43 protein-coding genes are annotated in these 52,731 nt (G+C 71.7%); 31 read left to right on the top strand and 12 right to left on the bottom strand.

The window, feature by feature from the left end:
* Positions 1–203: 203 nt before the first annotated feature.
* Complete coding sequence (locus ABT001_RS30685) at positions 204–1,163, bottom strand: DUF4349 domain-containing protein (protein WP_351284276.1); 960 nt, start codon at positions 1,161–1,163, stop codon at positions 204–206.
* 127 nt (positions 1,164–1,290) lie between these two features.
* Here ABT001_RS30685 and hemG point away from each other — a divergent pair, with 127 nt between their 5' ends.
* Positions 1,291–2,778, top strand: coding sequence for a protoporphyrinogen oxidase (hemG, locus tag ABT001_RS30690; protein WP_351284278.1), 1,488 nt, complete (start codon positions 1,291–1,293; stop codon positions 2,776–2,778).
* A 4-nt stretch (positions 2,779–2,782) separates the two neighbouring features.
* On the top strand, positions 2,783–3,496 hold the full coding sequence (hemQ, locus tag ABT001_RS30695) for a hydrogen peroxide-dependent heme synthase (protein ID WP_351284280.1): 714 nt from the start codon (positions 2,783–2,785) through the stop codon (positions 3,494–3,496).
* A gap of 286 nt (positions 3,497–3,782) precedes the next feature.
* Here the strand turns inward: hemQ and ABT001_RS30700 are convergent, their stop codons facing one another.
* The 3 genes from ABT001_RS30700 to ABT001_RS30710 form a co-directional block, all read right to left on the bottom strand.
* Positions 3,783–4,559 carry a TIGR04222 domain-containing membrane protein gene (locus tag ABT001_RS30700; protein ID WP_351284283.1) on the bottom strand — a complete coding sequence of 259 codons (777 nt, stop codon included), beginning with the start codon at positions 4,557–4,559 and terminating at the stop codon, positions 3,783–3,785.
* Between the two features lie 116 nt (positions 4,560–4,675).
* The gene (locus ABT001_RS30705; RefSeq protein ID WP_351284286.1) at positions 4,676–5,686 is read right to left on the bottom strand and encodes a TIGR04222 domain-containing membrane protein; all 1,011 of its coding nucleotides are present in this window, start codon (positions 5,684–5,686) and stop codon (positions 4,676–4,678) included.
* 4 nt (positions 5,687–5,690) lie between these two features.
* Positions 5,691–6,986 carry an MbnB/TglH/ChrH family RiPP precursor modification enzyme gene (locus ABT001_RS30710; RefSeq protein WP_351284288.1) on the bottom strand — a complete coding sequence of 432 codons (1,296 nt, stop codon included), beginning with the start codon at positions 6,984–6,986 and terminating at the stop codon, positions 5,691–5,693.
* Between the two features lie 204 nt (positions 6,987–7,190).
* Here ABT001_RS30710 and ABT001_RS30715 point away from each other — a divergent pair, with 204 nt between their 5' ends.
* Both ABT001_RS30715 and ABT001_RS30720 read left to right on the top strand, forming a co-directional pair.
* Positions 7,191–7,805 carry a putative immunity protein gene (locus tag ABT001_RS30715; protein WP_351284291.1) on the top strand — a complete coding sequence of 205 codons (615 nt, stop codon included), beginning with the start codon at positions 7,191–7,193 and terminating at the stop codon, positions 7,803–7,805.
* The gene (locus ABT001_RS30720) at positions 7,802–8,317 is read left to right on the top strand and encodes a putative immunity protein (RefSeq protein ID WP_351284294.1); all 516 of its coding nucleotides are present in this window, start codon (positions 7,802–7,804) and stop codon (positions 8,315–8,317) included. Before ABT001_RS30715 ends, ABT001_RS30720 begins: the two co-directional genes overlap by 4 nt.
* Before the next feature lie 20 nt (positions 8,318–8,337).
* Here ABT001_RS30720 and ABT001_RS30725 read toward each other — a convergent pair whose 3' ends face one another.
* The gene (locus ABT001_RS30725; protein WP_351284297.1) at positions 8,338–9,102 is read right to left on the bottom strand and encodes a peptidyl-tRNA hydrolase; all 765 of its coding nucleotides are present in this window, start codon (positions 9,100–9,102) and stop codon (positions 8,338–8,340) included.
* 73 nt (positions 9,103–9,175) lie between these two features.
* Here ABT001_RS30725 and ABT001_RS30730 point away from each other — a divergent pair, with 73 nt between their 5' ends.
* Genes ABT001_RS30730 through ABT001_RS30740 form a run of 3 tightly spaced genes read left to right on the top strand, consistent with a single transcriptional unit; the run spans position 9,176 to position 11,624 of the window.
* Positions 9,176–9,853 carry an AIM24 family protein gene (locus tag ABT001_RS30730; protein WP_351284300.1) on the top strand — a complete coding sequence of 226 codons (678 nt, stop codon included), beginning with the start codon at positions 9,176–9,178 and terminating at the stop codon, positions 9,851–9,853.
* Positions 9,854–9,864: 11 nt separating this feature from the next.
* Complete coding sequence (locus ABT001_RS30735; RefSeq protein ID WP_351284303.1) at positions 9,865–11,430, top strand: ATP-binding cassette domain-containing protein; 1,566 nt, start codon at positions 9,865–9,867, stop codon at positions 11,428–11,430.
* A 14-nt stretch (positions 11,431–11,444) separates the two neighbouring features.
* Positions 11,445–11,624 carry a hypothetical protein gene (locus tag ABT001_RS30740; protein WP_351284306.1) on the top strand — a complete coding sequence of 60 codons (180 nt, stop codon included), beginning with the start codon at positions 11,445–11,447 and terminating at the stop codon, positions 11,622–11,624.
* A gap of 12 nt (positions 11,625–11,636) precedes the next feature.
* Here ABT001_RS30740 and ABT001_RS30745 read toward each other — a convergent pair whose 3' ends face one another.
* From ABT001_RS30745 to zapE, 4 genes are all read right to left on the bottom strand, one after another.
* Positions 11,637–12,539, bottom strand: coding sequence for a polysaccharide deacetylase family protein (locus tag ABT001_RS30745; RefSeq protein WP_351284309.1), 903 nt, complete (start codon positions 12,537–12,539; stop codon positions 11,637–11,639).
* Between the two features lie 94 nt (positions 12,540–12,633).
* The gene (locus ABT001_RS30750) at positions 12,634–14,010 is read right to left on the bottom strand and encodes an alkaline phosphatase PhoX (RefSeq protein ID WP_351284311.1); all 1,377 of its coding nucleotides are present in this window, start codon (positions 14,008–14,010) and stop codon (positions 12,634–12,636) included.
* A 133-nt stretch (positions 14,011–14,143) separates the two neighbouring features.
* Positions 14,144–14,569: an OsmC family protein gene (locus ABT001_RS30755; RefSeq protein ID WP_351284314.1), complete on the bottom strand. Its 426-nt coding sequence runs from the start codon at positions 14,567–14,569 to the stop codon at positions 14,144–14,146.
* Positions 14,570–14,653: 84 nt separating this feature from the next.
* Entirely contained in the window at positions 14,654–15,748 is a 1,095-nt protein-coding gene (gene zapE, locus ABT001_RS30760) for a cell division protein ZapE (protein ID WP_351284317.1), read from the bottom strand.
* A 37-nt stretch (positions 15,749–15,785) separates the two neighbouring features.
* On the opposite strand from zapE, the gene ABT001_RS30765 reads away from it, so the two are divergent.
* The 4 genes from ABT001_RS30765 (at position 15,786) to msrB (ending at position 19,038) form a co-directional block, all read left to right on the top strand.
* Positions 15,786–16,565 carry a pyrimidine reductase family protein gene (locus tag ABT001_RS30765; RefSeq protein WP_351284320.1) on the top strand — a complete coding sequence of 260 codons (780 nt, stop codon included), beginning with the start codon at positions 15,786–15,788 and terminating at the stop codon, positions 16,563–16,565.
* A gap of 158 nt (positions 16,566–16,723) precedes the next feature.
* Entirely contained in the window at positions 16,724–17,176 is a 453-nt protein-coding gene (locus tag ABT001_RS30770) for an indole-3-glycerol phosphate synthase (RefSeq protein WP_351284323.1), read from the top strand.
* Between the two features lie 50 nt (positions 17,177–17,226).
* Positions 17,227–18,621 carry a UDP-N-acetylmuramate--L-alanine ligase gene (gene murC, locus ABT001_RS30775; protein ID WP_351284325.1) on the top strand — a complete coding sequence of 465 codons (1,395 nt, stop codon included), beginning with the start codon at positions 17,227–17,229 and terminating at the stop codon, positions 18,619–18,621.
* 9 nt (positions 18,622–18,630) lie between these two features.
* Positions 18,631–19,038, top strand: coding sequence for a peptide-methionine (R)-S-oxide reductase MsrB (msrB, locus tag ABT001_RS30780; protein ID WP_351284328.1), 408 nt, complete (start codon positions 18,631–18,633; stop codon positions 19,036–19,038).
* A gap of 105 nt (positions 19,039–19,143) precedes the next feature.
* On the opposite strand, the gene ABT001_RS30785 is transcribed toward msrB, so the two are convergent.
* From ABT001_RS30785 to ABT001_RS30795, 3 genes are all read right to left on the bottom strand, one after another.
* Positions 19,144–21,306 (bottom strand): MMPL family transporter, encoded by a 2,163-nt coding sequence (locus ABT001_RS30785; protein ID WP_351284331.1) that lies wholly within the window; start codon positions 21,304–21,306, stop codon positions 19,144–19,146.
* 39 nt (positions 21,307–21,345) lie between these two features.
* Positions 21,346–21,894, bottom strand: coding sequence for a TetR/AcrR family transcriptional regulator (locus ABT001_RS30790; protein WP_351284334.1), 549 nt, complete (start codon positions 21,892–21,894; stop codon positions 21,346–21,348).
* 467 nt (positions 21,895–22,361) lie between these two features.
* Positions 22,362–22,835, bottom strand: coding sequence for a hypothetical protein (locus tag ABT001_RS30795; protein WP_351284337.1), 474 nt, complete (start codon positions 22,833–22,835; stop codon positions 22,362–22,364).
* Between the two features lie 507 nt (positions 22,836–23,342).
* On the opposite strand from ABT001_RS30795, the gene ABT001_RS30800 reads away from it, so the two are divergent.
* From ABT001_RS30800 to ABT001_RS30895, 20 genes are all read left to right on the top strand, one after another.
* Positions 23,343–25,193: a phage tail sheath C-terminal domain-containing protein gene (locus tag ABT001_RS30800; RefSeq protein ID WP_351284340.1), complete on the top strand. Its 1,851-nt coding sequence runs from the start codon at positions 23,343–23,345 to the stop codon at positions 25,191–25,193.
* Positions 25,194–25,235: 42 nt separating this feature from the next.
* The gene (locus ABT001_RS30805) at positions 25,236–25,760 is read left to right on the top strand and encodes a phage tail protein (protein ID WP_033300128.1); all 525 of its coding nucleotides are present in this window, start codon (positions 25,236–25,238) and stop codon (positions 25,758–25,760) included.
* Between the two features lie 8 nt (positions 25,761–25,768).
* Positions 25,769–26,527 carry a T4 family baseplate hub assembly chaperone gene (locus ABT001_RS30810; protein ID WP_351284344.1) on the top strand — a complete coding sequence of 253 codons (759 nt, stop codon included), beginning with the start codon at positions 25,769–25,771 and terminating at the stop codon, positions 26,525–26,527.
* On the top strand, positions 26,520–27,254 hold the full coding sequence (locus ABT001_RS30815) for a hypothetical protein (protein WP_351284346.1): 735 nt from the start codon (positions 26,520–26,522) through the stop codon (positions 27,252–27,254). The genes ABT001_RS30810 and ABT001_RS30815 overlap by 8 nt, the downstream gene beginning before the upstream one ends.
* Positions 27,255–27,258: 4 nt before the next feature.
* Positions 27,259–28,044 (top strand): Pvc16 family protein, encoded by a 786-nt coding sequence (locus tag ABT001_RS30820; protein ID WP_351284348.1) that lies wholly within the window; start codon positions 27,259–27,261, stop codon positions 28,042–28,044.
* A gap of 30 nt (positions 28,045–28,074) precedes the next feature.
* Positions 28,075–30,066 (top strand): ATP-binding protein, encoded by a 1,992-nt coding sequence (locus ABT001_RS30825; RefSeq protein WP_351284350.1) that lies wholly within the window; start codon positions 28,075–28,077, stop codon positions 30,064–30,066.
* Positions 30,057–30,344, top strand: coding sequence for a hypothetical protein (locus ABT001_RS30830; protein ID WP_351284352.1), 288 nt, complete (start codon positions 30,057–30,059; stop codon positions 30,342–30,344). The genes ABT001_RS30825 and ABT001_RS30830 overlap by 10 nt, the downstream gene beginning before the upstream one ends.
* Positions 30,341–36,838, top strand: coding sequence for an eCIS core domain-containing protein (locus tag ABT001_RS30835; protein WP_351284355.1), 6,498 nt, complete (start codon positions 30,341–30,343; stop codon positions 36,836–36,838). The genes ABT001_RS30830 and ABT001_RS30835 overlap by 4 nt, the downstream gene beginning before the upstream one ends.
* 52 nt (positions 36,839–36,890) lie before the next feature.
* Positions 36,891–37,499, top strand: a complete 609-nt coding sequence (locus ABT001_RS30840) for a hypothetical protein (RefSeq protein ID WP_351284358.1) — start codon at positions 36,891–36,893, stop codon at positions 37,497–37,499.
* The gene (locus ABT001_RS30845) at positions 37,499–38,188 is read left to right on the top strand and encodes a hypothetical protein (RefSeq protein WP_351284361.1); all 690 of its coding nucleotides are present in this window, start codon (positions 37,499–37,501) and stop codon (positions 38,186–38,188) included. The genes ABT001_RS30840 and ABT001_RS30845 overlap by 1 nt, the downstream gene beginning before the upstream one ends.
* A 5-nt stretch (positions 38,189–38,193) precedes the next feature.
* The gene (locus ABT001_RS30850) at positions 38,194–38,562 is read left to right on the top strand and encodes a LysM peptidoglycan-binding domain-containing protein (RefSeq protein ID WP_351284364.1); all 369 of its coding nucleotides are present in this window, start codon (positions 38,194–38,196) and stop codon (positions 38,560–38,562) included.
* Positions 38,555–39,694 (top strand): hypothetical protein, encoded by a 1,140-nt coding sequence (locus ABT001_RS30855; RefSeq protein WP_351284367.1) that lies wholly within the window; start codon positions 38,555–38,557, stop codon positions 39,692–39,694. Before ABT001_RS30850 ends, ABT001_RS30855 begins: the two co-directional genes overlap by 8 nt.
* Before the next feature lie 61 nt (positions 39,695–39,755).
* The gene (locus ABT001_RS30860) at positions 39,756–40,286 is read left to right on the top strand and encodes a phage baseplate assembly protein V (RefSeq protein WP_351284370.1); all 531 of its coding nucleotides are present in this window, start codon (positions 39,756–39,758) and stop codon (positions 40,284–40,286) included.
* A gap of 29 nt (positions 40,287–40,315) precedes the next feature.
* On the top strand, positions 40,316–40,660 hold the full coding sequence (locus ABT001_RS30865) for a hypothetical protein (protein WP_351284373.1): 345 nt from the start codon (positions 40,316–40,318) through the stop codon (positions 40,658–40,660).
* Complete coding sequence (locus tag ABT001_RS30870; protein WP_351284376.1) at positions 40,657–41,034, top strand: GPW/gp25 family protein; 378 nt, start codon at positions 40,657–40,659, stop codon at positions 41,032–41,034. The genes ABT001_RS30865 and ABT001_RS30870 overlap by 4 nt, the downstream gene beginning before the upstream one ends.
* The gene (locus ABT001_RS30875; RefSeq protein ID WP_351284379.1) at positions 41,031–44,198 is read left to right on the top strand and encodes a putative baseplate assembly protein; all 3,168 of its coding nucleotides are present in this window, start codon (positions 41,031–41,033) and stop codon (positions 44,196–44,198) included. Before ABT001_RS30870 ends, ABT001_RS30875 begins: the two co-directional genes overlap by 4 nt.
* A complete protein-coding gene (locus ABT001_RS30880; RefSeq protein WP_351284382.1) occupies positions 44,195–47,944 on the top strand; it encodes a putative baseplate assembly protein in 3,750 nt (1,249 codons plus the stop codon). Before ABT001_RS30875 ends, ABT001_RS30880 begins: the two co-directional genes overlap by 4 nt.
* Before the next feature lie 22 nt (positions 47,945–47,966).
* Positions 47,967–50,138, top strand: coding sequence for a hypothetical protein (locus tag ABT001_RS30885; RefSeq protein ID WP_351284385.1), 2,172 nt, complete (start codon positions 47,967–47,969; stop codon positions 50,136–50,138).
* 91 nt (positions 50,139–50,229) lie between these two features.
* Positions 50,230–51,753 (top strand): DUF6519 domain-containing protein, encoded by a 1,524-nt coding sequence (locus ABT001_RS30890; RefSeq protein ID WP_351284388.1) that lies wholly within the window; start codon positions 50,230–50,232, stop codon positions 51,751–51,753.
* Positions 51,754–51,781: 28 nt separating this feature from the next.
* Entirely contained in the window at positions 51,782–52,666 is an 885-nt protein-coding gene (locus ABT001_RS30895; protein ID WP_351284391.1) for a peptidoglycan-binding protein, read from the top strand.
* The last annotated feature ends 65 nt before the right edge of the window (positions 52,667–52,731 follow it).

The raw sequence follows: 52,731 nt of genomic DNA on the forward strand, positions 1-52,731 counted from the left end.
TTACCCCCCCCGCCCCTCTCCCTTTTTGTGTTGCCGCCGCGTTCTCGGGCTCCTTTCCTCTGCGCGCGGGGCTCCTTGTGCTGGGGGGCACGCACAGTCCCGCACATGCCCGCCGCGTCGCCCCCGACGATCACCAGTCGTTCCGTCGCCATGGCCGAGGTCCCTTCGCCGCGCTGTGCAGGTCCGGGCCCACGCTACGGGGCCTACGGGGCCGGAGGGGCCTCCGAGGTCTCCGTGGCCTGCCGGTGCGCCGTACGGCGCCGCAGCGGACGGCCGCGCAGCAGCCGCCACCCGAGCGCCAGGACGGCCGCGGCGGCCAGGAACGGTGCCGAGGCGCCGATCGCCACCGCGATCCACCGCAGCACGGTCACGAACGCGTCCCAGCCGCCGCCGAGCGCGTCCAGGAAGCCGGTGTCCTCCTCCCCGGGGTCCTCGCCCTCCTCGTACGGTTCGCTGAGCTCCAGGGTGATCGTCGCCAGCGAGGTGCGGTCCTTCAGCGACGCCTGCTGGGCGAGCAGGGACTCCAGGTCGGCCTGACGGCTGCTCAACTCGCCTTCCAGCGTGACCACATCGGTGAGCTTCTCGGCCTCGTCCATCAGTTCACGGATCCGTGCGACGCTCGCCCGCTGCGTGGCGATCCGGCTCTCGACATCGACGACCTCCCGGGTGACGTCCTTCGCGTCGGAGGTGCGGGAGAGCAGCTTCCCGGACCCGGCGAGGTCGCGCAGCACCTCGTCGTACCGGGCCTGCGGCACCCGCAGGACCAGTTCCGACACGTCGTGGGTGGCGTCGAGCCGTTCGGTGCGCTCGTCCGCGACGATCCCCCCGGCGCTCTCCGCGGCGGTCCGCGCGTGGACGACCGCCTTCAGCACGCTCTTCACCTCGATGCCGAGCGTGGCCGTGCGGATGACGTGGACCGCCACGGTGGATTTCGGTTCCGATGCCGAGGACGCTCCGTCGGCGGCCTTCGCGCCGGCGCCCGCGGCGGGCGCCGCCTTGCTGTCGCCCGCGGACCGCAGGCCCTGCCCACCGCTGTCGTCGGAGGCGGCGCACGCCCCGGTGGCCAGGAGTGCCACGAGCAGTGCGGCGGTCGCCGAGGCGCGGTGGCGGCGCCGGCCGGGCCGGGTCGGTGGATGACTGTCCGTGTGGCGTCCGTACGGCATGACGTGTCCCCCCAGGGCTGTTGTAGATGGTGCCGGTTCGACGTGGGGGCCCCGTGTGCGGGTTGCCTGTCAGCGGTTTCGAAGTGGTCACGTTCGGGACTCGGACCGGGTTTGAGAGAGTGGACCCATGCAGCGTCCTCTTCAGCGCGACACCTCACGTACGGGCCACGCCGTCGTCATCGGCGGTGGCATCGCCGGACTCGCCGCCGCCCACCGGCTGTTGGCCTCCGGGCTCCGGGTCACCGTCCTGGAGGCGACCGCCCGGCTCGGCGGCAAGCTGATGACGGGCGAGATCGCGGGCACCCGGGTCGACCTCGGAGCCGAGTCCATGCTCGCGCGGCGCCCCGAAGCGGTCGCGCTGGCAACGGCGGTGGGGCTCGGCGACCGGCTCCAGCCCCCCGCCACGGCCACCGCCTCGGTGTGGACCCGCGACGCCCTTCGCCCGATGCCCAAGGGGCACGTGATGGGCGTACCGGGCGATCCGGCGGCGCTCGACGGCGTGCTCTCGCCCGAGGGACTGGCGAGGATCGCCGAGGAACGTGATCTCACCCCGACCGCCGTCGGCGACGACGTCGCGGTCGGCGCGTACGTCGCGGACCGGCTCGGCCGGGAGGTCGTCGACCGGCTCGTGGAGCCGCTGCTCGGCGGGGTCTACGCGGGCGACGCCTACCGGATCTCGATGCGGGCCGCCGTGCCCCAGCTCTTCGAGGCCGTGAAGGAGGGCGGCCCGCTCCTCGACGGCGTACTCCGCATCCAGGCGAGGGCCGCCGCCCGGCAGCGGACCGGACCGGTGTTCCAGGGCATCGAGGGGGGCATCGGCACCCTGCCGGGGGCCGTGGCGGACGCCGTACGGTCAGGGGGCGCCGAGATCCTCACCGAGACCCCGGTGCTCGGCCTGACCCGCGGTGTCGAGGGCTGGGACGTGCGCACCGACCGCCGGGTGATCGCCGCCGACGCCGTCGTCCTGGCCACCCCCGCCTGGTCCGCCTCCACCCTGCTCGCCGCCGGGTGTCCGGCCGCCTCGGTCGAGCTCGCGGCCGTCGAGTACGCCTCGATGGCACTGGTCACCATGGCGTTCCGGCGTTCCGACATCCAGGGGACCGACGCGTTCCGGGGGCGGTCCGGCTTTCTCGTACCGCCCGTCGACGGGCGCACGATCAAGGCCGCCACCTTCTCCAGCAACAAGTGGCAGTGGGTCGCGGACGCGGCCCCGGACCTCTTCGTGCTGCGCACCTCCGTCGGACGCTACGGCGAGGAGGAGCACCTCCACCGTGAGGACTCCGAGCTCGTCGCCGCGTCCCTGGGGGATCTCGCCACCGCGACCGGGCTGGCGGCCCGGCCCGTGGACACCGAGGTCACCCGGTGGATCGGCGGTCTGCCCCAGTACCCGGTGGGCCATCTCGGCCGGGTCGCCCGGATCCGTGACGCGGTCGCCGAACTGCCCGGTCTGAGGGTGTGCGGAGCGGTGTACGACGGCGTCGGGATCCCGGCCTGTGTCGCGAGCGCGCACCGCGCCGCCGACGAGATCGTCCAGGACCTCACGGGGACGGCCGCGGGAGAGATCGACAACACGCCGACCCGGGTTCGGGGCATCGGGAGCGAGGCGGGACAATAGCGGTATGAGTGCGCCAGAGAAGCTCCCGAACGCAGGCAAGAAGGCCAAGGACCTCAACGAGGTCATCCGCTACACCCTGTGGTCCGTCTTCAAGCTGAAGGACGTCCTTCCCGACGACCGCGCCGGTTACGCCGACGAGGTCCAGGAGCTGTTCGACCAGCTCGCGGCCAAGGACGTCATCGTCCGCGGCACCTATGACGTGTCCGGTCTGCGGGCCGACGCCGATCTGATGATCTGGTGGCACGCAGAGACCTCCGACGCTCTTCAGGAGGCGTACAACCTCTTCCGGCGCACCCGGCTGGGCCGTGCCCTGGAGCCGGTCTGGTCGAACATGGCGCTGCACCGCCCCGCCGAGTTCAACAAGTCGCACATCCCGGCCTTCCTGGCCGACGAGACGCCGCGCGACTACGTCAGCGTGTACCCCTTCGTGCGCAGCTACGACTGGTACCTGCTGCCGGACGAGGACCGTCGCCGCATGCTCGCGGACCACGGCAAGATGGCCCGGGGCTTCCCGGACGTCCGCGCCAACACCGTCCCGGCGTTCTCGCTCGGCGACTACGAGTGGATGCTGGCGTTCGAGGCCGACGAGCTGTACCGCATCGTCGACCTCATGCGTCATCTGCGGGCCTCCGAGGCGCGGATGCACGTCCGCGAGGAGGTGCCGTTCTACACGGGGCGCAGGAAGTCCCTCGCAGACTTGGTGTCCGGTCTCGCATAGCCAGCGTTTCCGGTCATCCCGACCCGGAAGATCAGTTGGCGGGCAACGGCGTGTGTGACGCCGCCCGTCGTTCCAGCGACACCGGGTCCTGGCGCCGGGTGCACATCGGCCGGCCGTCGGCGAACTGCCGCGGACCGCGGGGGAGTCAGCCATTCCTCCCCGCGGACCGCCGTCCTCGCCGCGTCCGGCCGATGTGTCCCGGGCCGTACAACGGAATATGACGTCACCAGGGCCGCTCCCGGCAACGGGGCGGCCCTGGTGGTGCGTGGGGCCCCGGACCGGCGGGTCAGTCCGTGGTCCGCGCGCCGTTCAGCAGGGCCGCCCGCAGGCCCGGGTCCTCCAGGGCGCCCACGCCCCGTACGGCCACGGCCGCCAGCACATCGCGGTCCGGGCCGTGCACCGGGGCGGGCAGTGAGTCCAGCCAGCGCTGTCCGGACGGGGAGGCCCACGGGCTGTAGGGGTGGTTCTCCGCCCGTGCGATGGCCAGACAGCCCAGGGTCAGGACGAGCGGCAGCCCGAACCAGGCGGCCACCGGACCTGCGGAGCCGTCCCCCTGACCGGGCATCAGCATCGCGATGACGGCCAGGGCCACCACCAGCACGGCCGCACCCCGCACGCCGCGTACCGCCGACTCCAGGCCCGTGCGGGTCCCGTGCGGTACGGCGAGCCCCGCCGTGACGAGATGGTCGGCGAGGGAGCGTACTGCCTCGGTGGCCGCCGCGGCGGCCCGTACCGGTGCTATCCGGGACTGCCCGTCCGGGCCGATCGCGCGGATCACCGTGCGCTCGACCTCGTCCCGCCCCTCCGGATCGACGACCGTCGCCCAGCCCGTGTGGGCCAGCAGCAGCCGACGCCGCAGATGCATGGAGACCAGGGCGAGGTCGGCCACCCGCTGAGGGCCGCCGGCCAGGAACGCCGTCTCGTACAGGTTGAGTTCAGGGGAGACGGCCGCACGCCCGGCGACCGGCGGCCGCTGGGCCGCACCTGCGGTGAGGAGGCACAGCCGGATGCAGGAGACGGCGGCCGCGCCCCACGCGACCAGAAGAAGCATGACCCAGAGCATGACCGAGTTCTATGCGAAATCGGCAAGGGGGCGCCATAACCTGTTCACGATATGGACCAATCTCGGTCACGAATGGTCATCGGTGGCTGAATTCGTACGCTGCGGGTTCGCGCTTCTCAGGAGCTGCTGCCGCAACTGGACCCGCCCCCGCAACTGGACCCGCCGCTGCTCGACCCGCCTCCGCAGCTCGACCCGCCGCTGCTGCCACAGCTGGACCCGCTGCCGCCGCCGCAGCCGGACCCCGAGCCCGAGTCGCCGCCTCCCCCGCTGGAACTGCCGCAGCTCCCCCCACCGGGACTCGCCGCGGCGCACCACACGACCGGGACGAGCGCGGCGCTCGCGGAGGTCGAGGAGTCCGGTGAGGTGCGCAGGAGGGTGTGTTGCCTGGCCGCCGCCACCAACTGCCCCCGGAGCGCGGGATCGGGGAGCGCGCGCAGTCCCTGGGTGGCCACCTGGTGGGCGGGATCCCCCACCAGGGCGTGCGCGGCGCGGAACGCGTCGAGGGCGCGCCGCCCCGCCCGGGTGATCCGCCGCTTGGCCGAGGACGCGGTGGCGAAACCGATGACGATGCCGGCCACGAGCGCGGGAAGAACCTTGACGACGAACGGGAACGGTACGTCCGCGTAGTCGTCGTAGGCGACCGACTGCAGGACGGTGACGGCCAGGGCCAGGGGCAACGCCACGACGCAGAGCACTCCCTGGGTCGTCGCCCAACGGCGTCGGCTCCGGTTCCCTTCGGGTGCCACCAGCAGCCCGCGGGCCGCGAGCCCGTCGCCGATCTCCTGCACCGCCTGGTGCCGCATGAGTGTCCCGCGCAGTGTGTGAAGGGCCCCGCTCGGGGCGGCGGCCAGCTCCTGGAAGACGGCACGCTCCACCGGGTCACGGGCTTCTTCCCGGTGGACCGCGACGATCCCCGGTCCGCCGACGGCCAGCCGGCCGTCCAGGTGCAGGGCGGTGAGCGTGGTGTCGACGACCCTGGCGGGGCCGCCGGAGAGGAAGGCGGCCTCGGCGCGGTCGTGCACCCGGTCACCGGGCCCGGGGCTCCGGCCGGACCTGCGGGCGGCGATGATCAGGAGCGTCGAGGAGACCGCCACGGCGAGGGTCAGAAGGACGGCAAGGGCGTTCACGGGGTCACCTTCCCAGAAGGGCGGTACGGGCGGCGTGGATCAGGCGGGCGGCCCCGCGGCGGGGTGGGCGCGGTGCGGCCCGGTCCTGCCACCAGCGGGTCAGCCGTCGTCGCGCCGCCTCGTCGGCGGGGTGGCCGGCGATGAGCAGGTGCTCGGCGAAGTCGAGGGCGTCACGGCGGTATCCGGCGGACATCGGCCGGTTCCTGGCATACGCGAGGAACGCGCCGCGGTAGCCGTCGCCGAGGATGCCGGGCAGATCGGGCGCGACCTTGGCGACGACATCGGCACGCTTCGCGGCCAGGGCGCGGCTCTGCACCGCGAGGCGCCGGTGGTCGAAGCCGTCCGGCGCGGGCGCACCGGCCACGAGCGAGGAGAGCAGGGCGGTCTGGGCCGCGGTGGTCCGGTCGCGGGCGCCGGAGGCGCGGGTGACGGGTTCCGCGGGGCCGGCCGGCCGCGGGGCGGGGGCCCGTGGAGCGGTGGCCGCCGCGGCCAGCGTGCCGCGGATCGCGGTCAGTTCACCGGCCAGCTCCTCGGCCGGCGGGAAGTCGTCGTCGCGCTCCAGCAGGACCCCGGGCGGATCCACCCGGGAGCGGAGCTCGCTCAGCACGTCCAGGACGGGGCGTGTCACGGGGTGGGCGTGCGTGTCGTGCCAGACGCCGTCCTTCTCGACGCCGCCCGCCACGTGGACGTACGCGATGGCCTCCACCGGGAGTTCGTCGAGGGCGGTCGCGGGGTCCTCGCCGCGGTTGACGTGGTTGGTGTGCAGATTGGCGACATCGATCAGCAGCCGTACGCCCGTGCGCTCGACCAGCTCCGCGAGGAACTGCCCCTCGGTCAGCTCCTCGTCGGGCCAGGAGATCAGCGCGGCGATGTTCTCCAGGGCCAGCGGGACGGGCAGCGAGTCCTGGGCGATCCGCACGTTCTCGCACAGCACGTCCAGTGCGTCCCAGGTACGGGGCACCGGCAGCAGATGGCCCGCTTCCAGCACCGGCGAGGCGGCGGGCCGGCCTCCGGCGCGTACGAACGCGATGTGCTCCGTGACCAGAGGCGTGCCCAGCAGCTCGGCCCGCGCGGCCAGGCCGGCGAGACGGTCGGGATCCGGGCGGTCGGCCCCGCCCAGACCGAGCGACACCCCGTGCGGGACGACCGTGACGCCGCGCTCGCGGAGACGCACGAGGGACTCGGGGAGATGGTCCGCACAGAGGTTCTCCGCGACGGCCTCGACCCACTCGATCCCCGGCAGTGCCTCGATGGCTTCAGCGATCTCCGGCCGCCATCCGATGCCGATCCCCAGCTTCATGGTGTCCCCTCCCCGTTCCGTGCAGGGGTCATGGCCCCGCCGGGCCCCGGTGAACCCGGAAGTGGGGACGTTCAGAGCCCGATTTGAGGTTCCCCGGCGCGTGCGGGACCTTCTGTGATCTGACCGTGATGTCTCCCCGCCGCACACCCGGGCTCCCTCATCCTCCGGGTCCCCGCCGCACGTTCAGGGATACGATTCGCGAACATGGCAAAGAGCACGCACACCGTGTCCGGAGACTTCGATCTGACCATGGACGAGCTGCGCGTCGTGGCGCTTTACGTGGTGCGGCACGCGGAGGACGTCCTGTCTGTTTTTGAGCAGGCTGTCCCCGATGATCCACGTCCCCGGGCGGCGATCGACGCGGCCTGGGAGTTCGTCAACGGCGCCGCCAGGACGAGGCTGCAGCGCGTCACCTCCCTCGACGCCCACCGGGCTGCCCGGTCCGCGCCCTCCGAAGCCGCGCGGCTGGCCGCGCGCTCCGCCGGTGACGCCGCGTCGGCCGCCTATCTGCATCCCCTCGCCCAGGCCGGCCAGGTCGGTCACATCCTGCGCGCCTCCGCGAGCGCCGCACACATCGGAGAGCTGACGGCGGGCGGCGACCCCGCGAGGGCGGATGCCCTGCTGGAACGGTCACGGCAGCGCGCGACAGCGGTACTCGTCGACGTGCTCTGCCGCTACCCGCTCCCGCCGAGCGGCAGCAGTCGTGTCGCCCGGTTGATGAGCACTCTGGACCATGCCCTGCGTCAGACGGCCGAGCGGCCGCCGGGGCACAGCGCGGATGGCGCCGCCCATGAGCGCGGAAAGGAACGCACGTCGTGATCCTCCCGAAGGTCCGAGACCCACGCTTCGTGACGATCCGCCGGGGCGGGACGCTCACCGACGCGGACCACCGTCTCCTCGCCCTGTGGGCCGCCGCCTGCGCGGAGCACGTCCTCCCTCTCTTCGAGTCGGCCCGGCCCGAGGACCCGCGACCGCGTCAGGCGATCGAGCACGCCCGTGCCTGGGAGCGTGGCGAGGTCGGAATGATGCAGGCCCGCGCGGCCGGTGGCCACGCGATGGGAGCGGCCAGGGACCTGCGTGGGGCGGCACGGCACGCCGCGTACGCCGCAGGACAGGCCGGAGCCGTCGCCCACGTCGCCGCGCACGAGCTCGGCGCGGCCGCCTACGCGATCAAGGCCGCACGTGCGGCGGCGCCGGAAGGCGACAGCGAGGCGGCGGGACGACTGGAGTGCCAGTGGCAGCGCGATCAGCTCCCGGCGGCCGTCCGGGAGCTCGTCCTCGACGACCAGCGGCTGCGCAACGACATCTGCTGGTCGGTGTTCGACTGCTGAAGCCGAACGCGCACGGCCCCTCAGCGGCGCAGCGCCGGATGGTCGGCGACGACCGTGCAGGACCCCGGGGCGACCTCGGTGAATCCGGCGTCCCGCACCACCGGCAGCCCGCTCACGGTGAGTTCGCGCCAGCGGGCGGCGTCCGGGGTGGCGACGGAGAGCGGGAAGCCGGCCTCGCGCCACGCCTTGCGCTCGGTGTCCGACAGCTCCCACCAGGCGAGCTGTGCGCCGTGCCCGGCCTGCGCCATCGCCTTGCCCGCCGACATGCCGACGTCCGGATTCATCCACAGGACCGGGCCGGCCGGATCGGGCGCGGGAGGGGCCTCGGGGTCGTCCAACTCGGTGCCCGACACCTGGAGCTTGGCCAGCTCCTTGGGCCAGCCGTCCAGGGGAACCGGCGGGAACACCCGGACCTCGGCGTGCTCGCCGGTGACGGTGATCCCGGGCAGCGTGCACGCCTTGCGCCACTCCGCGCCGCGCGCCCGCCGCACCACCTTGCGGATCCGGGCGTCCTGCCAGTCGTGCATGGCCCGCGCCCACTCGCCCTCGGCCCCGCCCTCGTCCTCGCCCAGCGAGCGGGGATCCGAGAGGATCGTGAGCACCGCGCGGGCGGCGGTCACCAGGGCGTCGTTGCGCGCCGGAGGATCGGTCTTCTCCAGGTGCACCACCAGCGGCAGAACGAACTGGGGTGCTTCGTCGCGGGCCGTCGGCTCGGAACGGAACGGGCTGTCGGCGGGGGCCTCCGGCGCTGCGGGAAGGGGCTCAGGAATGCTGTCGCTGCTCACCCGTCCAGTCTGCCAGGCCCCTGTGACAACGAATCCTTGGCGGAACTGACCGCTCCGGGTGAGGATGCACCGCATGAAGAGCGACCTCTTTTCCAGTGAGCACATGGCGCAGCCGGCCACCGCCCCCGGCATGACGCTGCAGAACGCCAAATCCATCAAGTACGCCGTCAACGGTGAGATGCACGCGCGTCAGGGATCGATGATCGCCTTCCGCGGCAATCTCCAGTTCGAACGCAAGGGCCAGGGCATCGGCGGCATGCTCAAGCGCGCCGTGACAGGCGAGGGGCTCGCCCTGATGGCGGTCACCGGCCAGGGCGAGGCGTGGTTCGCCCACGAAGCGGCCAACTGCTTCATCGTGGAGATGGAGCAGGGCGACGTCCTGACCATCAACGGCCGCAACGTCCTCTGTTTCGACGCCAGCCTGTCCTACGAGATCAAGACCGTGAAGGGCGCCGGGATGACCGGCGGCGGCCTCTTCAACAGCGTCTTCAGCGGTTACGGCAAACTCGGCCTGATCTGCGAGGGACAGCCCATCGTGATCCCCGTCACCGGGCAGCAGCCGGTGTACGTCGACACGGACGCCGTCGTCGGCTGGAGCGCCCAGCTGACCACCACGCTGCACCGCTCGCAGAGCTTCGGCTCGATGGTGCGCGGCGGATCCGGCGAGGCCGTCCAGCTGATGCTCCAGGGCGAGGGCTTCGTGCTCGTACGGCCCTCCGAACTCAAGCCGGAGAAGTCGTCGTCCAGTTGATCCTGCGAGGAGTGGGCCGCCGGTACGGCCTGCGCGGCCCCTGGGTGCTGCGCGGGCTCGACCTGGACCTGCCCACGCACACCCTGATCCGGATCGAGGGCGCCAACGGCGCGGGCAAGTCGACCCTGCTGAGACTGCTCGCCGGTCTCGACGCGCCGACCGAGGGCCGCGTCACGGGCCGGCCGCGCACGGCGTACGTCCCCGAACGCTTCCCCGCGGCGCTGCCGTTCACCGCTGCCGGCTACCTCGGACACTTGGGCCGCGTCCACGGGCTCCCTACCGCCGTGGCCGCCGCACGGGCCGAGGAGTGGCTGGAGCGCTTCGGGGCCGCGGATTACGCCCGCACTCCGCTCGCGGAACTCTCCAAGGGCACCAGCCAGAAGATCGCCGTCGCCCAGGCGCTCCTCGCCGAGCCGGACCTCCTCGTCCTGGACGAGGCCTGGACCGGCCTGGACACCGCGGCCCGCGACGTACTGGACCGGGCCGTCGCCGAGCGGGTGGCAGGCGGTGCCACGGTGGTGTTCGTCGACCATGACCCGAGGCGGCTCGAGGGACGGGCCGACGCCGGCTACCGGCTGGAAGGGCGAACACTCACCGCGGTGGCCGTCACACCCGGCGATCCCGGCCCGGCCGTCCGGATCGAAGCGACGGGTCCCGCCTCCGCCGAACTCCCGCAGGGGCTCCCGGGCGCCCCGGTGGTGGAGCGGGACACCGGGGAACCTGCCGCGATCCGGCTCACGACCACCGCGGCGCACTCGGATTCCCTGTTGCGCGCCCTGATCACGGCCCACCCGCCGTGGCACATCACCGGACTCGCCCAGGTCCGGGAGCCCGCCCACGTGCCCACCGCCCCCGCACCGGACAGGGCGGCCCGACCCGCCCGCCCGGCCCGCGTGCCGGTACGCGGCACGATCGCCCTGACGCGCTATCAGGGCGCGCTGCTGGCACGCTCACAGAGCTGGCTCGCGCCCGTGCTCCTGTACGCGGCCGTCCTCGCCGTCGGCGTAGGGGCGGGGCAGCCCCTGCTGGACGCGCTCGGGTACACCGCCGCGACACTACTTCCCGTGGCGGCCTGGCTCGTGCGGCTCTGCGTCACCCAGGAGCCGCCCGCAGCCAGGGCCGTTCTCGCCGCCGCCGTCGGACCGTCGAGAGCCCACCGCGCGGCGTTGCTCGCCGGCCTGGGGAGCGCGCTCGCCCTGGGCGGGACGGCGGTGGGCACCGTGCTGCTGATCAGCGAACCGGCCGACGCCGGCCACACCGTCGCCGTGCCGCTCCCGGCCGCCTCACTCGCCGGGCTGCTCGGGGCCTCGTGCTGCGCCCTGCTGGGGGCGGCGGTCGGGGCACTCTGCGCCCGGCCGGTCCTGCACCGCCGCGGCTGGTCGCTCGTCGCGACCGTGCTCGGGGCGCTGCTCGTACTCGTGACCGACGGCTCACCGGCGAAGGCCGCGGTGACGGGCCTGGTCACCGGTTCGCTGACCGGCGAGGTGCGGGTGCCGGTCGTGCCACTGGCGGGGGCGGTCGTGGTTGCCGTCGCGGTGGCCGCTCTCACCTCCCGGCTCGCCGCTCTGCGGGAGTGAGTACGCTCGTACGTATGGACGACGCGTACTGCGAGACGCCCGCGCCGGCCCCGGCACCCGTGGACGCGGGGCCGCCGTACGCCGAGTGCGTGCTGTGCCGGAAGCCGACCGAATATCCGGAGTCGGCGAAGGGTGCCACGCTCTGCCCGGTCTGTGCCTGGCAGGAGGCCGGCCGTACCGCCTGCTCCGGTTGACGCGGGGTGGGCTCAGCCGCGCATCAGTTCCGAGACCTTGACGAAGCGGTAGCCGCGCTCGCGCAGCTCCGGGACGATCCGGCTGACCGCTTCGTCGGTGACGGGCGCCGCGCTGCGGGTGCAGTGCATGACCACCAGCGAGCCGGGCTTCACGCCCGCCAGCACCTGCTCGGCCACCGCGTCCGCGTCCGTGGCGAAGGCGTCACCGCTGACCACGTCCCACTGGACCGCGGTCACCCCGGTCGGGGCCAGGGCCTTCAGCGACGTGTCGTCGTAGCAGCCGCCGGGGAAGCGGAAGTAGGGCACGACGTTGCGTGCACCCGTCCGCCGGATCGCGCCGAAGGCCCGTTCCACGTCACGCCGCATGTCCTTCGCCCCGACGGTCGGCAGCCCGTAACAGGGGGAGGAGAAGGCGTAGTGGCTGAACGAGTGGTTGGCGATCTCGAACAGGGGGTCGGTGCCGATCGAGCGGGCCTGGGCCGGATACTCCTGTGCCCATCTGCCGGTCATGAAGACCGTCGAAGGGACCTTCAGCCGGCGTAGTGACGCGATCAGCCCGGGGTTGTCGAAGCGTTCGCCGGCGGCGGCGCGCGGTCCCTGATCCGCCGTCATGTCGGCGTCAAAGGTGAGCGCCACGACCTTGTCAGGCCCGCCCGCCGCGTTCCGGGGAGCGCTGCCCGGGCCTTCCGCGCGTCGTTCGAAGACCGGAGTGAGGCCGCCGGGGCCTGGGGCCAGGACGGGCGGATCGCTCTCCGGGACTCCCTGGGGAGTCCGCGACGGGGATGGTGTCGCGGACTCCGGAGAGGCCGTCGGAAGTGCCGCGGTCCTCGCGTGGGTGGCCCCGGAGCTTCCGCAACCGGCGAGCACCCCGCTCACCAAAGCCAGCACGATCGTCGTACGAGCAGATTTGATCACTGAGGGACATTAGCTGACGTTTTGTCAGATTATGCTCGCGGCGCTCCGGTCGTCCGGCCCCCGGACCACCGGAACACCCGCATGCTCGCCTCGGTCAGCGCCAGGGGCCCGTCACCGCGAACGTCGTCCCCGGGGTGTAGCAGTTGACGAACATCGTCCCTCCGTCCGGCGAGAACGTGACACCGGCGAACTCACCCCACTCCGGTTCCCCGGCCGTCCCGATGTTCTGCCGTCCCCGCGCCATCGCGTAGACCTCGCCGCGCCGCGTCACCCCGAGCACGTGCTGAGCGCCGCCCCCGTCCTCGCAGACCATCAGCCCCCCTCCGGAGGCGAGGCAGATGTTGTCCGGTGATTCGCCCGGCAGCCGGATGTCGGAGTCCGGGCCGAAGACGACCACCAGGGTGAGCCGGCGCCGCTCCGGTTCGTAACGCCACACCTGGCCGTAGTGGTCGGCGGCGGACCCTTCCGCGCTGTGCGCGAAGCTGGAGACGAAGTACACCGACGAGCCGCCCCAGTAGCAGCCCTCCAGCTTCTGAGCGTGTGTGATGCCCTTGGGTCCGAAGTCCTGCAGCCGGATCGGCGTCTCCGCCGCCAGTGGGTCCGGGACGGGGACCCACTCGATCCGGTCGAAGCTCGCACCCGTCTCCTGGATCACCGAGAGGTCGGGTACGCCGGGTACCCGCATGGCCTCGAGCGCGCCACCGGCCCGTAGGGAGCCCGTGCCGCCGAGCGGTTTCTCCGGGAGGAAGCGGTAGAAGAGACCGAACGGCTTGTCGAACGCGTCCTCGGTCTCGTACACGATGCCGTTCCGGGGGTCGACCGCGACGGCCTCGTGCTGGAAGCGGCCCATCGCGGTCAGCGGCACGGCCCCGGTGCGGCGCGGATCGGCGCCGTCCACCTCGAAGATGAAGCCGTGGTCCTTCGTGTAGCCGTTGGTGCCGGCCTTGTCCTCGGTCTCCTCGCAGGTCAGCCAGGTGTTCCAAGGGGTGGGCCCACCCGCGCAGTTGACGGCCGTACCGGCGACGGCGACGCGCTCACCGATGACCTCGCCCCGGCTGTCGAGCTCCAGGACCGTACAACCGCCCTTGCCCATGGGGTCGTACGTGAGGCCCTCGACCGTCGGGACGCCGATTTTGCCCGTGACCCGGTTCTCGTGGTTGCGCACCAGGTGGACCCGGCCGCGGCGGCCGGCGAAGGCGGCCATGCCGTCGTGGTTGCTGGGGACCCGGCCCTCGCCGGAGCGCAGCGGGTCACCCTCCCGGGAGAGCACCCGGTAGCGGAAACCCTTCGGCAGATCGAGCAGGCCGTCCGGATCCGGTACGAGGGGACCGTAGCCGCTGTGGCCCCGGGCCTCGGCGGTGCCGGAGAAGAGTTCCGTGAAGGCACCGGCGAAGGTGACCGACGCGGCCGTGGCGGCGCTGCCGGTCAGGATCCGTCGTCGTGTCGTGAGGTGTCGAGATGTGGATGACATGGGGCAACTCCCTGTTGGCGGACAGGTGAAGTGACCCGCATGTGTGTACCACGCGTCGCGACGCGCGGGAACCGTGCGGGCCACGGTGCCCCGTGTGTCCCCGGGGCGGACGAGGCCCCGGGGACGGCTGGGATCAGGCCAGCGACGCGGTGAGCGTGATGGTGGTGCCGGTGAGCGCCTGGCTGACCGGGCAGTTCGCCTTGGCGTCCTCGGCGGCCTTCACGAAGCCCGCCTCGTCCAGGCCGGGGACCACGCCCTGCACGGTGATGTGGATGCCGGTGATGCCGGTGCCGGGCTGGAGCGTGACGTCGGCCTGGGTGGTCAGCTGGGTGGGCGGGGTGCCCGCCGTGGCCAGGCCGTTGGAGAGAGCCATCGAGAAGCAGCTCGAGTGCGCGGCCGCGATGAGCTCCTCCGGGCTGGTCTTGCCGTTCGCCTTCTCCGCGCGGGACGGCCAGGAGACCGGGAACTCCCCGATCCCGGAGGAGTCGAAGGTGACGACACCCTTGCCCTCGAGCAGGTTGCCTTCCCAGACCGTGTGCGCCTGACGCGTGGTAGCCATGGTGGATCCCTTCAAACGATGTGCGCGGTCAGCGGACGTACGTGGCACCCGGAGGCGCACCCGTGCGTCCTTCAGCTCCCGAACCTACTGCGCCACCAGTCCCTTCGCGTCACGCGCCAGTGCAGTCAGCCGCGAGATGGCCCGGAAATACTTCTTCCGGTACCCGCCGTTCAGCATCTCGTCACTGAACAGCCGGTCGAAGGGGAGACCGGAGGCGAGCACCGGGATCTCGCGGTCGTACAGCCGGTCCGCGAGCACCACCAGGCGCAGCGCCGTCGACTGGTCGGGCACCGGCTGGACATCGGTGAGGCACACCGCGGCGATCCCCTCCGTCAGCGCGCCGTAACGGCTCGGGTGCACCCGGGCGAGGTGGTCGAGCAGGGCCGGGAAGTCGTCGAGGGAGGCACCCGCGGTCGCGTACGCGGCCCGGGTGACCTGGTCCTCGGAGTACGGCGGCGGCGCCTCGGGCAGGCCCCGGTGGCGGTAGTCCTCACCGTCGATCCGCAGCGGGCGGAAGTGGGAGGACAGCCCCTGGATCTCCCGGAGGAAGTCGGCTGCCGCGAAGCGGCCCTCACCGAGCTTGCCGGGCAGTGTGTTCGAGGTCGCGGCCAGCGCGACTCCGGCTTCGACCAGCCTGCTGAGCAGGGACGACACCAGGACGGTGTCACCCGGGTCGTCCAATTCGAATTCGTCGATACAGAGCAGCCGGTGTCCGCTCAGCGTCTGCACGGTCTGCTGGAAGCCGAGCGCGCCGACCAGGTTCGTCAGCTCGACGAAGGTGCCGAAGGCCTTCAGGGAAGGCGCGGCCGGCGTGGCGTGCCAGAGCGAGGCCAGCAGATGCGTCTTGCCCACGCCGTACCCGCCGTCGAGATAGACGCCGCGCGGCCCGGTGGGCGTCGCCGCCTGTTTCCTCCCGAACCACTTGCGCTTCCCCGAGCCCGTGGCATGCGCCCCGCCGAGCCCGGCGGCGAACGAGCCGAGGACCTCGACCGCCTCGGTCTGGCTCGGCTGGTTCGGGTCGGGAACGTACGTATCGAAGCGCACCGAGTCGAAGCGCGGCGGCGGCACCATCTCCGCGACCAGTCGGTCGGCGGGGACGCGTGGCTCGAGGGCGCACAGGGACTGCGGGGCCGCTTCTGCTATGGGGCTCTGCCCCTGCACGGCTGTGGAGGACGACACAACTCTCCACCTTAAGGGCCGTGCCAGACTGCTGGGCATGCGACGCCTGCTCCCTGTGACGGACCTGACAACCTCGGCCCACGCCGCTGCCGCCGCCGATCGCGAGTGGACGCTCGACGAGCTGGCCGACGCCTACGCCTATCCCGGGGGCGGGCGCCCCTGGCTCCGCGCCAACATGGTCTCCACCCTGGACGGCGCCGCCCAGCACGACGGCCGTTCCCAGGGCATCTCGTCCCCCGCCGACATGCGGATCTTCGGCACCCAGCGGGGCCTGGCCGACGCGATCGTCGTCGGCGCCGAGACGGTACGCCTGGAGGGTTACCGGCCCGCGCGTGCCCGCGACGCCTTCGCCGCCCGGCGTGAGGCGGCCGGGCAGGGGCCCGCCCCGGCCATCGCGGTCGTCAGCGCCGGTCTGGACCTGGACTTCTCCCTCCCGCTCTTCGCCTCACCCCTGGTCCCGACCCTCGTGGTCACCGGAACGGCCGCGCCCTCGGACCGGGTCCACGCGGCCCGGGAGGCGGGGGCCGAGGTGCTGTTCGCGGGGGACGGCGCCACCGTCGACCCGGCCCGCGCGGTGGCGGAACTGGCAGCCCGGGGGCTCACCCGGCTCCTCACCGAGGGCGGGCCGCGGCTGCTCGGCCAGTTCGTGGCGGCCGGGGTGCTGGACGAGCTCTGTCTGACGCTGTCCCCGCTGCTCGTTGCGGGAGACGCCCAGCGCATCGCGGGCGGCCCCGTCCTCCCTGTGCCGGAACGTTTCTCCCTCGTCTCGCTCCTGGAGGAGGGGGGATTCCTCTTCACTCGGTACGGGAAGATCTGACATATAGCGGAATTACCCGTTCCGGTTGGCTCCGGGTGTGCACACTTGGTCCTGCAACCCCGTGCAGTTGCGGGGAAGGATGGTTTCAGCAACAGCGGTCGTCCCTGCGGCCGACGAGATGAAGCGGAAGGGCGCCTGTCGTGTTCACAAGCGTTTTGATGATCGAGAAGCCCCTCACTCCCGAGGACGTGGAATTCGTCACGACCCTCCACGGCGAGGAGCGGATCTCGTTCGTCGTACTGATGCAGCCCCGTGGTGACCAGGCCGATGTGCTGCTGCGCGCGATCGACGACGTGGCGATCGGCGAGCTCCGTGACGCCGTCCGCGAGGGGGACCAGCCGGAGGGCAGGGAAGCCAGGGAGCCCGCCGAGATGGCGCTGGAGTACTCCCTCCGGGAGCTGCGGGAGGCGGGCTCGGAGGCTGTCGGACAGGTGGTCGAGGACCATCCCCTGGACCGGCTGAAGACCGTGGTCGACGAGTCCGGGGCCGACGAGGTCATCGTGCTGACGGCGCCGCACTACGTCGAGGAGTTCTTCCACCGTGACTGGGCGTCCCGGGCCCGTCACAAGGTCGGCGTCCCGGTGCTCAAGCTCTTCGCGCACAGCGAATAGGCTGGGGGCCGCACCACCCAGACACACGTCGCACCTCGGGAGAGACACGTATGGCACCCGGTATTCCTGCCGCCCTGGAACGGCCGCACTTCATCGGCATCGGCGGCGCCGGAATGTCGGGCATCGCGAAGATCCTCGCCCAGCGCGGCGCGAAGGTGGCGGGCAGCGACGCCCGGGAGTCCGCCACCGCCGACGCCCTGCGCGCCCTGGGAGCGACGGTCCACATCGGGCACGCCGCGGAGCACCTGGCCGACGACGCGACCTCGGTGGTCGTCTCCAGCGCCATCCGCGCCGACAACCCCGAGCTGGTCCGCGCCGCCGAGCTGGACATCCCCGTCGTCCACCGGTCCGACGCGCTCGCCTCCCTGATGGAGGGCCTGCGGGCCATCGCGGTCGCCGGGACCCACGGCAAGACGACCACCACGTCGATGCTCGCCGTCGCCCTGTCCGAGCTTGCCCTCGACCCCTCGTACGCCATCGGCGGCGACCTCGAGGGCCCGGGCACCAACGCCACGCACGGCCAGGGCGACATCTTCGTCGCCGAGGCGGACGAGAGCGACCGGAGCTTCCAGAAGTACGCCCCCGAGGTCGCGATCGTCCTCAACGTAGAGCTGGACCACCACGCGAACTACGCCTCGATGGACGAGATCTACGAGTCCTTCGAGACCTTCGTCGGCAAGGTCGTCCCCGGCGGCACCCTGGTCATCGCCGCCGACCAGCCCGGCGCCGTCGAGCTCACCCGGAGGGTGCGCGAGCTCTCCTCCCTCACCGTCGTCACCTACGGCGAGTCCGAGGGCGCCGACGTACGCGTGCACAAGGTCACCCCGCGGGGTCTGACCAGCGAGGTCACGGTCGTCCTCAACGGCAAGTACCTCACCTTCACGGTCTCCGTGCCCGGCCGCCACTACGCGCACAACGCGGTGGCCGCGCTGGCCGCCGGTGTCGCCCTCGGCCTCCCCGCGCACAATCTGGCCTCCGCCATCGGCTCGTACACCGGGGTCAAGCGCCGCCTCCAGCTCAAGGGCGAGGCGGCCGGCGTCCAGGTCATCGACTCGTACGCGCACCACCCCACCGAGATGACCGCCGACCTGGAGGCCATGCGCGGGGCGGCGACCGACGCCCGCCTCCTGGTGGTCTTCCAGCCCCATCTCTTCTCCCGCACCCAGGAACTCGGCACGGAGATGGGCCAGGCACTCGCCCTCGCCGACGCCTCGCTGGTCCTGGACATCTACCCGGCCCGGGAGGACCCGGTCCCGGGCGTCACGAGCGCACTGATCATCGACGCGGCGAGGGCCGCGGGCGCCGATGTGACGGCCGTCCCGGACAAGGCGGCGGTTCCCGCAGCCGTCGCGGGAATGGCGAAGCCCGGCGATCTGGTTCTCACCATGGGAGCGGGCGATGTCACCGACCTCGGCCCGCAGATCCTGGACCACCTGTCGAGCTGAGGAGCCACCGTGTCGTACGACGTCGAGAAGCCGGACGAGCAATGGCGGGCGGAGCTGTCGCCCGCCGAGTACGCGGTGCTGCGCAAGGCCGGCACCGAGCCCGCATTCGTGGGTGAGTACACCGACACCAAGACGGCGGGCGTCTACTCCTGCCGTGCCTGCGGTGCGGAGTTGTTCCGCTCCGACACCAAATTCGAGTCGCACTGCGGCTGGCCGTCCTTCTACGACCCGAAGGACACCGACGCGGTCGAACTGCTCCAGGACAACACCCTGGGCATGACCCGCACCGAGGTGCGCTGCGCACGCTGCGGTTCGCACCTGGGGCACGTCTTCGAGGGCGAGGGCTACCAGACGCCCACGGACCAGCGGTACTGCATCAACTCCATCTCGCTGACGCTGTCGCCCGACGAGAGCTGACCGCTGGGGGACCGGCGTGCACCGGTGCCGGAGCGCACGGAACGACGGAACGGCCCGCCAGGAGCACATGCCTCCTGGCGGGCCGTTCCGTCTTCCGGGGCGTGATCAGGTCTTCACGAGCTCGGCGTCCGGCTGCGGCACCGGGATGTGGCTGTTCAGCCGCTCGCCCTCGATGTCGAGGTCGGGCAGCGCCCGGTCGATCGGGCGCGGCAGGTACCAGGCCGCGCGTCCCAGCAGGTGCATGACCGCCGGCACGAGGGCCATCCGTACGACGAAGGCGTCGATGAGCACGCCGATCGCCAGGGCGAACCCGATGGACTTGATGATCGGGTCGGGCATGAGCACGAAGCCGCCGAAGACGGCCGTCATGATCACCGCCGCGGCCGTGACCACGCGTGCGTTGTGGCCGACGCCGCTGATGACGGCTTCGCGGGCGTCGGTGCCGTGCACGAAGTCCTCCCGCATGCGCGAGACGAGGAAGACCTCGTAGTCCATGGCCAGCCCGAAGAGGATGCCGATCAGGAGGATGGGCAGGAAGCTGACCAGAGGGCCGGGTGTGTCGAGGCCGACCAGGTCCGCCAGATGGCCTTCCTGGAAGATCAAGACGGTGATGCCGAAGGTGGCACCGATGGTCAGCAGGAAGCCGAGTGCCGCCTTGAGCGGAACCAGGATCGACCGGAAGACGAGCATCAGCAGCAGGAAGGACAGCCCGACCACCAGCAGGAGATAGACCGGCAGCGCGTCGGCGAGCTTCTCGGAGACGTCGATACCGACCGCGGTGGCACCGGTCAGCGCGATGCCGGCGCCCTTCACGTCCTCCACCCGGTCGCGGATCGCGTGGACGGTGTCCTCGGTCGCGGCGTCGGTGGGACCCGTCTCGGGGATCACCGCCAGCAGGGCGGTGGTGCCCTTCTCGTTCAGCTGCGGGGGAGCGACGGCCAGTACCCCGTCGGTGTCCATGATGAGAGCGGCGGTCCGCTCGGCCGCCGCGCCGGTCGCCTGCGGGGTGTCTCCGGAGACCACGGCGACCAGCCGGCCGTTGAAGCCCTCGCCGAAGCCTTCGGTGGTCAGGTCGTAGGCCTCACGGTTGGGTGACCCGACCGCCTCGGTGCCCGCGTCGGGCAGCGACAGCCGCATGTCCTGCACGGGCAGGGCGAGCGCGCCGAGGCCGATCACACCGACGAGCAGAACCGGGACGCGCAGCCGTGCCACGATCCGGCCCCAGCGGAAGCCGAAGGCGGTACCGGCCTCGGCGGCGGCGGCCCGGTCCTGCGTCCGGAGCTTGCGGGGCAGGACGCGTACGCCGGCGAAGCCGAGGACCGCGGGCAGCAGGGTGAGGGACACCAGCACCGCGAGGGCGACCGTGGCCGCAGCCGCCAGGCCCATGACGGTCAGGAAGGGCACATCGGCGACGGCGAGCCCCGCCAGCGCGATGACGACGGTCGCGCCCGCGAAGACGACGGCCGAACCGGCGGTCCCGGTCGCCCGGCCGGCCGCTTCCTCCCTCTCCATGCCCTCCGAGAGGTACTGGCGGTAGCGGGAGGTGATGAACAGCGCGTAGTCGATGCCGACGGCCAGACCCAGCATGAGTGCCAGGATCGGCGCGGTGCTGGTCAGCTCCACCGTGCTGCTGAGCGAGAACAGCCCGGCCATGCCGGCGGCCACACCGACCAGGGCGTTGAGCAGGGTCATGCCCGCCGCCACCAGGGAGCCGAAGGTGAGGACCAGCACGAGGGCGGCGACCGCGACACCGATCCCCTCGGTCGAACCGATCTCAGGGACACCCCGCATGATTTCTCCGCCGTGCTCGACGCGGAGGTCCGCGACGTCCGAGCCGGCCTCGGAGTAGGCCTCGCGCTGGGCGTCGGTGATGTCGTCGACGGCCGAGGAGAACTGCACCTGGACGAGGGCGTAACGGCCGTCCTGCGAGACGGCCTTGGACGCGAACGGGTCGACGGCCGCGAGGACGCCGGGGACCTTCGCGGCCTCCGCGGTCACGGGGGCCACAGCCGCGGGCGTGAGCTTGCCGCCCTCGGGCGCGACGACGACGATCGTCCCCGTCGCGCCGCCTGCCTGCGGGAATTCCCGGGAGAGCGAGTCCAGGGCCTTCTGGGACTCGGTGCCAGGTATGGAGAACTTGCTGGTGGTGGGCCCGCTGAAGGCTGCCGCACCACCTCCGAGCAGGGCGAGCAGCAGGAGCCACAGGGCGAGGACACGCCCTCGGCGACGGAAGGAGAGCCGGCCGAGCCGGTACAACAGGATTGCCATGCTAGGAGGCGTCTTTCTCTTGGACCTGGACGACTTCTGTCAGCTGGTGGGATGTCCGAGGGTTCTCCGCGCCCCCCGGACGAGTTCGGCGTGCAGGGTGTCCCGTTCGACGTCGACGTCGGAGGCGACCATGACGGCCACCCCTCCGATCACCATCTGCGCCATGACACGTGCTCGCGGTTGCCGGGACCGGCCTGCCAGCGCGTCGGCGAGCTGGTCGATGGCTTCGGGAATGACGGCGAGTACCGGATGGCCGAGCATGTCGGGCAACGCGGCGAAGATGATCTTTATCTCCTGGTGGAAACGGATCGCCAGGCCGACGAAGCCCGCCACGGCCGGCTCGACGGCTTCATCCCCGTCCAGCTCCGCCAGCTCCGCACCCAGGACGGTCAGTGCCTCGGCCGGCGCGGCCAGCAACTCGGTGAGAATCGCGTCCTTGCCGGCGAAGTGGTACAGCAGGGACGCCTTGGAGCAGTGCGCCTCGACGGCGATGTCATGCAGCGAGGTCCCCTTGAAACCGTGCTCGGCGAACAGCCGAAGAGCGGAGTCGAGGATGTGACGGCGCATCTCGGAAGGCGGACGTGGCATGGGTTCACCGTAGCTGACCGATCGGTCAGAGCTGACCGATCGGTCAGGCATGTCGCGTGACGCCCGCCACTCCGGCCCTGGGCGGCCACGTCGCCGCGGTCCTCCGCCCGTACCCGGGCGGGCTGTTGCTCGCGTTCGGCTCCCTCGCCCGGCTCGCTCGTCCGGTTCCTCGTCCGGCTCCTCGGACACTCGCCGGTCGTCCCAGCGGTCCCGGTATCCGCCCGGATCAGCGTTCCGGGGGCCCTGTCCGCGAAGAGCCGCATCACCGCAGCCGGGCGGGGCGTCATGTGAGCGGGTGACGGCGACGTGGCGCCCGCAGCGCTTGTGCGGATTTCTTACGCCCACTGCGGTCCCGCCGCGACGTCACGAGTGCACCGCACCCCGCCACGTCGGCCGTGGCGCCCGCTCCCGGGGTGATTCGCGCCTCCACCGTTCGGTGGATCCCCGGCCCCTCGCGGGGCAGCCCCTCAGTGACCTGAGTCGGACTCCGTGCCCACCTCGGCGCGCAGCAGCGGGTGGGCCACGCCGGGGAACACCCGGGCCCGTACGATCTCCTCGGCCGCGCCGCCCTGCACCACGGTCTCGGCCACACCCCAGGGGCGCCCCGCCAGGTGAACGGTCAGCGTGTACGAGGCCGGACAGCCCATGCACTCGTACCGGTCCGCCCATGTCTCGACGTCCGTGACGCTGCCCGGGTAGCGCTTCACGTGCCGGTGTCGGGCATGGCAGTGGTCACAGGTCTCGCCGGGCTCGCACGTACCGCCGCACGGGCAGGGCACGTCCAGTGAGTCCGCCGGCTGCCAGCGCTGGACGAGCCGGGCGTCGCGGGTGGCGCCCATGTCCTTCATCGCCTTCAGGTTCCGCGCGGCGACGTTGTACGACTCGCCCGTCGCGGCCATCCGGTCCCGGATCACGTCCTTGCGCCCGCGGTTCGTCGTCATGTCTTTCCTCCTGGGTGTACGCAGCCCGTCAGGAGGCCCACGAAATCGTCCTCCCTACGGTACCTGCCGCTTCGCGTCCGCCGTCCCGGTGTCGGCGTGCGCCCGCGCGAACGCACGGCGGCGCGCCGCCATCGAGCCAATTCGGCTTGTTCTGCTCGTGGGCCCCGGGTTTTCTGTGAAGTACCCGTGAATTGAATCTTCATATACTGATGGGAAAATCCTCTGACCACGTCACATTATTAATTTGGGTTCCGGCCAGCCGCCGGAACCGGATGACCGAATCACTGTCTTGACCGGTTCTCGTGGCGCGATACACACTCGCAACAGGCACTCATGCATCAGGAGCCACGAGCGCACGCGGATGCGGATGGCCCTGCGAGACCGGAAATCGCACGGGGTGAACGACGGGGGAAATACGCGAGGGACCGGTGTGTGCGCAGATCATACGTACACGCGTCCTTCACCTCTCCACTCATCTCTTGGTGCGCAAAAGGGAATGGAGGGGGAATGCCGACGCACATGGGCTATCCCGGTGTGTACATCGAAGAACTTCCCAGCAGCGTCCGCACGATAGCCTCGGTCACCACCTCGGTGACAGCGTTCGTGGGGCACACGCGCCGGGGTCCGCTCAACCAGCCGGTCCGCGTCACCAGCTTCGCTGACTTCGAGCGCCGGTTCGGCGGACTCACCTCACAGAGCGCCCTCAGTTACGCGGTGCACCAGTTCTTCGGCAACGGCGGCACACTCGCCGTGATCGTCCGGGTGGCCAAGGCCGGCACCGGTGAGGACGCCTGCGTCACCCTCACGTCCACGGAGGGGCGCAGCGAATGCCCGGTGCTGGAGGTGCACGCGAAGGAGCCCGGCGTATGGGGCTCGGGCCTGCGGGTGGCCGTCGACCATGACACCCCCACGCCGGACAGGACCTTCAACCTCCAGATCCTCGACGCCCGCGGTGGTGCCCGGGAGTCCTTCGCCGGGCTGTCCATGGACGCCGGCCACGGCCGCTTCGTCGAGACGGTGGTCAACGCCGGCTCATCGCTGGTCCGTGTGAAGGCGCTCGACGAGGACCGCCCGGACCCGTCAGGAACGGTCTCCAAGCCCTTCGCGGCGAATCTGCCCGGCCTCGAGGTCGAGCTGAAGGTCAAGATCGGCGAAGTGGAGCGCGAGTTCACGCTCTTCGAACCCGACCGTGACGGTGAACCGCCGACCACCGTCACCGAGCTCGCCCTCCTGCTGGAGCGTAAGCTGCGCGCGCTGCCCGACGCCCCCGGGAAGCACGCCTACGCCGGGGCCGAGGTCACCGCTTTCGGCCGGCGGCTCCAGGTCGTCGCAGGGTCCGTCGACCCGGACGACGTGGTCCGCTTCGTCGGCGAGTGCGCCAACGACCTGGGGCTCGAGGCCTCGGTCAACCCGCCCGTCTTCCCGCTGGAGGGCGGCAAGGACGGCGACCCGCCCGGCCCGCGCGACCTCATCGGCAGCGAGGGGGCCAAGACCGGCCTCCAGTCGCTGCGTGACGTGGACGACGTCAATCTGCTGGTCCTGCCGGAGCTGGCGGCGTACGAGTCCACCGAGGACATGGTCACCGTGCTGTCGGCGGCCGAGCAACTCTGCCAGGAGCGGCGGATCTTCCTGCTCGTCGACTCACCCTCGACGTGGGGGAGCGTCGACGCGGCGCGAGCCGGGATCGGCGCGTTCGAGCCGGTCCGCAGCAACCACGCGGGGCTCTACTTCCCGCACCTGCAGCTGACTGACCCGCTGACCGGCAGGCTGCGTTCCTTCCCGCCGTCGGGCGCCGTCGCCGGGGTGATCGCCCGCACCGACGGCGAGCGCGGGGTGTGGAAGGCACCGGCCGGGACCGAGGCGCGCCTCGCCGGCGTCCGGTCACTGACGGTCAAGCTGACCGACCGGGAGAACGGGCTGCTCAACCCGCTGGGTGTGAACTGCCTGCGTACCTTCCCCGTGGTGGGGCCGCTGGTATGGGGCGCCCGCACGCTGGAGGGCGCGGACGCCCTCGACAGCGAGTGGAAGTACGTACCGGTGCGACGGCTCGCGCTGCACGTCGAGGAGAGCCTCTACCGCGGTCTGCAGTGGGTGGTCTTCGAACCCAACGACGAGCAGCTGTGGCAGCAGATCCGCCTCAAGGCGTCGGCCTACCTCAACGACCTGTTCAGGCAGGGCGCGTTCAAGGGCGGCACCCCGCGCGAGGCGTACTTCGTGAAGTGCGACAAGGACACCACCACCGACACCGACATCGAGAACGGCGTGGTCAACGTCGTGATCGGTATCGCACCGGTCAAGCCCGCGGAGTTCGTGATCGTCAAGATCCAGCAGTTCGCCGGACAGTTCGACCTCTCCTAGCCGACGCCCCGTAGCCAAGGAAATGGAACACGAAGGAAACCGATGGCTGAGTTCCAGATAAACGCCCATCGCTTCGACCCCTACAAGAATTTCAAGTTCCTGGTCCTCTGGGACGGTAGAACGGTCGCGGGCATCAGCAAGATCAGTCCCCTGAAGCGCACCACAGAGGTGGTCAAACACCGTCACGGCGGTGATCCGAGCTCACCGCGCAAGTCGCCGGGCCGGTCCGAGTTCGAGGGGGTGACACTCGAACGAGGCGTCACCCACGACCCCGAATTCGACCGCTGGGCCAACAAGGTCTGGCAGGTGGGGGCCGGGCTCGGCTCCGAGGTCTCACTCCGGGACTTCCGCAAGGACATCATCATCCAGGTACTCAACGAAGCCGGGCAGGTGGCCGTCTCGCACAAGCTCTACCGGGCCTGGGTCAGCGAGTACCAGGTCATCGGCGAGCTCGACGCGAACGCCAACGCCGTCGCCATCCAGAGCGTGAAGCTGGAGTGCGAGGGCTGGGAACGCGACTACGAGATCCCGGAACCGGTCGAGCCGTCGTTCACCCACCCGGCCTGACCGTCACCGTGATCCCTGGGACGGCCCCGGTGGGGCCCGCCGAACTGCTGGCAGCCTGGGAGACCGGGCTGCCCCTGGGCGCGGCGGAGAGATCACTGCTGCTGCACCGGGCGGCCCGTCCGGGGGACGGCACCGACACGTTGCTGGCGGTGCCGGTCGGTGAACGGGAGGCCGACCTGTTCGCTCTGCGCCGGTCACTCTTTGGCGAGCGGATGCAGGTGCGGACCGAGTGCGGTGCCTGCGGCGAGGCCATGGAGTTCGACCTCGACGCAGGTGCCCTGGGTGCCCGCCCGTCGGCGGGGGACCGGTTGCTGCGCGTGGCCGACGACGACTGGGTGGTCGAGTTCCGGCTGCCCACCGTCGCCGACCTCGCGGCGGCAGGTGCGGCCGGCACACCCGCCGCCGCACGCCGACGGCTGGTCACGGGCTGCACCGTCAGGGCCCTGCGGGGAGGCGAGCCCGTCACCCCGGAGCGGCTGGCCGCCCTGCTGCCCGAACGGGTGGAGCGGCTCATCGCGGAGAAGGCCGCCGAGGCCGACCCGACGGCCGAGGTGACGCTGAACGTGGCGTGCCCCGAATGCGGTGAGGCCACCCCGGCCGAGCTGGACATCACCTCCTACCTGTGGACCGAACTGGACAGCTGGGCGCGGGACCTGCTCCTCGACGTCCATCTGCTCGCCACCGCATACGGATGGCGCGAGCCCGACATCCTGGCGCTCAGCCCCATCCGGCGCCGTTACTACCTGGAGCTGTGCACCGATGGCTGACTACTTCGACCGGCTGCTCGCCCGGTACACGCCGGTGGCCACGGCCGACGACACCGGCGCACGGGTGCGGGTTCGGCCACGGCTGTCCGGCCCTTTCGAACGGGCCGAGGCCCTGCGGTACGGCCCGCCGGGGCCGGACGAGCCCGCCCCGCTGATCCCCTCCGCCCCCAGGGCAGACGGGGACCCGTACCGACCGGTGGGACCGGACCGGGAGGTGCGTACGGAGCGGCACACCGAGGTGCGCACCGAGCGGGTTCCGTGGCCCGGAGGGACGGAGCAGCGGCTCCTGAACGCCGCAGACGCCCCGGCACCCGTGCTGCGGCTCTCGGCGGACCCGGCACCGAAGGCCCGCCCCGGTGGTGCGGAGGGCGCGCGTGCGGTGCGCCGGGGGCGGTCGCCGGCGCCGGACCAGCCGGCCGTGGCGCCGTTCGCTCCGGCGGCCCCGGCACCTGTGCCCGCCGCACCGGCGCGCGCGGCGGTGCCCGTCGTCCCCCGCGGCTCCGGCAGCCCCGCGGCGGTGCGGGGTGCGGGGCTCGGTTCGGTGGGGCGGCGCGCACCGCGCCAGGCCGAGCGCGTCGTGCACGTACAGATCGGCCGGCTGGAGGTCAGCGCGGCGCCGCGGTCCGGCGCCGCCGCACCGGCCGGGCGCCCCGCACAGCGGACCGGCAGGCCCGCCCCCGTGCTGACGCTGGACGACTACCTGTCACGTGGCAGGAAGAGGGACTGACGACATGAGCAACGCACTCGCCGTCGCCACGGTCACCCAGGCGCTCGCCCTGCTGATCGAGAACAACCTGGGACCCGAGATGGACATCGCGGTCAAGGTGGAGACACGCAAACCGCCGTCGGAGCCGCCGGACGAGCCGACCATCACGGTGTTCCTCTACCAGGTGACCCCGAACGCCGCGATGCGCAACAACGACCTGCCGACGCGCGCCACCGACGGCACCCTCCGCAACCGGGCCGCCGCACCGCTGGACCTGCACTACGTGATCAGTGCGTACGGGGAGGAGACGAAGCTCGTCGGGCAGCGGCTGCTCGGCTGCGTGATCCGCACGCTGCACGAGATCCCCGTCCTGCCGAGGGAGCTGATCGAAACGGCCGCGGAGCTGCCGCACCTGACGGGCAGTGATCTCGCGGACTCGCCGTACAGGGTCCGCTTCACGCCGACGGTCATGGATGTCGACGAGACGTCCAAGCTCTGGGGAATGCTGCACCAGACCCCGTACACCCTGTCGGTGGCCTATCAGGCCTCGCTGGTGGTGATCGAGGGCCGTGAGAAGCCCCTGCCGACGAAGCCGGTGCGGCAGCACACGGTACGGGTGGTGCCGTTCGAGGCAGCACCACCCGTGGAGCCAGCGGCTTCTGCCGCGCCCGCCGGTGAGGCGCATGCCGAGAAGGCCCCGGCGAAGAAGGCCCCCGCCAGGTCCACCAAGGCCGCGGCCAAGCGAGCGGCTCCGCCGCGGCCCCGCAGAGCGGCCGGGAAGAACGTACCGACACCGGACGACAAGGGCTGAGCCGCAGTGCGGAACACGGGGGGTGAGGGCATGGACACGTACGGAGACGGCGGCGACGGCCGCGACACGGCGGCGCAGGGACGGGCCCTGCTGGCCGCCGTCCACGCCGTGCTCGCCCGCGTCGATTCCCATGCCGGGCGCGCGGCACAAGGGCCGGGTCCGGCCGGAGCCGCGCAGAGCTCTGACCTGGACCAGGGCGCCGCCGACCTGGCGGCCCCGCCCGGCCCCGCGGCCCTCGACGCCCTGGTCGCCTGCTTCGGCCTCAGCCCGTTCGAGCGCGACATCGTGCTGCTGGCCGCCGCCGCCGAACTGGACCCCACCACGGCCGCCCGCTGCGCCGCGGCCTGCGGAGACCCGGAGCGTGCGTACCCCACCTTCTCGCTCTCCCTCGCCGCGCTCGCCGATCCGCACTGGAGCGCCCTGACCCCCGTCGCCCCCCTGCGGCGGTGGCGCATCGTCGAGCTCGACGACGAGACCCGGCTGACCACGTCCCGGCTCCGGCTCGACGAACGGATCCTGCACTTCCTGGCCGGCTCGCCCTACCTGGACGCACGGCTGCACGGCCTGCTCCGCCGGACCACCGCCCCGGACGCGCTGCCCGCCTCCTACGACCTGGCGGCGAGCCGGGTCGCGAAGGGCTGGGCGGATGCCGGGCACGGGGCCCCGCTCCGGGTCGAGCTGGTCGGGGGCGATCTCCGCACCCGGGCCGACATCGCCGCGGTCGCGGCCCGCCGTTCGGGACTCGGCCTCTACGAGGTGTCGGCCTCCGACCTCCCGGCCGCTCCGGACCGACGCGACCTGCTGGCACGCCTGTGGCAGCGTGAGGCGGTACTCCTGCCGGCGGCACTGCTGGTGGAGGTCGGTGATCAGGACCGCGAACAGGCCGCCGCCACCGATGCGTTCGTGGGGAGCGCGGCCGTCCCCCTGGTCGTGTCGAGCGCCGACCCACGGCAGACGGCACGCCCCCGAGGGGAGCGAGTGGTCGTTCCGCAGCTGGACGCGGACGAACAACTCGGGGTCTGGACCGACGCGTTCGCCGAGGTTCCCGACGTGTCGGAGCAGGATCTCCGCGACCTCGTGGCCCAGTTCTCGCTGCCGCCCCACCTGGTCCGCGCGGCGGGAGCCGCCGTGGCCAGGGACCTGCCCGGCGAGGACGACCGGGACGCGGCCGGCCTGGCGTGGCAGGCGGGTCTCACCGAGGCCCGGATGGGCATGGACGAGCTGGGCCGCCGTATCGAACCGCAGGCCGCCTGGGGCGACCTGGTGCTGGCGGAGCGGCAGGTGCGGGTGCTGCGCGAGATCACCGCGCATGTGCGGCAGCGGTCCACGGTCCACGAGGAGTGGGGTTTCGCCGGGACGCTGCGCCGGGGGCTGGGCGTCACCGCGCTCTTCGCCGGCGGCTCCGGCACCGGGAAGACCCTCGCCGCCGAGGTGATGGCGAAGGAGCTGGGTCTGGACCTGTTCGTCATCGACCTCTCCCAGGTGGTCAGCAAGTACATCGGTGAGACCGAGAAGAACCTGCGCAAGGTCTTCGACGCCGCCGAGCAGGGCGGGGCGCTGCTGCTGTTCGACGAGGCCGACGCCCTGTTCGGCAAGCGCAGCGAGGTCAAGGACTCCCATGACCGGTACGCCAACCTCGAAGTCAGCTACCTGCTGATGCGGATGGAGGCGTACCGGGGCCTGGCGATCCTCACGACGAACATGAAGCAGGCGCTGGACACGGCGTTCATGCGCCGTATCCGCTTCGTCGTCGACTTCCCGTTCCCTGGCGAGAGCGAGCGGGCCGAGATCTGGCGCAGGGTACTGCCCGCGCGGGCGCCGACGAAGGGCGTCGATCCGGCTCTGCTGGCGCGCCTGACCGTGGCGGGCGGCTCCATCCGCAACATCGCTCTGTCGGGGGCGTTCCTCGCGGCGGAGGAGGGCGACCGGCTCCAGATGCGCCACATGCTGGAGGCAGCCCGCACCGAGTACCTGAAGCTCGACCGTTCCCTGACGCCGTCGGAGGTGCACGGATGGGTCTGAACGAGCAACAGCGCACGGTACGGGTGGACATCGGCGAGCTGGTGCTGGACGGGTTCGGCCGCGTGGACCCGGAGCGTGTCTCGGAGGCGTTCCAGGCGGAGCTGGGCAGGCTCGTACAGGAGCGGGGCGTGCCGCTCGCCGCCGACGGCGGACAGGTGCTGGACGCCCTGGCAGGACTCCCCCCGCTGCCCGCGAACCTCTCCGCGCGGCGCCTCGGCCAGGAGTTGGCGCGCGCGGTGCACACGGGCCTCTCGGGCGGGGGTGAGGTGACGCGATGAGCACGTCCCACGCACAGGAGACGCGACCGGACCAGTCGGGCAAGCGCCGTAAGCGCAAGGAACGGTCCGCGACCCGGGCGCCCGAGCCGAAGAACATCGTCAGCGGCGCCGGCCAGCCGCTCGACCTGAGCGTACGGCGGGAGCTGGAGGAACAGCTCGGGCACGACTTCGGCCGGGTACGGCTGCACACCGACCCGGACGCGGGCGCGCTCACCGAGATGCTCGGCGCGGACGCGGTCGCGGTCGGCCAGGACATCTTCTTCCGCGAGGGGGCCTACCGCCCCGGCACACAGGACGGTCAGCGGCTGCTGGCCCACGAACTGCTGCACACGGTGCAGAACCCGCACGGCCTGGGCGCGCTGCGGGCCGGACGTGACCTGGGCGAAGTGAGCCTGCCACAGCAGGCGATGGAGCGCGAGGCGGAGTCGGCGGCGCAGGAGTCCGTACGGGACGGGCAGCCCGGGACCCAGGTCGAGGAGAGGCAGGCGACGCCCGGCTGGCTGCGGTACGCGACCGTGGACGCGGACCGGAACCGGCTCGAACAGATCGACCCGGCCACGCTGGTGGAACGCCTGGCCAACTCGGTCGTACGGTCGCTGCGCGGCGACCCGGAGGACCGCTCGAAGCGCACGCGCAGACAGCTGGCGCGCCTCCCGGAGGAGTTGCAGGACACGGTCCTGGAGCGCCTGGAGACCAGGCTGCTCAGCTCGGAGCACGAGCGGGTGCTCGACCTGGTCGACGAGGTCGAGGCCTACGACGACCTGGAGCGGAACTCGCTCGACGCCCCGGCCGTCGAGAACGATCCGGTCGAGGAACTGCGGTACGAGCGGGAGGCGGAGCGGCGCTCGACCGAGGAGGAGCGGGAAGGGGAGCGGCAGCCCGCGCCCGCGCCGGGTCCGGAGAAGGGCCAGGACGACGAGGGCGGTGCTCCCGGAAGTACCCCGGAGAACGGAACCGGCCCGCAGGACGGTGGGCAGGAGCAGGATCAGGGCGCCGCTTCGGAGGCACCGGCTGCCGCACCGTCCCAGGAGCCGTCATCCGCCCCCTCCGCATCGTCCGCTCCAGCGTCCTCGGGCGGGAAGTCCGAGGACGGCGGCAAGGAGACCGCAGGCTCCGACGAGGGCAAGGAGGGACAGGAGCAGCAGAGCGCCCCGGCCGCGACCAAGGAGGAGTCCGCGGCCAGGAACCGTCCGGGCGCCGTCGATGCCCTCGTGGCGGGCCAACAGCTGAAGGAAGAGGACAAGGGCGGCTCACAGAAGCCCACGGGCTCTCCGTCCGTGCAGGGTACTGACGCTGAGCTGCCCGGCGCGTTCAGCACGCTCGACGGCGTACGCAACCAGGATTTCGACGGCCCGGAGGAGAAGTCCGACGACGATCCCTTCGGCTCCGGCAGCGAGTCGGAGGCCGACGGTGAGCCGAGCGCCTGGGACGTCAAGCTCCAGCCGGAGGACTTCCTGCCGGCGCAGGATCTCGATGTATCCGCCGTACCGACGGCGGACAAGCTGGACCCGTCCTCGTCCGATGCCGGGCCCGCGCCGTCGTTCTCCGCGCCCCCGGTGACCAAGGCCGAGCAGGTACAGGCCGAGCGGGACGCGGAGGACGCTGCGGCGGAGGCCGAACCCGAGCAGGACGATGCCGGGCCTGCGGATCCGGTCCCGTCGGCCGAGGCGGACGCAGACACGCAGGAGGACACCCAGCTGGGTGGGCTCGCCCTGGAACAGGCCGCCGAGGTAAGGCCGGTGACGGGCTCCCGCGACCCGAAGAGCGGCGCCGACCCGAAGGCCGGTCCCGTCGCCGCGCAGACGGCCGCCCAGGAGGCGCCGGGCAAGCCTGAGGCCGGGAGCGATGCCAAGGAGGCGGCCGCCAAGGAGGAGCAGGGGACGCCTGCCGGAGGGGAGGCGTCATCCGGTGCACAGGAGAAGGCCTCGCCGCAGGCGGTAGCGGGCAACGCGTCGGCTCCGGAGCCGACGGCCGAGGAGGGGCAGAAGAATACGGACGCGGCACCGGCGGGCCGGAGCGAACCGACGGTGGACTCGCAGGCACCGTCGCCCGCACGGGACACGCATGTCTCGGGCGGGTCCAACGTGGACACGTCGGCGGGGCCGAGCGGGTCGCAGGAGAGCGGTCCTTCGCCCAGCGAGCCCGTCTCCCGTACGGAAAGCCCCGCGCCGAAGGCCGCCGAAGGCCCGGAACGCACGAATGCCGACGCCGCCCCGACCGCAGCGAAGGCCGCACCTGCTCCGAAGGCTGCAGCGTCCAAGCCTGCTCCCGCCGCCAAGGGATCGCGGGGCGGGGGCGGAGGCGGTGGTGGTGCCAAGGGGGCTGCGCGGGGCAAGGGCAAGAAGGACTCGGGGGCGGCCCCGAACCTCTCCGGGGTGGCCCCGGAAGCGGGCCTGTCCACGGCCTCGAAGCTCAAGCCGCACAAGGCACTTCAGGCGATGAGTGGTGTGAGCGGCTCCGTGGACCGCACCGTCGGCGACGAGCACAAGACCCTTGAGGCGGCGCCACCTTCGATGGAGCGCCCGGCGGGCGCCCCGCAGACCCTGGAGGGGAAGCCGAAGGCCGACGCACCCGCCGAGTACTCCCAGGACCCGGCGGCGAAGTCCGAGGCCCCGGAGGACGAGAAGGCAGAGGTCAAGGGGGCCAAGGAGCCCGAGGGGCAGATCGAGGCGGAGAAGGCGGAGGAGCCGGGGGGCTGGGACACCTTCAAGATGGCCCTGGGCTTCGGCATCGGCAAGGTCCTGAGCTGGGTCGGCTTCGAGGTGGACGCGTCGGAGCTGGCCGCCAAGTTCGCCGGGCTGCCGACGAAGGACGAGGCACTGAAGAACGCCCAGGCGGGCAACGCCCCGGGCGTGGAGATGCAGGGCGCCGCCGAGCAGACGGCAGGCGAGCAGGGCACTGCCGTCGACACCAAGGGCCAGGAGACCGTCACGACGGGCCGTGACGACGCCGCCCGCCCGATGGGGGAGAACCAGGTCTACCCCGACGCTCCCAAGGAGCAGATGACGGCGAAGGTGCCCGGCGGGCAGGGCGGCGGAGGCGTGCCCGACGTCGGAGCCGGCACGGGAACCGTTCCCCCCGAGGCGGCTTCCGAGGTCGCCGAGCACGAGCAGGGGCCTCAGTTCCAGGCCGCGTTCAGCGACGGCCAGAAGGGCATGTCGGAGGGCCGGCAGACCAAGGACAGGGACTTCCGCGACTCCCAGCAGAAGCACAAGGTGAAGGTCGACGCCGAGATCGCGGCCAACACCGAGAGCCAGGCCGGTGAGCGCGAGAAGGCCATGGAGGAGGTCACCGCAGAGCGGGCTGACTGGCGCACCGAGCAGGACGCGGAGCTGAAGACCCTCGGAACGAAGAAGACCGAGCGGCACGAGAAGGTCCGCACGGATGTCGAGGACAAGGAGAAGAAGACCGACGAGGACGTCGTCAAGGAGAAGGAGGACGGCGACAAGAAGATCAAGGACGAGAACACCAAGGCAGAGCAGGACGCGGAGAAGAAGCGCGACGACAGCGTCGAGGACTCCGGCAACTGGGTCAGCAAGGCCTTCGACTGGATCAAACAGAAGGTCATCGAGATCAAGGACGCGATCGTCCGCGTCATCAAGGCGGCGCGTGACGCGGTCGTCGGTTTCATCAAGAACTTCAAGGAGACGGTCGAGCGCTGGATCAACGAGGCCCGCGCGTTCATCGTCGACGCGATCAAGAACCTGATCGACGATCTGATCGAGTTCGCGAAGGCGATGGTTCGAGGAATCATCGAACTTGCCAACCGGATCAGGAAGTTCATCACGGGGCTGATCGCGGCGGCGATCGCCCTCGTCACCCGGCTCGCCGCAGCGCTGAAGCAGGCCGTCACCGATCTGCTGGACGCGATCGGCAAGCTCCTGAGCAGCATCCTGGACCTGCTCAAGAAGATGCTCCAGGCGGCGGTGAAGGCGGTCATGGCGGCGGTGAAGGCGGTCCTGGACTTCGCCTCGAAACTGCTGAGCGCGCTCGGCGACTGGATGCTGATCGCCGTCGACTTCCTCTCCGACCCGGGCGGCTGGCTCGGAGGCGCGAAGAACTCGGCGGTGGACGGTGCGAAGAACCACCTGTTCCGCGAGGTCAAGTCCGCTGTCAAGCAGTGGTTCACCGACAAGATCACGGAGATCATCGGCGTCCCGAAGGCCATCTTGGACAAGCTGCTCAAGGGCGGCATGAAGATGGAAGAGATCGTCAAGGAGGCATGGGACGCCGTCGTCCCCCAACTCCCCTTGATCATCGGTGAACTGGTCATGACGAAGGTCGTCGCCAAGCTGATCCCGGGTGCGGGCTGGGTGATGGCCGTGATCGATGCCATCCGCACGGCCTGGGGGGCGCTGAGCGCGATCCTGAGCGCGCTCGGCATGGTCCTGGACTGGCTGAAGTCGGTCCGGAGCGGCGGCGCCGGCATCCTCTTCGCCAAGGCGGTCGCGGCGGGTGTGGTTGCCCTGCTGGAAGTCCTGTACCAGGCGCTGATGACAGGCATCGGGAAGTACGTCTCGAAGGTGGGCAAGCGGCTCGAAGGCGTCGCCGCGAAGCTCGGCAAGGACAAGGGCGGGGACAAGAACAAGGACGGCGCGGGCTCGGACGACAAGGGCGGCGACAAGAAGGGTCAGGGGCAGGACCCGAAGAAGGACACGACCGCCCCGGGCGCCCGCCCGACCACCACGACCCCTGGGCCCGACCGGAACAGGCCCGGCGAGCCCAGGAACACCTCGGGCAACGGTAAGGACGGCAAGCCGAAGGACAAGGGCGACACCAAGCCGGACACCCGCCCGACCCCGTCCCCGAGACCCAAGCCCAAGCCGGAACCCCCGGCCAAGCCGAGGACCGAGCCGGACGCGAAGCCCAGGCCGAGGGGCGACACCCCGGGCAAGCCGGAGAACGACGTCAAGGACGCGCCGAAGGCGAAGGACGACGACAAGGGCGGCCCGAACAAACCGCAGGACCGGGACCCGCGCAGGCCCAAGAGCAGCGACAAGGACGGCCCGGGCAAGCCCGGCAAGGACAAGGACAAGAACACGGAGAAGGAGAAGGACGGCGAAGGCAGGCAGCCGAAATCCGAGGACAGAGGCAAGGCGCCGAAAAAGCCGCGGCCGGCCAAGGGCGAGGACGGGAAGCCGAAGGTCAAGGACCCGGTCAGGGAGAAGCAGGTAAGGAAGGACCGGCGGAAGAAGGAGGAGAACTCGAAGGAGTCCAAGGAGGAACGGCTGCGGAAGATCATCGCCCGGATGCGGCCCAAGCTCTCCCGGGCCGTCCGGAGAGGCATCCCGCTACCGGTTATGCGGGCCCTTCTCGCCGGAATGAGGGGCTGGTATCGGCTTACCTCTCTTTCCGTTCAGAAAGGTGACAGTGAATACTCCGTCAAGGCGGCCCTCAATCCTGAGGGAAATGCCCTTGATAATCTCGAAGAAGGGGAGGAGCTGGCCCGCAGGAACGAGGACGAGCTTCTTGCTGCGCTGGAGTCGCAGGGGGGTTCGCTACTCGATGACAGTCGCCTGCCCGCGCTCGCCGAAAAGCTCGCCGAGGAACAGAAGGAGTATCAGGGGAGACGAAAAGATGCCAAGACCGAGGGTAAGAATCCGTCTGCGGTAACGCGTGAAGCCCGCGAGGCCGCTGTCGAAATGTTCGCCATTCGTGAAGGTCTACGTCCAGCCGGAAGTGGATTCCTACCCGCTCATGAGCGAATCGTCATGGCCGGCGACGACGACTGGGACGTTCAGGTAAGCGAACAGCAGGGTTCTTTCCGGGCGAAGGATCACCCGATGAGAGGAAAGTCAAGCCCTGGCCTGATCAAGGTTAAAAGCGGATTCGGAATGGGTGGACACTACGTCACACCGCCCGGCGGGGCTGCAGGAGGGTCGGTCACGGACAAACTCAACCAGGTGCAGGAACAGTTCGAGCACTACCTGAGAAAGCATAATCGCGGTGGTCCGTCACCGGCCCTCACCGCTCGTCGGCTCATGAAATCCGCATATTTCGACATCCTCAAGGGGAATCTCCCGGGTGACCCCTTTTTCCGCGACAACGTCCCGGCAGTCGAGACCATTGGGGCCGCAGCCCGCCTCATGGGTACGGTCGAGGGCGCCCGGTACCCGGCCGCCGCACTGACGAACGTCATGGCTTGGCAACTGGCCGACTTCCCGGGAGCGACGTGGGAAGACGTCGCAGCGCGCACGAACACGATGTCCCCGCCGCACGCTGTTCGAGCCTCTGCCTATCTGGTCGATCCGAGTGGCATCGCCATGGACAAGGGCAACTCGAAGACAGGCGGCCTCACGGTTGAAGGAAAAGAAGATCAGGCAGCGGTGACGGCCATGCGGTCCAACGCTCGTCTTCTCCTGGCGCGGGCATTTGCCAGTAATCTGGCCGGAGCCCTGTACCTGGATGAACAGGCGCTGATCGATGAGTTCCCTGAGTGGGCGAAGCGCAACGCTGCACGGTATCTCTCGCCGGGTGGCATATGGGTGCCGTGACCCAGGGAAGTAACATGACTGCGACATTACTCAGATTCATCAGAAGGGCATCATGTCGAGCAAAATCCGCCTCGTTCCTCGGGCTGTGACGAGTCGTGCAGATATTGAGCAACTGGCGAAGCAGTTGGGCTGGACTCACCATCGAACCACGCAGAAAGGGGAGCGAACCCCGTTCGAAATCACTTGGCTCTCGCCTGATCGCGGTGCAGTGATTCACTGGATCGAGGATCACCTTGTTCGCGTTGACTATCTGCTGGTCCAGGGGCCGGCCGTCGATCCCGCGATCAGCTCATTGAAATCCAGGATCGACTTCCATAGTTCTGAATCTCTGCAGGAGGTTTTCGACGAGACGCGTGACAGCTCCGCTCTCATGGACGCTCTGCATGCTTTGGGTGTCTACTGTTCCGGCCCGTTCGACCCTCATCTCTTTGCGTTGTTCCGCTGGTCCATGAACGATCCGGACCCCCTGGTCCGCCGGGTGGCTCTCCTTACGGCGTCGCTCACCGATTGGCTGGAATTCATCCCGCTGATGGACTACGTGCGTACGCATGATCCATCCGAATCCGTACGCGCGCAGGCGGAAACGATTTTGGATGTGATGTCCGCTCGGGCAGAAGCTGTGCACGAACCCGATCAGAGTTCGCACCGAGAAGGTGGATGATGACCCGCTACGCAGACATCCCCAAGCCCATCCGCTCCGGCATAGTCGTCGTCGACCCCGAACGCGGCACCCCCCAGCGCATCATCGTCCTCCAGTTCAACCCCGACACCCTGGAACGCAGCCTCGCGCCCCAGTCCGCCGGCTCCGGAGGTGACTCCGGCGGAGGCGGCAGCGGGTCCGGCGACAGGAACGAGGCCCTCCGGCTCAAAGGGCCTGCCCAGGAGACCTGGAAGTTCACCGCCGAGATCGACGCCACCGACCAGTTCGAGGTCGCCGCCCCCGACGGCATTCACCCCGAGCTGGCCGCCCTCGAAATGCTCGTGCACCCGACCACCGCCCAGCTGCGCGAGGCGAGCCGGCTCGCCAAGAAGGGGACCATCGAGATCAGCCCGATCGAGATGCCGCTCACCCTCTTCACCTGGGGCAGCAAACGCGTCATGCCCGTGCGGCTCACCGAACTGTCCATCAACGAGTCGGCGTTCGACGTGAACCTCAATCCGATCCGGGCGAGCCTCAGCATCGGCATGAAGGTGCTCAGCGTCAGTGACCTGCCCGCCGGGCACCGCGGGGCCGATCTGTACATGGCGCATCTCGCGCAGAAGGAACAGCTCGCCAGGGCTGCGCGAGGCGGTGGCGGACTCGTCTCGCTGGGGCTGGCCGGGGGCACCACCGTCATGGGGAGGGGATGAGGGAGATGACCGAGATCGAACCGTACGAGAACGCGCTGGACGCCATACCCGGCGCTCATCCCTACCCGCGCTCCAGCCGCTACCACGACGCCGAGATCGGCGTGCACCGGATGCCGGACGGCACCGAAGTGCGGTACACGAAACGCCGGTTGCTCCCCCCGCTGAGCGAGGCCGCGCAGGAGGGCGTCCCGCACACCGTCAGCAGCGGCGACCGGCCGGACCTGCTCGCGCAGCGGTACATCGGTGACCCTGGTCAGTGGTGGCAGATCGCCGACGCCAACCCGGTGCTGGACCCGCACGAGCTGACCGAGGAGGCGGGCCGCACCCTCACGATCCCGGGCTCCGACGGGTTCCAGGGGGCAAGGTATGCCTGATCAGCCCGTGGGGAGCGGGCCCATCCACATCACGCTGCAGTCGGGGCCCCGGCTGACCCGGCCCGTACCGCCCGAGGTCACCGAGGCGCTGCTGTCCGCCCAGATCACCGCAACCGCGGGCGAACGCAGCGGTTTCCAGCTGGCGTTCGACCTCACCAAGCAGGGCGCGCTGTCCCGCCGGCTGCTGCCCGAGGGGTTCTTCGACCCGAAGACCCGGGTGATCCTCTCCGTGAGTGTGAAGGGGACCCCCCAGGTGCTGCTCGACGGGCTCATCGTGCGGCAGGAGGTCGGAGCGAGCAATCAGCCGGGCCACTCCACCCTCACGCTGACCGGCGAGGACCTGACCCTCCTCATGGACCTGGAGGAGCGCACCGACCGGTACCCGAACCTGCGGCCCTCCGGACGCGTCGCCCGCATTCTCGCCAAGTACGCCGACTACGGCATCGAGGCCCGTGTCTTCCAGGAGCAGATCGAGCAGCCGCCCCGCGAACAGCTGCGGGTCGACTACCAGTCGGGCACCGACCTGAGCTACGTCAACGACCTGGCCCGGGCCAACGGCTACACGTTCTACCTCGAACCCGGGCCCCGCCCCGGCCGCTCCACAGCGGTCTGGGGCCCCGAGGCCCGCATCGGGCAGCGGCAGCACGCCCTCAACGTGAACATGGACGCCAACTCGACCGTGGACCAGCTGACGTTCGCGTACGACGGGACGGCCAGGGAGGAACCGCAGGCCCGGGTGCAGGACCCTGCCACCCGCGACAGCCGGCTCCTGCCGCAGCCCGACATCGGGCCGCTGCGCCCTCCGCTCGGCCGCCGTGCCACCCCCGCGCTCAAGCGCCGCACGCTGTCCGGCACGGCGAAGAAGGACTCGGCGCAGGCACAGGCCGAACTGCTGGCACGGGCCGCGCTGTCCGCCGACGCCATCTCGGGGTCCGGGTCCCTCGACGTCAACCGGCACGGATACATCCTGCGCCCGCGCGAACTGGTCGGGGTCCGGGGCGCCGGGGTGACGTACGACGGCGACTACTTCGTCAAGTCCGTCACCCACACCCTCAGGCCCGGCTCGTACCAGCAGAACTTCACGCTCTCACGCGAGGGCCTCATCGCCAGGAGCGGCACCGTACGACCGTGACGCCCACGCCCACGTCCACGCCCCCGACAGCGAAGACGGAACAGGACCAGGAGAGCTACGCATGGCTGCAGGACCGAACAACCGGTTTCTCGGCAAGTTCCGGGGGCGGGTCGTGGCCAACGACGACCCGCTGCGGATCGGCCGGGTCACCGTCAAGGTGCCGGACGTCCTCGGTGACGAGACGTCCACCTGGGCCATGCCCTGCCTGCCGTTCACGGGACCGCAGTCGGGGCAGTACGTCGTCCCGGCCCAAGGGGCCGGAGTGTGGGTGGAGTTCGAGCAGGGAGACGTCAGCTTCCCTATCTGGACGGGTTGTTGGTACGGCGACACGTCCGAGCTCCCGCCCGACGCGCTGACCGGCGGACCCGCCCACCAGAACGTGGTGATCCAGACCTCCGACCGGCACAAGTTCGTCATGGGCGACGTGCCGGACGGCGGCAGCGGCATCCGCCTCCAGGCCGCGACCGGGGCGTACATCCAGGTCGACGAGAAGGGCGTGACGATCGCCGACGGTCAGGGCGCCTCGATCGTGCTGACCGGCGGCGAGGTCGACATCAACGACGGCCGGCTGACCGTGGCGAAGAAGCAGTGAAGCCGTAACAGACAACGGGGAGAGAGCACTTGTCCACCACTTCAGGGACCATCGTCAGCGCCGCCGCGACCCTTCACTGCCCGCACGGCGGCCGGGCGGCCTCCGCCGCGAACGCGCACGCGGCCGTGCGCCTGGACGGGCTGCCCGCGCACACCGCCTCCGACGCCTTCGTGGTGACCGGGTGCCCGCACACCGTCGACGGGGTGCCGCACCCGTGCACCGGCGTCCGGTGGAGCCCGCAGCCAGGCGGAGTGCGGCTCGACGGCGTACCCGTCCTGCTGCACACGACCGCGGCGCAGTGCTTCAGCGCGGCGCAGGTGCCGCAGGGGCCACCGGTCGTCGACGCGGCCCGGCGGGGGGCGACCTGCCGATGAGGACCGTACGCGGCGACATCGCGTTCCCGTTCCGCAGCGACCGGCGCGGCAGGACGGCGCACGCCCGGTACGACGAGCACGTGCGGGACCTGGTCGAGCAGTTGCTGTTCACCAGCCCCGGCGAACGGCTGATGCGTCCCGACTTCGGCTGCGGGCTGCTGGACCTGGTGTTCACGCCCAACAGCCCCGAGCTGGCCTCGGCCATGGAGCTGTCCGTGCAGGCCTCGCTGCAGCGCTGGCTGGGTGAGCTGATCGATGTGGAATCCCTGGACGTGGTGAGCGAGGAGAACGTCGTCCGGGTCCACCTGCGCTACGTGGTGCGCTCCACCGGGAGCCGGCGCGACGAGGTCTTCGAAGGGAGCGGGCCCGCATGAGCGGCACGGGCAGGGAGATGGCCTGCCGGACGGACGGCAGGCGTGGCAAGGTGCGCGCGGCACGGCTCCACGGCGTGGACGCGGTGGAGGTCGGCGACGACGGGCTGACGCTCACGGTGACGTTCCTCGGCAAGGCCCCGCACGGGCTGTGCCCGGAGAACATCCGCGTCGACGGCGGCCGCCGCGTCACGGGCATCGAGGCGGTCGAGGTGACCGTGGAGCGGGAGGAGGACCCGGAGCTCGACGACCGGCTGCTCGTGACCGTCGACCGCACCGGGGACACCTCGCGCTACCGGCTGTCGGTGGTGGAGACCGATCCGTACGGACGGCCGGGCACGGAACCGTTCCCCGGCTTCGACCAGCGGTACCACCGAGCGGAGTTCGCGTTCCGGACGGACTGCTCCACGCCCTTCGACTGCGCGGAGGACCCGGCGGGCGGCGACCCCGGCCCCCGGGCCGAGGCACCCGTCATCGACTACACGGCGCGCGACTACGACTCCGTACGCCGCCTGATCCTCGACCGGCTCGCGCTGACCACACCCGACTGGGTCGAGCGCAACCCCGCCGACCTCGGCGTCACCCTCGTCGAGTTGCTGGCCCACACGGCCGACCGGATCAGCTACCACCAGGACGCGGTCGCGACGGAGGCGTACCTCGACACCGCCCGCAGAAGGGTGTCGGTGCGCCGGCACGTCCGGCTGATCGACTACCCGATGCACGACGGATGCAATGCCAGGGCCCTGGTCACCGTCGAGGTGACGAAGCGGCTGACGCTGCTCCCGGGGACGTTCCGCTTCGCCGCCGTCGACGTCCGCACGCCGGGGCTCCGCGACCGGCCCGAGACCGGCACCGTCCTCGACGACGGTGAGCTGGCGGTGCTGGCAGAGCGCGGCGCGGTGGAGGTGTTCGAGCCGGTGGTGGACGCCGAACCGGCCGATCTGCGCCCGGCGCACAACACCATCCGCTTCTGGACCTGGGGCGACGAGGTGTGCGCCCTGCCGAAGGGCGCGGTCTCCGCGACGCTGCGGGACGCGTGGACCGACAAGAAGTGCACGGAGCGCTCACTGGCCCTGGCCCCCGGCGACCTGCTGGTGTTCGAGGAAGTGCGCGGAGCCCGTTCGGGCACTCCGGGCGACGCGGACCCCGCGCACCGCCAGGCGGTACGGCTCACCTCGGTCACCCCCGGCATGGACGAACTGGCCGGCCGGCCGGTGCTGGAGATCACCTGGGCCCGCCAGGACGCGCTCACCTTCCCCGTGTGCCTGTCGACGCGCGGCGGGCCGGACTGCGCGCCGGTGGCGGACGTGAGCGTCGCCCGCGGCAACGTGGTCCTCGTCGACCACGGCAGGTCGCTGACGTTCGGCGGAGCGCGGCCCGAGACGGTCGACGTACCCCCGGAGCCCGCCGTGCCCGGTTCCTGCGAACCGGCCGCGTTCGGCTGTGCGGACGCCGACGCGGGCAATGCGACGGCCCGGCTCCTGGCGGAACGGCTGGAGCAGACCCGGGGCGGACGGCTGCTCACCGCCGCACAGGTGCGGGAGCTGTCCGAGCGGGTCGGCGACGACCAGGTGACGCGCGCCGGGATCGGCCTGGAGCTCGCCGGCCGCCGGCGCGAGAAGGTCGTACCGGGAACGGCGTACGAGCAGGCCGAGGCGCTGGCCACGCTCCTCGCGCAGGTGGTTTATCCCGGCATCAGGCCGAGGTTCCGTCCGGTGCTCCAGCGCTCACCCGTGGTCCAGGCGGCACCCTTCCCGCTGCCGGAGCACGTCTCGGCAGGGCAGGCCGACCGGCTGGCCGCCGTGCCCGGCCGGGTCCGGGAGAGGCTGGTGGAGCTGTGGCGCAGCGCGCGTGACCGTGACGGGCTGACCGAGGCGGAGATCGACGAGCTCACCGTGCTGTTCGGGCTGCGGGCGCTGGAGCACCTGGAACTGCACGTCCACCCGGTACGCGCCCTGCGTGAACTGCTGCACCGGGCCGACCGGCTGCTGGCACCGAAGCTGCGCAGGCTCCAGGTCCTGACGGCGAGGGCCCGGGCGGGAGCGGTGCTCGACGCCGGCATCGCCTGGGAGATCGCCCGGACCTGGGGGCCCGGACACGCGGCAGGGCTGCATCCGGACGAGCCGGTGCTCCGGGGCCCGGCCGCCGCCCTTGTCCAGGACCCGAGGGCCGCGCTGCCGCGGGTGACGGTCGTGGACGGCGACGAGGAGTGGACCGCACGACGGGACCTGCTCGCCGCCGGTCACCGTGACCGGGCCTTCGTCGGGGAGCTGGAGGACGACGGGCGGATCGCGCTGCGCTTCGGCGACGGGCGCCACGGGGCCCGGCCCCGGCCGGGGGCCCGGCTGGAGCTGCGTTACCGGCTCGGTGGCGGCACGGCCGGCAACGTCGGCGCGGAGGCCGTCAACCATCTGGTCCTGCACCGCGACCCCGGGACGGAGGGCGCCGCGGTGCCGCCGCCCGTCGCGGGGGTACGCAACCCGCTGCCGGCGGTCGGCGGCACGGAGCCCGAACCACTGGAGCAGGTACGGCAGTTGGCCCCGCTCGATCTGAAGCGCACCATCCAGCGCGCGGTGACCGCAGAGGACTACGCGGCACTGGCCTCCGCGCTGCCGGGCGTGCAGCGGGCGGCGGCGGAGATCCGCTGGACGGGCAGCGTGCAGGAGGTCCATGTCGCCGTCGACCCCCTGGGAGCCGGTGACCCGGAGCCCGAGCTGCTCGACTCGGTCGCGTACGCGCTGGAGCGCTACCGGCGGATCGGACACGACCTGGTGGTCGGCCCCGCGAGCAACGTGCCGCTGGACATCGCCCTGTCGGTGTGCGCGGCCCCAGGACATCAGCACGGGCAGATCCTGGCCGAGCTGTACCGGCTGCTGGGCCGTGGACGACTGCTCGACGGGCGGCTCGGCTTCTTCCATCCCGACGCCCTGGTGTTCGGCGAACCCGTGCGGCTCAGCCGCCTGGTGGCCGCCGCGGCCGGAGTGCGGGGCGTCGAGGGCGTCACGGTGACACGGCTGCGCCGGCTCTTCGACGAAGCCGGAGAGGGCACGGCCCTGGAGACAGGAGTGCTGCGGCTCGGCGCGCTGGAGATCGCGCGCTGCGACAACGACCCGGACCGCCCCGACAACGGGCGGCTGACCATCGAACTCGCCGGAGGTGGCCGATGAGCGGCGCGGGCGACTGCGGCTGCGGCTGCGGTGGACATGACGAACGCCGGGCCCCCGAGGCCCTGTACAACCCGCCGGGGCGCACCGCCCTGGACTACCGGGTCGGGGACCACGGATCGTTCCTGGCGGCCATGGTGGACCGGCTCGCCTCCCCGGCCTATCCGGTGCTACGGGGACTGACGGTCCGCACCCCGGACGATCCGGCGATCGGGCTGCTGGACTCCTGGGCCGTCGTGGGCGACCTGCTGACGTTCCACTCCGAACGGATCATGGACGAGGCGTACCTCCGCACCGCGAACGAGCACCGCTCCCTGGCACTCCTCGGCCGCCTGGTGGGACACCGCCCGAGGCCGGGCATCGCCGCCGACACGCACCTCGCGTACACCCTGGACAGGGACCCGCGAGGCGTGGACGTGGAGGTGACCGTGGAGCGCGGGGCACGCAGCAACAGCGTCCCGCTCACCTCCGAGGAGGAGTCGCAGGTCTTCGAGACGGAGACCGACCTCGTCGCCCGCGCCTCGTGGAACGAGCTGGCCGTACGCCGGCGCAGGCCCGCGCTGCTCACCGAGGAGGACCTGACCCGGCGCTCCGAAGTCCTCGTGGCGGGCACCACGACCGCTGTGCGGACCGGGGACCGGCTGCTGTTCGTCCTCAAGGGCCAGGAAGGCGACGGCACTCCGGGCCGGCGGCTGCTCCGCACCGTGGCCCGGGTCCGTGTCGACCGCGAGGACGACGTGACGGGGATCGGGCTCCAGCAGTCCGCCCCACCGTCACTGGGCGAGCTCGTGGAGCTGCTGCGCGAGTGGATCACCGAGGACGAACGGGCGGTCGAGGACGGCGAACCCACGCCCGACAACCCCAACCCACGTCCGGTCAGCCGGTTCATCGCCGACTTCGACGCCCAGGTGCTCGCCCCGCTGCGGGCCGCTCTGGACTCCGTCACCTCACCGGCCGCCCTCGCGGCACGCCTGGCGGAGCCCCACGAACGGCTGGCGGAGGCGCAGGCGGTCTCCCGGGAGCACGCCGATGTCACCGCGTGGTTCGAGCAGTTGGAGGCGATGGTCGGTGAAGTGATCGCGCAGGCGGCGGACCTGGAGCCCTCCCGCCCGGCGCCGGACGCGCTGCGTGCCGCCGCACCGGCGTCCGCGGCGCTGCGGGCACTCGGCGCGGTGCTCCCCGCCCTGCGCAGCGAGGTCGTACGCCCGTCCCGCGGCGGGCCGGGCCGGTCCTCCGGGCTGACTCCGGGGCCCGATCTGGGCGCGCGGCTGCTGGCGGCGCTCGACCCTCGGATCGCCGACGGGATGTACCCGGCGTGGCGGCGGTCCGCGCCCACCGCGCCGCCCCTCCTGCACGAGGTGCAGGCGATGCGGGTCACGGCCGCCCCGTTCGGGGCGACGGCGCCGCTGCGGCCCGTGCAGGACGAGCGGGGGCGGGTGATCAGGCAGGCCGACTGGCCGCTCACCGGCTCGTCCCTCACCACGATGCGGGTGGTGTTCGACACGGCGGGCAAGGTCCCCGTGCGCGCCGAGTTCCAGCACACCGAGACGGGGTCGTCCGTCCAGCACTCGGAGAACCTGCCGTCGGAGGCGACGTTCGATCTCGGCCCCGGCCGGGTCGCCGTGATGACCAGGACCGCGCAGGACCATGATCTGAGCTGGCTGAGCAGGCGCCCCGCCGACTCCCAGGAACCCGGCGTCACCGCCCAGTTCCTCGACGGGCTGCCCGAGCGGACCCTGTTCGTGTCCCGGCCCGCGGACGACGGCCGTGTCCATGTCGCCGTGCACAACGGCGAGCCGCGCAGCTGGCGTCTGGCGCCCGGCGACCACCAGCAGATCAGGCACGAGGGCTACGAGCTGACCGTGCGCTACACGGTCGGCAGTGAACCGGCCAACGTGGTCGTCGGCGTCGCCACCGTGCCCGAGCCCGCGAACCGGCGGGTCATCGCCCTGGACTCGGTGCAGGACTCGGTCACACCCGGCAGCTGGGTCGTCGTCGAGCGCCCCCGCAAGGGCGCGGAAGGGCCGGACGGCATCCCCGGCGACGCGGCGCTCAGCTCCGTCACCACCAGGGTCACCTCCGTGCGCACCGCCGTGTACACCGACTTCGGCATCACCGGCCGCGGTACGGAACTGACCCTGGCCGATCCCTGGCTCGACGAACACGACGTCCTGCTCTCCACCATCCGCGACGCCACCGTGCACGCGGGCGGGCAGGCCCTGAGGCTCGCCGACGAACCGCTCGGCGAGGACGTCCACGGCAACGAGCTCGAACTGGCCGAGCTGTACGACGGGCTGCGCCCCGGCCGGCGGCTGATCGTGTCCGGGGAGCGCACCGACGTCACCGCCGCGCCCGCCACCGAACTGGTGACGATCGCGGGCGTCGAGCAGATCCTCGACCCGCTGCTGCCCGGCGACCACGTGCACACGCGGCTGACCCTGACGACGGACCTCGCCCACCGCTACCGGCGCGCCACCGTGCGCGTACGGGGCAACGTCGTGGCGGCGGGGCACGGCGAGAGCCGGGACGAACCGATCGGCAACGGCGACGCGGACCTCGCCAACCAGACGTTCGCGCTCTGGCAGGCGCCCCTGACCTGGCTGCCCGCCGACAACCCTCAGGGCGCGACCCCGGCCCTGGACGTACGCGTCGACGGCCTGCTCTGGCACCGGGTCGACAGCCTCGCCGGGCGCGGACCCCGAGAGCGGGTCTACGTCCTCGGCGCCGCGGGCGGCCGGACCACGGTCACCTTCGGCGACGGCGTGCACGGCGCCCGGCTCCCCACCGGTCACGAGAACGTCCGGGCACGCTACCGCTTCGGCACCGGCCGGGCCGCCAACGTCCGCGCCGACCGCGTCACCCAGGCCGTGACCCGGCCGCTGGGCGTCACCGGGGTCACCAACCCGCAGCCCGCGACGGGCGGCGCGGACGCGGACGGCCCCGGCCGGACCCGGACCGCGATCCCGCTCGCCGTGTCCGCCCTCGACCGGCTGGTGTCGGTCGCCGACTACGAGGACTTCGCCCGCTCCCGGGCCGGGATCGGCCGGGCGGCGGCGCGTGAGCTCTTCGACGGCCGACGGCAGGTGCTGCACGTCACCGTGACCGGGGCCCAGGACGTCCCGATCGCCGACGACTCCGACCTGCTCACCGCACTGCGCTCCTCACTCGCCCGGTACGGCGACTCCCGGCTGCCCGTCCGCGTCCAGGTGCGCGAACTGCTGCTGCTCGTCGTCGCGGCGAAGGTGAAGGTGGCCCGCGACCACAGCTGGCGGATCGTCGAACCGAGACTGCGTCAGGCCCTGCTGACCCGGTTCGGCAGCTCCCGGCGCGAGCTGGGCAGCCCCGCCCGTCTGTCGGACGTGCTGGCGACGGCGCACACCGTGCCCGGCGTCGACCACGTGGACGTGGACGTCTTCGGCGGGGCGCCGGCGTCCCTCACCTCCGAGGGACTGCCCGCCCTCGCGGACGCGCTCGCCGAACCGCGCACCACGGTCCCGGCACGGCTCGCCACCTACGACGAGGACGTGCACCGGGTGACCGCGCCGGAGGGCGAGACACTCACCGCGGTCGCCGCCCGGTACGGCATCGCCCTCGCCGAACTGCTGCGCCTCAACCCGGACATCACCGACACCCGCCGCCTGGCGAAGGGCCGCGCGGTGTGCGTCTTCCGCGGGATCCGGCCCGCACAGCTCGCCCTGCTGTCACCGGACGTCCCCGACACGCTGACTCTCACGGAGGTCACCGCATGAACACCCAGGAAGGGAGCGTCGCATGAGCAGGGAACCCGACGGGCTCGCGGAGCTGCTCCCGCAGTGGCACCGGCTGCGGGACGCGGAGGGCGGGGAGCCGCTGCGGGCCCTGCTCGCGGTGATCGCCGAGCAGGTCGACCGGGTGCGCGACGGCGTCGACCAGAGCTACGAGGACCTCTTCGTGGAGACCGCCTCGCCCTGGGTGCTGCCGTACCTCGGCGACCTCGTCGGCTACCGGCCGCTGCCCGGCTACGAGCGGGTCCGGACGGCCGGGCTGGGCGGCACCACGGACGAGGCCCGCTCACGGCTGGCCGAGGCACTCGCCCCACGCCGCGACGTGGCGGCCACGGTCGCCAACCGCCGCCGCAAGGGCACCCTCGCCCTGTTGGAGGAGCTGGCCCAGGAGATCGCCGGATGGCCCGCCAGGGCCGTGGAGTTCTCCCGGCTGGTCTCCCACCAGCAGCCGGTCAGGCTGTACGGGACGGGGGCAGGAACCGGCGACGTGCGCAGGGCCGGCCGGGGCCGGCTGGCCGACGTGCGCGACGGGGCGCGACTCGACCTGGCGGGCGGCCCGTTCGACGCCCTGGCCCGGTCGGTCGACGTACGCAGGGCCGCCTCGACGCGACGTCGGGGCGGGCATTCGCCCGCCGGGGTGGGGCTGTTCGTATGGCGGCTGAAGCCCTACCGGGTGAGCCGGGCACCGGCGTACTGCGTCGACCGCGCCCGCAGCCTGTACACGTTCTCGATCCTGGGCAACGACACCGCGCTGGTGACCCGGCCCGTGCCGGAACCCTCCGCCACGCACCTCGCGACCGTCGACCACGTGCCCGCCTCCATCAGCAGGCGGCAGCTCGCGGACCGGCTCGCCGACCACTACGGTCCGGGCAAGAGCTTCACGGTCTGGCGCGACGGGCAGGACGAGCCCGTGCCGATGTCGGACATCGTCGTGGCGGACCTGACCGGCTGGCGCTACCGTCCCAGGCTCGGCCAGGTGGCCGTCGACCCGGTGCTGGGACGGATCGCCTTCGGGTCCCGCTCGGCACCCAGACAAGGGGTCTGGGTCACCTACCACTACGCCTTCGGTGACGACACCGGCGGCGGTGAGTACCCGCGCGACCGCGTCACCTCACCCGCCGCCCGGATCTACCGGGTCGGCCCCGGCCAGGCCCACCAGCGGATCATGGACGCCTACGAACGGTGGCGCACCGACCGGCGTTCCGGTCACTGCGGTGCCGAGGGCATCATCGAGATCACCCACAGCGGCGCCTACCAGGAGCAGCTCGACTTCGACCTCGGCCGCGGCGACCGGCTGGAACTGCGGGCGGCCGAGGGCTGCCGCCCCGTGATCCGGCTGCTCGACTGGTACAGCAACCGCCCCGACGCGCTCAACATCCGGGCGCAGGAGGGTGGACGGGAGGGGCAGGAGGACGCCGACGCGCCCCGGATCGTCCTGGACGGGCTGCTGGTCACCGGACGCGGGCTGCACGTCAGCGGCCCCGTCGGCGCGGTCGTGCTGCGGCACTGCACCCTGGTGCCCGGCTGGTCGCTGGAGACCGACTGCGACCCGCACTCCCCTGAGGAACCGAGCCTGGTCCTGGACCGGACCACCGCCTGTGTGTCCATCGACCGCAGCATCCTCGGCACCATCGAGGTCATCGGCGAGGAGGTGAGCACCGACCCCCTGCCCATCCACATCCGCGACAGCGTCCTGGACGCCACCGGCCACCACCTCCCGGCGCTCTCCGCCCCGGACTGCCGGCACGCGCACGCCGTGCTGCACGCGCACCGCACCACGGTCATCGGCGAGGTCCACACCCATGCGGTGCGGATCGCCGAGAACAGTGTCTTCACCGGGCAGCTGCGGGTGGCCCGGCGAGGCATCGGCTGCCTGCGGTACTGCTACGTGCCGCCCGGGTCCCGCACCCCGAGCCGCCACCGCTGCCAGCCGGATCTCGTGGGCGCCGAACAGGCCTCAGACGTACGCCCGTTGCTGACCAGCGAGCGGTACGGCACCCCGGCGTACGGGCGGCTCGCCGACGGCGGGCCGTGGCAGATCCGGCGAGGCGCCGACGACGGCTCCGAGATGGGGGTCTTCCACCGGCTCCACGAACCGCAGCGCGAGGACAGCCTGCGGGCCAGGCTCGCCGAGTACACCCCGGCCGGTACGGACGCGGGGATCTTCACCGTGACCTGACCGTCCAGCCGTCCGGCCGTCCGGCCGCCCCGCCCGCCCCGCCCGCCCCGATCTCTTCCGAACGACGTACTTCCGAGGGGGACCCCTTCCCATGCACGCAGATCTCTCCCGCGACACCTTCCGGCCCGACCGGCGCTACGCGGCGGTCCTCACCCAGCAGGGCCGAGTCCAACTGGACGCCGACGCCAACGAACAGGCCGCGATCCAGCTGCACCTGGCCCGGACCACCGCCGCCGACCTCATCGGGCAGCACGGCGGCCCGCGCGGCGCGACCGGATTCGAGGTGGGCTTCCTGGGCGGCAGCCGGGAGCTCGACGACCTGTCGCTCGGCGGCGGGCGTTACTACGTCGACGGGATCCTGCTGGACGCGACCCGCCCCGAACCCGGCGTACCGGCCGAGGAGGACGCCACCGACGACGCGGAGACCCCGGCGACCTGGACCTACTGGGACCAGCCGGACGGCTACCGCGATCCGGAACGCCCCGGCGACCGGCTGCCCACCCGGTTCCCCTACCTCGTCTGCCTCAAGGTGTGGGAGCGCTCGGTGACGGCGGCCGAGGACCCGCTGCTGCGCGAGGTAGCGCTCGGGTCGGCGACACCCGACACCGCGGCCCGGATCAAGACCGTGTGGCAGGTGCTGCCGCTCCCCGGCGCGCAGCTGGAACTGGCGGACGGGGCGACCAAGGACCAGGTCCGCGAGGCGTTCGCGCGCTGGGCGGCGGCGCAGGCGCCGACGGCGCGGATGGCGGCGCGCAGCGAGCGGCCCGAGCACGCGGACGACGATCCCTGCCTGGTGGAGCCGGACGCCCGCTACCGGGGCCCGGAGAACCAGCTGTACCGCGTGGAGATCCACGAGGGCGGCGTGGCGGGCGACGCCACCTTCAAGTGGTCGCGGGAGAACGGCTCCGTGACGCTCCCCGTCGACGGGATCGACGGGACCTGGGTGGAGCTGGCCTCGCTCGGCAACGACGACAAGCTCGGTCTGGGCGTCGGCGACCAGGTGGAGTTCGTGGACACCGGGTACACCAGCCGGGGCGAGCCGCTGCCCCTGCTGCGGATCGAGGAGGTCGACCTGCCGGGACGGCGGGTACGGCTCTCCGACGAGCCCCACCCCTCGGTCGGGCGGCGCCCCGGGCTCCACCCCTACCTGCGGCGCTGGGACCAGCGGGCCGCCCGCACCCGGAAGTCCGCGGCGAAGCTGCGGGGCGGGGCGGTCCGGCTGGAGGAGGGTGGCTGGCTGCCGCTGGAGGACGGCGTGTTCGTGTACTTCGAGCCGGGCCGGACCTACCGGTCCGGTGACTTCTGGACCGTCCCGGCCCGGACGGTGACCGGCGGGGTCGAGTGGCCGTCCGACGCGGCGCGCCGCCCGCTGCTGCGGTCCCCGCAGGGCGTCCGGGTCCACTACGCACCGCTTGCCTGGGTCCTGGGGGAGGGGTCGGTCGCGGACCTGCGGATGACGTTCGCGCCGCTGGCCGCCGTCATCCCCGCGGCCGACGAACGGGCGCTGGCCGCCGAGGCGGAGGCCGAAGCGGAAGCCGAGGCCACGGAGAACGCCGCCGCCGGTTCGGACGGCCGGACGGTGGGGCAGGACGACCAGGGACAGGCCGAGAACTGACGCACCACCTGGGTAAAGGAGCACCACGATGGCAACGCCTCTGTCCGCCGAAAAACTGCTCAAGGCCCTGCGGGACGAGGGTCTGCGTGTCGTCGAGCACCGGAGCTGGCGCACGCACAACCGTAACCACAAGGGCTCCTGGGGGCCTGTCAACGGTGTGATGATCCATCACACCGTGACCTCGGGCACCCAGAGCTCCGTGGACCTCTGCTACGACGGCCACTCCAGCCTTCCGGGCCCGCTGTGCCACGGGGTGATCGCCAAGGACGGCTCGGTCCACATGGTGGGCCACGGCCGTGCCAACCACGCCGGACTCGGCGACGACGACGTCCTGCGCGCGGTGATCAACGAAACGTCCCTGCCCGCCGACAACGAGGCCAACACCGACGGCAACCGTCACTTCTACGGCTTCGAGTGCATCAACCTCGGTGACGGCAAGGACCCGTGGCCGGCCGCCCAGCTGGAGGCCGTCGAGAAGGCCGCCGCCGCGATCTGCCGGGCGCACGGCTGGAACCAGCGCTCGGTGATCGGCCACAAGGAGTGGCAGCCGGGGAAGATCGATCCGCGCGGGTTCACGATGGACTCGATGCGCTCCAGGGTCAAGACGCGCCTCGCGGGCAAACCGGACGGCCCGTCGAAGCCACCCGCCCCCAAACCCCCGGCGAGGTACGAGCCGTTCCCCGGATCCGCGTACTTCCGGGCCGGCCGGCGCAGCGCCGTCATCACGGCGATGGGAAAGAGACTGGTGGCCGAGGGCTGCGGACGGTACGAGGTCGGCCCCGGCCCGGACTGGTCCGAGGCCGACCGCAAGTCGTACGCCGCGTGGCAGCGCAAGCTGGGCTACTCGGGCAGCGACGCGGACGGCGTCCCGGGCAAGACCAGTTGGGACAAGCTCAAGGTGCCCAACGTCTGAGCCGCGGGTGCGGCGGTCCCCGCCACCAGGCGGGGGCCCCCCCGCCCCGCGAACCCCGAAAGGGA

It is taken from the genome of Streptomyces sp. NPDC002793 (assembly GCF_040295485.1).
In the GTDB taxonomy this organism is placed as follows: Bacteria; Actinomycetota; Actinomycetes; order Streptomycetales; family Streptomycetaceae; genus Streptomyces.

What these genes read in the sequence shown, in the direction of transcription:
- ABT001_RS30830 (WP_351284352.1), top strand. Translation starts at nt 30,057, where the DNA reads ATGGGTCTGAACGAGCAACAGCGCACGGTACGGGTGGACATCGGCGAG.
- ABT001_RS30840 (WP_351284358.1), top strand. Translation starts at nt 36,891, where the DNA reads ATGTCGAGCAAAATCCGCCTCGTTCCTCGGGCTGTGACGAGTCGTGCA.
- ABT001_RS30885 (WP_351284385.1), top strand. Translation starts at nt 47,967, where the DNA reads ATGAGCAGGGAACCCGACGGGCTCGCGGAGCTGCTCCCGCAGTGGCAC.
- ABT001_RS30875 (WP_351284379.1), top strand. Translation starts at nt 41,031, where the DNA reads ATGAGCGGCACGGGCAGGGAGATGGCCTGCCGGACGGACGGCAGGCGT.
- ABT001_RS30785 (WP_351284331.1), bottom strand. Translation starts at nt 21,306, where the DNA reads ATGGCAATCCTGTTGTACCGGCTCGGCCGGCTCTCCTTCCGTCGCCGA.
- ABT001_RS30845 (WP_351284361.1), top strand. Translation starts at nt 37,499, where the DNA reads ATGACCCGCTACGCAGACATCCCCAAGCCCATCCGCTCCGGCATAGTC.
- hemG (WP_351284278.1), top strand. Translation starts at nt 1,291, where the DNA reads ATGCAGCGTCCTCTTCAGCGCGACACCTCACGTACGGGCCACGCCGTC.
- ABT001_RS30795 (WP_351284337.1), bottom strand. Translation starts at nt 22,835, where the DNA reads ATGACGACGAACCGCGGGCGCAAGGACGTGATCCGGGACCGGATGGCC.
- ABT001_RS30820 (WP_351284348.1), top strand. Translation starts at nt 27,259, where the DNA reads ATGAGCAACGCACTCGCCGTCGCCACGGTCACCCAGGCGCTCGCCCTG.
- ABT001_RS30835 (WP_351284355.1), top strand. Translation starts at nt 30,341, where the DNA reads ATGAGCACGTCCCACGCACAGGAGACGCGACCGGACCAGTCGGGCAAG.
- ABT001_RS30870 (WP_351284376.1), top strand. Translation starts at nt 40,657, where the DNA reads ATGAGGACCGTACGCGGCGACATCGCGTTCCCGTTCCGCAGCGACCGG.
- ABT001_RS30685 (WP_351284276.1), bottom strand. Translation starts at nt 1,163, where the DNA reads ATGCCGTACGGACGCCACACGGACAGTCATCCACCGACCCGGCCCGGC.
- ABT001_RS30755 (WP_351284314.1), bottom strand. Translation starts at nt 14,569, where the DNA reads ATGGCTACCACGCGTCAGGCGCACACGGTCTGGGAAGGCAACCTGCTC.
- ABT001_RS30740 (WP_351284306.1), top strand. Translation starts at nt 11,445, where the DNA reads ATGGACGACGCGTACTGCGAGACGCCCGCGCCGGCCCCGGCACCCGTG.
- ABT001_RS30710 (WP_351284288.1), bottom strand. Translation starts at nt 6,986, where the DNA reads ATGAAGCTGGGGATCGGCATCGGATGGCGGCCGGAGATCGCTGAAGCC.
- murC (WP_351284325.1), top strand. Translation starts at nt 17,227, where the DNA reads ATGGCACCCGGTATTCCTGCCGCCCTGGAACGGCCGCACTTCATCGGC.
- ABT001_RS30860 (WP_351284370.1), top strand. Translation starts at nt 39,756, where the DNA reads ATGGCTGCAGGACCGAACAACCGGTTTCTCGGCAAGTTCCGGGGGCGG.
- ABT001_RS30765 (WP_351284320.1), top strand. Translation starts at nt 15,786, where the DNA reads ATGCGACGCCTGCTCCCTGTGACGGACCTGACAACCTCGGCCCACGCC.
- hemQ (WP_351284280.1), top strand. Translation starts at nt 2,783, where the DNA reads ATGAGTGCGCCAGAGAAGCTCCCGAACGCAGGCAAGAAGGCCAAGGAC.
- ABT001_RS30770 (WP_351284323.1), top strand. Translation starts at nt 16,724, where the DNA reads ATGATCGAGAAGCCCCTCACTCCCGAGGACGTGGAATTCGTCACGACC.
- ABT001_RS30850 (WP_351284364.1), top strand. Translation starts at nt 38,194, where the DNA reads ATGACCGAGATCGAACCGTACGAGAACGCGCTGGACGCCATACCCGGC.
- ABT001_RS30715 (WP_351284291.1), top strand. Translation starts at nt 7,191, where the DNA reads ATGGCAAAGAGCACGCACACCGTGTCCGGAGACTTCGATCTGACCATG.
- ABT001_RS30895 (WP_351284391.1), top strand. Translation starts at nt 51,782, where the DNA reads ATGGCAACGCCTCTGTCCGCCGAAAAACTGCTCAAGGCCCTGCGGGAC.
- ABT001_RS30825 (WP_351284350.1), top strand. Translation starts at nt 28,075, where the DNA reads ATGGACACGTACGGAGACGGCGGCGACGGCCGCGACACGGCGGCGCAG.
- ABT001_RS30890 (WP_351284388.1), top strand. Translation starts at nt 50,230, where the DNA reads ATGCACGCAGATCTCTCCCGCGACACCTTCCGGCCCGACCGGCGCTAC.
- ABT001_RS30790 (WP_351284334.1), bottom strand. Translation starts at nt 21,894, where the DNA reads ATGCCACGTCCGCCTTCCGAGATGCGCCGTCACATCCTCGACTCCGCT.
- ABT001_RS30815 (WP_351284346.1), top strand. Translation starts at nt 26,520, where the DNA reads ATGGCTGACTACTTCGACCGGCTGCTCGCCCGGTACACGCCGGTGGCC.
- ABT001_RS30750 (WP_351284311.1), bottom strand. Translation starts at nt 14,010, where the DNA reads ATGTCATCCACATCTCGACACCTCACGACACGACGACGGATCCTGACC.
- ABT001_RS30805 (WP_033300128.1), top strand. Translation starts at nt 25,236, where the DNA reads ATGGCTGAGTTCCAGATAAACGCCCATCGCTTCGACCCCTACAAGAAT.
- ABT001_RS30880 (WP_351284382.1), top strand. Translation starts at nt 44,195, where the DNA reads ATGAGCGGCGCGGGCGACTGCGGCTGCGGCTGCGGTGGACATGACGAA.
- ABT001_RS30700 (WP_351284283.1), bottom strand. Translation starts at nt 4,559, where the DNA reads ATGCTCTGGGTCATGCTTCTTCTGGTCGCGTGGGGCGCGGCCGCCGTC.
- ABT001_RS30855 (WP_351284367.1), top strand. Translation starts at nt 38,555, where the DNA reads ATGCCTGATCAGCCCGTGGGGAGCGGGCCCATCCACATCACGCTGCAG.
- ABT001_RS30800 (WP_351284340.1), top strand. Translation starts at nt 23,343, where the DNA reads ATGCCGACGCACATGGGCTATCCCGGTGTGTACATCGAAGAACTTCCC.
- ABT001_RS30730 (WP_351284300.1), top strand. Translation starts at nt 9,176, where the DNA reads ATGAAGAGCGACCTCTTTTCCAGTGAGCACATGGCGCAGCCGGCCACC.